Genomic DNA, 43,489 nt, shown 5'->3' on the forward strand with positions numbered 1-43,489 from the left:
AGCGTGCCCGGATGTGCAGCTGCGTAATAGGCGCAAATGCCGCCGCCGAAGCTGGCACCTAGCAGATGCACCGGCACGGCAGGGGCAAGCTCCTGGGCATATGCCACCGCAGCGCGGATGTCGTTGAGCACGCCCGAGATCGTCAGGTCCTCTTGACGGCCTTCGCTCTCCCCGTGGCCGCGGAGGTCGAACCGCAAAGACGCAATACCCCCAGCCGACATCCCCTCGGCCAGACGCGAGAAGTAGCCACCTTCGTCCCGCGTGACGCCGCCACCGTGCACCAACACGGCCACCGCCTCAGGACGCCTCATCGGCGCCACGAACGTGCCAGCCAGCCGAAGTCCGTCAAGGCTTCGAAAGCCAACGGCTTTCATGGCAACTGTCGAGGAGCTCTCACCGAGCACGTCGTGCCCTCCAAACGGCGTGAATCGTGACGGAAAGCCTAGCGACTGAATTCGGCCGTGAACACCGGGCACGAATGGGCGATCGAGGCCGGCACGTTGAACAGCCAGGAGGCTGCCGTCCTGGAGAGGCAAGGCTGGGCGGACCCTGCCCATGTGCGCGGGTTCCCTCAATCGGTTCCTTCGGTGGCTGGCGCCACGCAGACGGTGCTGTGGTGCTGACGGCGAGGGTCGGTGCCGGCAGTCGCCATGTTGGCCTGGGATCCGGTCGACCGGTATTTGTATGACCGGTCCGGTCTGCCTGTACCTACGGGCCTAGGCTGAACTGGTGAAATGGGCTGTAGTTCGCTCGTGAAGTTTTTTGAGGTGATCCGTCGGGACCACCGGCGAGGCGTCTCGATTCGTGCTCTCGCCAGCGGTATGGGGTTGATCGGCGCCGGCCAGCAATACCGAATTAGGCTAGACCGCGAGAGCATCATCTCGCTCTACCGCGCCGCTGCTGCAGCCGACGGATGGCACGCGGACGGAGAGAACTCGACCCCGGTCCCCTCGGCCGGCCTAGTCATCTCGGCCGCCGTTGCCTGCTTCCACAAAGAGATCGACGGTGTCGGCGGCACTACGGCGTATCTGAGCGTGAACTTCCCCAGCGACCTCACCCTGCCCGGCATGATCGAGGAGCCGAACGACCTCTACGGCATCGAGCTAACCGTCTCTCATGCCGGCGACGCAGGGTGCTGACGGTCGACTTCAGTTTCGGTGTTCTCGGTCGGCCGCGCCCCACGTAGCTAACACGCCGTAGCTGATCGGGGACTCTGCTGGAAGGCCGGCTGGGGGCGAAATCAAGCCCTCACACCATCGTTCGTCTCGACCACGGTGGCCACCGCAGGCCGTCCGGAGGGGCCACCACAAGCCGCCAGAGTTACGCCTAGGTGTATCGCGTCCAGATGGCCGTGGTGTCCTCGTTGAGCAGCGATCGGAGCCTGAGCGCGAGTTGGGTGGCGAGTGCCGGGCGGCCGGGGAAGGTATCGATGACGCTGGTGACGACTTGAACTTCGCGGAGGCGGCGCAGGGTTGGCCAGCCGGTCCAGGTGAGCAGGTCGAAGCCGTATGCGGCGGCGAACGTGTCGTAGTCGGCTCGCGGGCGGCCGAAGCGGGTGGTGCCGTGTGCGGTGGGGAGGAGGTCCCATTCGCGTGGGCCGTTGCAGAGGCCGTCGGGGTCGCAGATCAGTGCGGTCGGATCGGGACTTGGTCGGCGTGGGTGCTGGCGTAGGAGAAGGTTGCCGGTGTGTGCGTCGCCGTGGGTGGGGCCTGGGGGTAGGTGCCAGTCGATGTTCGCTAGCTCGGTGTGGAGGTCATCGCACCACCCGTAGAGGATGTCGATGAGTCGGGTGGCGGGCATGCTGAGTTCGGTTCGGGCCCATTGGTCGATCTCGGCTGCGACGTGACCGGTGTGTGCTGCCGCGTTGCTGATCCGCCGCCGGAATTTGTTGATTGGATCCCAGGTGGGCAGGGGAATGCCGAGGTCGTTGATGGCGTGTAGCGCCCGCAGTGGGACGGCTAGGTCGATGGGCAGGGGGTCGGCGTCGACGGTGGGCACGTATTTCCAGACGGTGGCGACCCAATTGCCGGTGCAGATCGGTTTGTCGGTGAGGTCGGTGGCCGGTTCGATCAGTGGCACGCCCTTGCGGGTGAGGGTGAGTACTGCGGCGGTGGTGGTCTGGGCGAGTCGGCGGGCGTGTTCACCGTGGTTGAGGCGCACGACGTAGCTGCCGATGCGGTAGACGGCGTTCATCGTGTACTTGATCAGGACCGCGTTGTCGGCGGGGAGTCCGGCGACGGCGCAGACTTCGGTGAGGTGCTGGTGGAGGTCGGCGGCGACCCGGGTGGACAGGGTGGTCGACATCAGCGTGGTGCGTTGATTCGCTGGCCGAACGCGGCGATTTCGGGTTCGTCGTGGTGCGGGCTGACCAGGGCCCAGAGCGCGTCAAGCCGGTCGGTGACGCGTGCTGATGTCATGCCATTCTCCGCGAGGTCGACGGCGGTGGTGGCGTGCCGGCCGCCGGCGGCAAGGTCACCGGTGAGGATACTCGCGGCGGCAAGGGATATCTGGTCGAAGATCCTGGACCGTTGGTCGTGAGGCTGGCGTAGGGCAACAGCGTGGTGGGCGTGCTCGAGGGCGGTGTCGGCGTGGTGGTGGTGATGGGGGTGGCGGGCGAGTTCGGTGTGGATGACGGCGGAGATGCCGTGCAGATCGGCGGGGTCGAGGGCGAACTGGGTCCAGGTGGGCGCGCTTCGCGGGTCGGCTTGGGCGAGTTCGTCGCGGGCCCGGACGAGATGGTCGGAGACTTGTGTTTCCTGGCCGAGTAGGGCGTAGGCCCAGGCGGTGTTGGTGTGCAGGATGGCGACGCTGGGGTGGCAGCCGGACTGCTGGGCGACGAGTTGACCGAGGCCGAACAGGTGCAGGGCTTCCTGGGCGCGGCCTTGGTGGAGGCTGACGCGGCCGAGCCGGTAGTAGCCGTTGGCCAGCAGCGGGAGCGCGCCTGCGGTGCGGGCGTAGACGAGGCTTTGGGTGAGGTGCCGGCGCGCGGTGTGGTGGTCGTCGAGGTCGTGGGCGAGCCAGCCGACAAGGTTGTGCAGGTCCGCCAACGCAGTGTGCAGGCGGAGCCCGAGGGTTTCGGTGAGCCCGTCGGCATCGAGCAGCCGGGTGGCCCACGCGGCGTACGCGCGCGCGGAGGCGAGGCAGGCGCCGCCGCCGGCGACGGCGTCGCGGCGCCGGTGCACGGTGGTGATCACTTCGACGGTGTCGACTTCCGCAGCGGTGACGACGGCGGGTGCCGATGTGCGCGGCATGGTCGGTAACAGGCGGTGCACGGCGGCCGGGATGGCGCCGACCGCGATCCCGGCGACGGCGGCGAGCAACTCGTGGGTGTCGACGGGAGCTGCCCTGGTAGTTGGCGGGGCAATTTCTGGGCCGTGGGCTTCGGCGTGGCTGAGTCCCATCAGGTGCCGGGGGATGCCGAGTCCCGTGGCGATGCGTTCCAGGACGCGATACTCGGTGGCGATTCGTTTGCGGTGCGCGATCTCGCTGACCCGGCTGGCGGTCAGGTCGACCGCAGCGCCGATCTTCGCCCAGGACATCCCAATGCTTTTGAGGTAGCCGAAGACAGCGGCAAGGTCATGGCGGGCGAGTCGGTCTCGCAGTGGCACACCGTCATGTTCCACGTAGGCCCAGGCGACCTGGATCCGCGTCGCGCGGGGCGGTGCAGCGTGCATCCGTACACCTCGCCGCGTCGTTCGCTTCACCGTCTCCGTTGCACACGGTAGCGCTCATATCGCTCGTTGTCTGCACCCGTGGCGTTGACCTGGGCGGTGGAGCCGTCTCACCGTGAGCGGCCCTGGGTGGGTCATCACGGTGGCCTAGAAGCTGCTACTCCGAGCACGCGACGGTGAGCGGTGTGCAGTCATTGCCCGTCTCAGCGAGACCGAGACGGCAGGGAGCGCGCCGGCACAGGCAGGGCCGTGCTCCGCCGGGCCTCGGCCGCGTCGGTTGCTACTGAAGGAGGTGATCATCGTCATGACGACCCGGACCACCGTTGCCCGCTTGTCGACCAGCGTCTCGCAGGCCGACATGCCGGCTGACGCGCTGCACTTGAGCCCGGGGCACCAGGACCGCGCAGCTGCCGCTGATCACGCGGACTGGCTTCGAGTTCCGGCACGTTGTGACCAGCCGGGTCGGCAGCCTGAAGGCCGCACCGCAGCCGAAGCTGTCCTGGAGACCGCCATGTCTGCGGCAGCCCCCGTCCTGCCCGCGGATGCTTGCCGGCGTCCTGCTGTGGGCATCACTTCCCGGACAAGGCAGCTGTTGATGGGTGCCATCCGCGCCTACACCGCGGCGTGCCTGCCGCGGCTGATCGGCGAGGGGGCACGCGTTCGTGGCTCATGGCCGGCGGCTTTGCTGCTCGATTTTGGGCAGCTCGTCAGCGATGAATTGGTAGAGGCTACCGGGGGCGCGGCAAACCAGAACTGGGATGGCCGGCATTCGGCTACGGCTATGGCTGTACAGGCCGAGGACCGCGACATTGTCGAGTCGGTAGAACGAGTACAGCCGATCGCCGGGTCGGTAGAGGATCTCAACGTCGGCCCCGTCCGGTCGGCGCAGGAGTTCGTAGTCGGTGCGGGTGGCTTCGATCCGCCGTCGCATCTCGTCGCGGGTGATGTTGAACCGGTCGGCGAGCAGGTCGAGGGTCGTTTCGTCGGCTGGGTCGGGCAGGAAGACGCGGATCCGGCTTTCGGGGCGGGCGGCGAGGTCGTGCAGATGACGGGCGTGGAGGTTACGCCAGGTCTGTCCGTAGGCCACGAAGATGTCGAGCTGGCGGGCGCCGGCGAAGAGTTCCTGCCATTCCAGCTCGTTGAGATAGTTGGTGCCGACGCGCAGCAGGCCGGCGTCCCGGATGTCAGCGGCCAGCTTGGCGCCGAGCTCACGTTCATGGCGGGTCGCGAGCTCGGCTTCGGCTCGCAGGCGGGCGATGTCCTCTCGTGCCGCTGTCCGCAGTTCGGCGGCCTCTTTCTGGGCAGCGGCTCGGATCGCGAGGGCTTCGTCGAGGATGCTTTGCGCGGACCTCTGTGCGGTGTCCGGCCGGTCGGCGGGTTTGTTCGCCTGCCGGGCGGTTGGTTGTGCGACGAGCTGCGACCACGCGGCGAGCCAACGCGTGTCGTTCTGCGGGTCGACGCCGCAGGCTCGCAGGAAGGTTATGAGAATGTGTTTGCGCGGTAGGCGGCGCCCGGCGAAGACGTCGGCCATGGTGCTGCGCGGCATGGGTGTGCCGTGGCGGTTTCCCCATTGCTCGAGGTCTCGATAGGAGATTTCCGCCTGGGCGCGAAGTTTGCTCATGCAGGCGGCGAGTTCGGCGATCGACCCGGCGGTGGTCGGATCGACGCCCGCGTCGGCGGCCGCAGTGCGTGGGTGTTCTGGGCGTCCGGTGATGTCCGGAAGTGTACCGGGCTCGGGCGTCCTCGCCGGATCGCCGGAGTGGGCCTGAGCAGCGATGTTGTAGGTAGCCCTGGCGGGAACGTCCGACGGACTTGCCGGACACCGGCGGGGTCGTTTCCCATGTCAACCAGCAGCGTACTGGTCAGCCCCTGCTGGTGGATCTCGTCCGCCAACAGCCGCGGCCGATCGGACGCACGGAGGAAGGTGAGGTGGTCATGGTCGCGGGTGACGCGGGTCGAGCACGGCCGGATGACTCGCTGCCGTCGCCACAGCCGTCGGGGGCCACGAAGAGCGGGATGCCGCAGCGCACGCTGGGGCGCACGAAGATCAGAGTGTCCGGGCTGGGCGCCGGGTGCTGGCCGCTGGGTGGCCCGGACGAGAACCTGGGCATGCCGATGGGCTGGGCCGAGATCGACGACGCCACCGCGCTGGCTGCTCTCGAGCGGGCGTTCCAGCGCGGAGTGACCTTGTTCGACACCGCTGACGTGTACGGGCACGGCCGCTCCGAGCGGCGTCTGGCTGGCTTGGTCGCACAGGTTCCCCGCCACGATGTGGTGCTGACCTCGAAGGTCGGCTATTTCTGCGGGACGGCGGCGCACGGCTACGAGCCGCGCCACATGCGGCATCAGTTGGAACAGAGCCTGCTGAACCTGGGCGTCGACTTCCTGGACATCTATTTCCTGCACCATCAGGATTTCGGGCCGGATGATCGTTACCTGCCGGGCGCTATCGCGGCTATGCGTGACTTCCAGGCGGAGGGTCTGGTGCGGGCGGTCGGGATGCGCGGCCCGCACCGGTTCGCGTTGGACCGGCTCACCACTGAGCCGCATCTGCGGGGCGACAAGATCGCTCGCTTTCGCGGGTTGTTCCACGAGGTGAAGCCGGACGTCCTGGCGGTGCGGGACAACCTGTTGACACCGGCCGACCGGTCGGCCGGCATCTTCGCTCTCGCCGATGCGCACCAATGCGGCGTTCTGATCAACAAGCCGCTGGGACAGGGCCTGCTGACGGGAAGCTACCGACCTGGTCGGCAGCGGCTCTTCGGACGAGGCGACCACCGCGGCCGTAAGCGCTGGTTCGGGCCGCAGGCTGCCGCGGTCATCGGCGCGGGAATCGACGAGCTGCGTGAGGTGGCGGGACCGGACACGGCGGACCTGGTCCGGATCGCGCTGTGGTCCTGTCTCAGCCGGTCCGCGCACTCCGCGGTCCTTGTCGGTTTCACCAGCGTCGAGCAGGCCGACATGGACTTCGGTTGCCTGCGCGAACCCCCGGACCCGGCGACGATCGACGCGGCCAGGCAAATCATGTCGCGCGTCCAGGCGACGCTGGATGCCAGCGGCGAGGTCTTCGCCGACGAACTCGCGCGCACCGAGGCAGCGCCGTGATCGGCGCCGAGGCGATGACGCCGGAGCCGCCATGTCAAGAGCCGGATGCGCGGCGGCCGGCGCTGGGAGTCCTGACGTGGAACGTCCAGCACGCCAGCGCGGCGCGCGGCGCACGCCAGGCCGACTGGATCTCGGAACGCTCCGACACCGATGTCGTCGTCTTGACGGAAGTGGCGGCCGGAGCGTCCGGGCAGAACATGGCGGAGGCGCTCGTCGCCCGGGGATACCGCGTCCATCTGACCGACAGCGGCGGCAAGGACTACCGGATTCTGCTCGCCACCCGCCTCGGAGATCTACAGGTGACGTCCCTCGACGCTACCTACCTCCCGCACCGGGCTGCGGGCGTGATCGTCTCCCATCCGGCAGGACGGCAGTTCGGCTTCGTCGGCCTGTACGTCCCATCACGAGGGCCGCGTGCCCGCCGCAACGTCGACAAGCGGGCATTCCAGACCGCTGTCACCGCGCTGCTGCCACGCCTGGAGGCCGCGTTCCCGCCCGACGTCCCGGTGATCGTCGCCGGCGATCTCAACGTGGTGGAACCCGGACACCGGCCTCATCACGCGGTGTTCGGCCGCTGGGAGTACGAGTTCTACCGCGGCTTCGCCGATGCCGGCTTCACCGACGTCTATCGCCTGCACCACCCCGAGCGGACCGAGCATTCCTGGATCGGGCGTTCCGGAGCGGGCTACCGCTTCGACCACATGTTCTGCACAACTGTCCAGGACCTAACCGTGTCCGGCTGTCGCTATGTGCACCACCCGCGCAGCTTGGGCCTGTCCGATCACTCCGCCCTGTCCGCCGATCTCGTCTGGGCGGCGCCGACCGCCTGACACGCCCGCAAGTAACGCCTCGACGGCACCGCCGAGTCGGTCCCGCCGTGCCCCCACACGCCCATCCAATATTACAGAGAGTGACGGTTTCCAGAGTTTGTGGTTGCTGTTGTTCTCCAGGCCCCGGGAGGTGCCCGCATGCTGGCCACCGCCACTGCGACCGACCACGGCAGACTGCTGCAGGCGATCACGCATACGACAGGTCTGCACCCGACAATGGAGGAGACGACGCGGCTGGACCGGTTGCCTCTGACCGACGTGCCCGCCTTGACGGCGGCTCTCGCCTCGCTGCTGCCCGGCCGGTTCGCCGTTACCGGAACGCTCGACCGCCGCCTGTTGATCGCTGAGAACCCGGCCGGCGGCGGCTGGACCGTCGCGGATCTGTCCGGACAACCGCACGCCACCCGACAGTGGCCAGCATGGACAACCGACCGCATTGCCGTGCAGCGGCCGCAGCATTGGTTGTCGTCGGCCACGGTGACCAGCGATGCTGTCACCCGGCTTTTGCGGCCGCGGTTGCTGCTGGTGGCGCTTTATCACCCTGAGTGGTTTCCTCTGCCGAGGTTCCCGCTGGCGATCTCCGACGTTGCCCGTGCGGCGCGCGCCAGTCTGCTCGGCCAGGTCCGTCTCATGGACATGCAGCTCGGCGACAGCCTCGCCGACATCCGGGCCGCGGTGCACGGTTGGCAGCCCGACATCGTCGGCGTCTCCGCGACGTTCGGCCAGCATGACCTGATGACCGAGCTGATCGACCACCTGTACGACTTGCCGACACCGCCGCTGGTCGTCGCCGGTGGTAGCCTGACCGCCCGCAATGAAGCGCTGCTGCTGGATCGGTACCCGCAGCTGCTGGTCGCCCGCGGTGCCGGGGAACCGACGATCGCCGACGTGCTCGCTCACTACCACGACGACCTGCGTCTGCCGGAGATCCGCGGCATCGGTTATCGCGGCGCGCCGCGCGGCGGCGGGATGGTGATCGGTCGGCAACGCACGGCCGGGGTCGCCAACCGGGCGCAGACCGACTTCCTGCCCGAGCTCGACCTGCTCGACGCGACCTTGGAGAAGCGCGGTGTCGCCCAGCTGGAGGCATCCCGCGGGTGTACGAATTTCTGCTCGTTTTGCCCACGCGGGCACAAAGGAACCTGGGCCGGCGGCAGCCCGAACCGGCTCGGCTGGATTCTGCAGGAGATCGGTGCGGTGTTCGACCGCCACCCCGCGCTCTCCCGCACGCTGTACCTGGTCGACGAGGAAGTCGTCGGCGCCGGCCCAGACGCCGTCGCCCGCGTGCAGGAGCTCGCCGAGACGATCCACGCGGCCGGGTTCCGCTGGGAATCCTCCTGCCGGGTCGACCAGGTCGCCGACCCGAGCCACGACCGGACATGGCATGCCGAACGGGCCGGCATGTGGCGTCACCTCGTCGCCCACGGGTTGCGCCGGATGCTGTTCGGCGTCGAGTCGGGCGTCACCTCGATCCTCGAGCGGTTCAACAAGAAAACCACCGCCGAACAGAACGCCCTGGCCATCCGCACACTGTCGGCGCTGGGCGTGCCCACCCGATTCACGTACATCACCTTCGACCAGCTGATGAACGCCGGCGAGCTTGCCGCCACACACAGCTTCCAGGCCCGCACCGACCTGCTGCTGCACCCGTTGCCGCAGCTGAGCATCGACGACATCGTCGACGGCGTCCGCGACGAGGCGTTCGTCGCCGAGCACAGCACGGGTCGCCCGTTCTACACCGCGATCTCCTACATGCTGGTGTCGATGGAGTGCCTGACCGGCGCCGCCTACACCCGCAGGGTGCAGACCGCCGGACTGGCCGGCCCGGCGCGGCCCGCCCTCGGACGCATCGACGCCCGATTCGCCGACTGGCGCATCGGCGTCTGCTCCCGCAACGCCCAGTTGTGGATCGACCGACACTTCGCGCTCGACTACACCCTCAAGAGCCTGGAAAAGATCCTCGACGGGGCCCCGCGCCACCACGTACGGCACGCCCGCGTCGTTCTGAAGGACGCCGCCTTCGCCCTACTGACCGCCATGCTCGGCCTCATCGACGCCAGCACCCTCGGCGACGCCCCCGACCAGTTCGAACACCGGCTGCGCGCGGTCATGGACGAGCAGGCCGCTGAACTGGACGACCGCATGACCGCCACGGTCGAAGCACTGCTTGACCACTTGCCGCCGGACTCCGCCGCGGTCCTGCGGCACGAGCTGCACCGCTGGCAGCACACCGAGGGCTGGCGGCTCATCAACGCCGCCGACCCGTGCGGAACCTGAAACCAGCACGCCGAGAACCGAACGCGGGAGGCACGAATGCCCGGAAAGTTCATCGCTCTGGAAGGCCCGGACGGCGTCGGCAAGTCGACGCTCGCCGCACGGCTGGGTGACCTCGACTACACCGCTGCTGTGGCCCGCCTCGACGGCGCCGGCCACGGACAGCGGCTGGTGTTCGTCAGACGCCGACAGATCTCGGCGACCTCCGACTACTCCGCACGCATCATGAGTCAGCTGTCGACCGTGCTCTGGCACAGCGGGGACGCCCGAGACCTGCCGGACGCGTTCTGGGTCGCCGCGCAGGCCGCCTGGTTCACCGCCCACGCCACCACCGTCATACAGCCGCTGCTGGCGGCCGGCTACGACGTGATCGTCGACGGCTGGACCCACAAGTTCTTCTCCAAGCTGCTGCTACAGGGATACACCGACAACGAGTTGCAGACGATCTTCGGCCGGATCCGCATGCCCGACGCGGTTCTGCTGCTGACCGCCGACATCGGCGCGCTCTACGACCGCCGCCAAGCCCGCTTCCGACCTGCCGAACTCGGCATGCACGCCGGCTACGCCGAACTCGGCCGCGACACCTTCATCCACTACCAGCAGCAAGGCCTCGACAACCTGCTCACCTTCGCCGCCCGCCACGGCTGGCGCACCCTCGCGCTCGACGCCAGCTCCACCGTCGACGACTGCGTCACTGCCATCAACCCGATCCTCACCGAGCTCCGCGCCAGTCCCCGGCGACCGGCCGCCAGCCGATCCTGACTGTTCCAAGGAGGCAATACCGTGTCCATCCTCGCCGCCCACGGCGGGCCGCCCACCGTCGACGTGCCCGGCCCGCATTACCAATGGCCCACCGTCGACGCCGACCTCGAACGGGCCGTCATCGACCAGACCCGGCGCTCCCTGTCCGACCGCGACGCCTCCGGGGTGATCGGGGAATTCGAGCAGGCGTTCGCCGCGTTCGTCGGCGCAACGTACGCGGTGTCGTTCGCCACCGGCACCGCCGCCATCCACGCCATGAGCCGCGTCGCCGGGCTACGCCCCGGCGACGCCGTCATCGCACCTGCGTACACGTTCCTGGCGACCGCCACACCGTTCGCGTTCGAGGGAATCCAGGTGTGCTTCGCCGACGCCGACGAATACGGCAACGTCACCGCCGACACCCTCGCCGCGCAACTGCACCCGAACGTCCGCGCCGTCATCGTCACGCACATTTGGGGCAACCCGTGCAACATGACCAGCATCGCCGCGTTCTGCCGAGAACACGACCTGCTGCTTCTCGAAGACTGCTCCCACGCCCACTTCGCGGCCTGGGACAGGCAGCACGTCGGCAGCCTCGCCGACATGGCCGTGTACTCCACCAACCAGAAAGCGATCACTACCGGTGAAGGCGGCGTCCTCACCATGAACGATCACCGATACCGCGACCTCGCCCTGTTGTTCGGCCACTACAACAAACGCTGCCAAACCGAGATCGACCCAGACGCCGACTACTACCCGTTCGCGTACACCGGCATGGGCCTCAAGCACCGCATGCATCCACTCGCCGCCGCCATCGGGCTCCACCAACTCCAGCGCGCCGGCCAGATCGAACAACGCCGCCGGCAGATCCTCGACCGCCTCACGACCGGCCTCGCCGGCAACCCCGTCATCACCACCGCCGTCGTACCCACCGACCGCGGCCGCCACGGCCTCTACGTGATCGGCCTGCAGTTCAACGCCGCCAACGCCACGGTCGCCCGCAACGAGTTCGTCAAGCTCTGCCTGGCCGAAGGAGCGATCGAGGTCGACGTACCCGGTTCCACCCACGACATCAGCGCCGAACCCCTATTCGCCCGCACTGATCCCCACGCACCGTACCGCCGCGTCACGACGACCCCTGCGAACCCGGACCTGCCCGGCGTGCGACGGTTCCAGGACTCGTTCATCAAGATTCCGATATGGGGGTATCCCGGCGACGACCCGCTTGTCGACGGCTACCTCGCCACGCTGATCAAGGTCAGCGCCGCCGTCGCGGCATGATCATGGCAACGTCAACCCCGATGCAGCTACCCCGGTTCCCCATCCGCCGCGAGCTCGACGGTGACTTCACCCTCGCCGGTCTCGCCACCGTCGCCGGCACCCCCGCCGACCCGGCACCGGCGTTCCCGCCCCTCGACATCGCCGCCGCAGCCTACGAACACCAGGTGTGGCGCCTTGAGCTACCCGTTGACGACGGTCGGTTGCTGGACCGGACACGGCCCGCACCGGCAACGCAGACCATCGGCGAACCGGGCGAATCCGATCTGGCGTTACTGCACGCCGTCGAGGTCTGCGGACTCTGGCGCCCACCGGTGTCGCGCCGGCTGCGCAGCCTGGACCCGTCCCGGGCCCGGGTGTGGCTCGCCATCGCCGACCGGTGGACCCTCCTGTCATCGGCGTGCGGGGACCTGCGATTCCTCAACGCCGCCTGCAAACTCTTCGGCGCCGTCTGGGCATGCTCACCGACCGCGGCCGGCGACGGCTGGCCGTCGGTCGCCAGGCTGTTCGCCGGAACCGCGCACCGGATCAGCGACGCCACGCAACACCTCACGGACCGGCTGAACAAGTTCCCGCCGCCCGCGTCGACGGCGGCACCCGCACCCGCCTGGCCGACACCGGCCACAACGCCGGCCGCCGCGCCGTCCATCGTCGTGCTGGCGGGTGCCGGATCCGGCGGAGCACAACAGTTCCTCGCCGACCTGCCGACCCCGTCACCGGTCGCCGCCGTCTGTTGGTACGAGGCCCCCACCGACGCCATCCCGCAGGAATCGGCCTACGTCAGTGCCTGGTATCCGCCCGAGGCGCCTGCGGCCGCGCCGCCGCGCCGTTCCGGCGCGGCGATCTCCGGCCTAAGTCAGCACACGGCCTATCGCTGGGACGACGTCGCCACGGTGCTCGACTGCCACCGCGCCGACCTGGTCGTGCTGATCGGCATGCCGATCGTTCCTGCCACAGTGCTGCGCAAGGCCCGGCTCGGCGTCGTCAACGCCCATAACGGTGTCCTGCCGCAGTACCGCGGGATGGATGCCGTCGGCTGGGCCGTGCTGAACAACCACCCCGTCAAATGCACGCTGCACCTTGCCGCGACCGCCGTCGACCAGGGTGACGTCCTCGCCACTCAGACGGTCCCGTACGGGCCTGCCACCACCCTGCGTGGCCGCGTCAAACAAGCCCAGCTGCACCTGCTGCGCGCCGTCACGCTGCACGTCGCCGCCACCGGGCAGCTTCCGCCAGGAACCCCGCAAGGGCCAGGGCGCCAGTACTACCGCCTGCACCCCCATCTGAAGCGTGTTCTCGACACCTGCAGCGCCACCCTTTTCGAAAGGAACTGACCATGGCTGACATCGCCGTGCCACACCCCACCTTCCGTAACCTGGACGCCGTCAACTGGGACGACACCACCTCTATCCTCCCCGCCGCCGAAGCGATCTTCGACGCCGTCGGCGGCAACTCCGGCCTGCTCGACGTCCTGCTGGAGAACCTCGGCACGGACATGCACCTGCGGCCGATGTGCGAGGGCTACGACTTCATGGACAAACTCGTCCTCTACGACAGCCCCGATCACCAGATCCGGCTGCGCGTGCACCTGTACCGGCCCGGCTACTTCGACCGGCCGCACAACCACCGGTGGCCCTTCGCCAGCCGAATCCTGCGCGGCAGCTATCTGCACCGCGTCTACGGCCGCGACGACCAGTTCACCGAGGACACCGACCCGGACCAGCTGACACCCATCCTCGAGCGAGTCGAACACGTCGGCTCCACCTATGCCCTACACCACACCAGCGTCCACACCGTGCAGGCCAAAGCCGACAGCATCTCTCTGCTGCTGCGCGGCCCCGCTGCCAAGGACCGTTTCCTCATCCTCGACAAAGCGCAAGGATCGTTCTGGGTGTACGGCGCCGCCCAAGAGACTCCGCAGACCCGCGCCAGCAAACAGATGAGCCCCGACCACCTCGACCGTACGATCGCCCGGGTCCGGGCACTCACCACCGCGAACACCACGGCCACGGAGGGCTAATGAGCGACGACGCCATGCAGGGCATGCTCTTCGCCGGCTTCGGCATCCAACCCGCGGTTGACGACCGCGTCGCCGACACCGAGCTGCGCCTATGCACCCTCAACATCAACAGCCCCAGCCCGGCCCGAGCCCGGCGCCTCGTCGACTGGCTCGCCGACACCAAGTGCAACGCCCTCGTGCTGACCGAGGTCCAGGCCGGCCCTGCCTGCGACCTGATCCGCACCACCCTCGACGCCCACGGCTACCGCCTGCAGACAACACCCGGCTGGCGTGACCAGCGATTCCACACCATCGTCGCCGCCAAAGGCTTCCGCCTCGACGCCGTACAACCTTCCGGATTCGATCCCCGGATCACCGCCGTCGACCTCAACTCGGTCGGCGGCACCATCCGACTCGTCGGCGTCTACGCACCCACCAACGGTATGACACCAGACAGCAGCCACCGTCGTCGCCACTTCCAACAGCAGTTCACTGCCTACCTCGCCGACATCCTGCACCCGCAACTCTGCGTCACCGGAGATCTCAACGTTGTCGAGCCCGACCATCAGCCACACTTGCCCAACTTCGAAGACCACGACTACGACTTCTACCGCGGGCTGATCGACCTCGGCCTGCACGACGCCTACCGCAACTGCCACGCTCACGGCACAGACCACAGCTGGATCAGCTCGCGCTACGGCTCTCAGCGCCTCGACCACGTCCTCATCGCCGACACCAGCGCGGTGACCTCATGCGCCTACGATCACGCACCACGCTTGCAGGAACTCACCGACCACTCCGCCCTGCAACTGGTCGTCAAGCTCACCGGCTAACAGGGACGTCGCCAAGCCGTCCAGCCGTCGCGGGTGTCAGCGCACACCCCGATCAGCCGCGAGGAGACACACACATTGGCGACCATCGGTTGCTTCAGCTACCTCGCCAGCGTCCACACGCTGTATGTCGAGACCTACCCGCGTCTCAACTACGGCGTCGAGGTCATCGACACCGACCAGTTCATCGCCGGCGACGGCCCGCTCGTCGCCGGACTTCTCAGTGCGCTTGGACACGACGTCACGCTCGCCAGCAACAACGTGGCCGACGACCCCGCTGGCATGCACGTACACAAGCGGCTTCACCGATGGGGAGTCCACCGCACCACGGGACGACGGCTACCCGACCACACACCGGTCAACATCGTCGTCTGCGATGCGGCCGGCAGCCGCACCTGGTTCTCCGGGCTGCGCGGAATCATCGGGGCCCTGGACGGCGCGGCGCTCGACCCCACCGCGATCACGTACGTCGACTGTTACGAGGTCCTTGGCGAAGCACCGCGACCCGTCATCGCGGCAGCCCTCGACCGAGGCTCGGAACTGGTCCTCAATCTCGGCGGCTCACCACCGCCGCCGTGGCTTGCCAGCACCCTTGCCGGCCGCAAGGCGGCCGTGCTCCAAACAAACGCCGACGAAAACGACGAAGCCGACGCGAACCGGTTGCTTACCACGCTGCACGCAATGCAGTTCGCAGAACTGACCGTGGTCACCGCAGGCCGGCGCGGAGCGGTCTCCGCGAGCGCCGACGCCGGCGTCATTTACACACCTGCCAAAGCCGTAGCGGTCCGCCAAGTGCAAGGCGCCGGTGCGGCCTTCTCGGCGGCACTGATCCATAGCCGCACCCGCGGCGACGATCTCGTCAAAAGCCTCGACTACGCCTGTGCCGGTGGCAGCCTCTGGTGTACCCGATCACTCGACGGCCCGCTACCACGCGACAACGAGATCATCGCGCTGATGCGCTCGTGACCAGTGCAGCGCTCAACTTGTCCACGAATCGTGCCATGTGCGGATCGAAATGAGCCGCCGCCCAGTCGACCGGCTCATCCAGTCCGAACCAGGCGGTGCCCCGGAACTCGCCCGGATCAGGCGTCATCGCCTGGGCGCGGTCACCCCGCAACACGAACCAGAAGGTCACATCGGTATGGCTATGCTGCCCGCGGGTCTGCGTCACCGACAGGAAGAACGGCCGGTGACCAAATCTTTCATGGAACCCGACGTCGATACCGAGCTCCTCACGCGCCTCACGTACGACCGTGTCCCGCGGATCCTCTCCGTCGTCGACATGTCCGCCCGGCAACAACCAGCAACCGGCTTTTACATGATCCACCAGCATCAGCGCGCGGTTTGCCTCATCGAACAAGGCAAAGTACACGGCCAGGTGCTGCGGCGGTGTCATGGGTGGAAGGGTCCGAAACAGCGGCGCGCCGGACCTCACCCAGGCCAGAATGTCAGCCTGGTCCCGCCGCTCTTGTTCATCGAGCGGCGGCACTCGGGAGACGAGATCCTCGACGATCTTGCGGGGCCCATCATCGCGCGCCATCGAACCTCCAGTGCCAAGTACGGCTCCAGCCAAGACGAGGCGACGCTACCGTTTGCGTCGCCGACGAGCGAGAGACCACCGCCGCGTGTCACCCCAATTCGTCGACGACGGTACGGGCTTCACTCATCGGTGCAGTGGGGGAGAGCCGACGTGAAGGATTCCGCGCTCGCCATGGTCTGGCGTCAGCGGTGACGGGCCAACCGTGCGGCACCGCAAGGGTTGAGGCGCTGACCGATCTGATGCGGTCGCAGCCTTGGATCATGCGTGTCCTTGAGGTGGTGCGGGAAGCGGATATCCCTGACGCCTGGGTGGGTGCCGGAGTCCTGCGTGACCTCGTCTGGGATCAGGTTTACGGATGGGGTTTCGTGCCCGGCCGAGTCCGTGATGTGGACATCGCCTACTTCGACCTCGGTGACCTGAGCGCCGGCAACGATGACTCGGTCACCGGGGACTTGTACCGACGCTGGCCCGAGGTGCCGTGGGAGGCCAAGAACCAGGCCGCCGTGCACACCTGGTATCCCGACCGGTTCGGCGGAGGCCCGGTCCCTGCGTTGACATCGATTCACGATGCCGTGCGCACGTGGCCGGAAACCGCCACCGCCGTCGCCGCGCGACTCAGACCCCATGACGCCATCGAGATTTGTGCCCCGTTCGGTGTCGACGACCTGCTCGACGGCGTCTGGCGACGTAATCCTCGCAGGGTTTCTGCTGCCCAGTCGCTGGCCAGACTCGCCCGCCAGCAGCCCCAGCGGCGTTGGCCCAGCGTCTCCGTGATAGCTCCAGAAACGGACCTGGCGTAATGAATCCAACCCCGGCGTCACTCGCCGTCGTCATCGCACGAACTGCCATCATCGGCCGGAAGCGGACAAGATGCCCGCCGGAACGCCGGACTGTGCAGGAACCACATGACGCTGCACGACGCACGGGCGCCGGCGATACGAATGGCACGTCCGCTGATCTGGCGGTGGCAAGACGTCGCCGCGATGCTCGGCCACCAACCTGCTCGCCGGCATCGATCGAAGTTGCATCGAGAAGCGTCCCAGCAGATGGAGGTGCTAGTGGGATACGGCTGGGTCCTTCGCACAGGCGATACATTGCCCGCCTCGGCGACGGATCGGGCGTGCCGTGTCGCGGCCGGGCTCCTGCGGCCGGTATGGCTGTTGTATGACCGGCCGACGCCTGCATCGGGACACATCACCTTGGACTTCGGGCACGCACGGAGCACGCGACGGGACACGCAGGTGAGCGCCGCGCCGAGCAAGACACCGGTGGAAGGCCAGGTTCGGCACCAGGTTGGCTCGGCCGCCGTGGCGGTGCAGCCTGAGTTACGTGCCACGAATTGGGAGGTGGGGATCAGTCGCCGGGCAGAGACCGTCGTGTTCGGCGTGTTCGCCGAGCTATCCACGCTGGTACACGAGGTGATCGTACTCAGCTGGTGGGCTGATCGGCTGCGTACGTTGGTGGCGTTGGTGGCGTTGGTGGCGTTGGCGACGGTGGCCGGGTCGATGTCGACGTTCGGGCTGCTATCGACGCAGCGTCTGCTGGTGCAGTGGTTCTCCGATGGCCCGACACCCGATCGGGTGAAGGCGGCTTTGGAAGGCCAGGGCAGTCACGCCGAGCTGATCGCGACCGGCGGCCGATTCGCAACGCCGTACGCGTTGCAGGCTGCCGGGTACCAGTCCCGAGAGTCCTCGCGGCAGCAAGCCGCCGGTAACGGAGGTGAACCGGTATGAGCCGCGACACGCAACCGCCACCAGCACCGCGGCGACCGATGGGTGTTGCAGCCCAGGCTGATGCGTTCATCGCGACGGTCGCCGCCCGCGACAGCTGGTTAGCTGAGGCCACCGCGGTCCTGCGCGCGGATCGCCGCGTGCGGGGCACAGTTCTCGTTGGTTCGCTCGGGCGGGGCGAGGCGGACGCGTTCAGCGATGTCGACCTGATCGTGGCAGTGACGGTACCGATCCCGCAGGATCTGCTCGCGGATCCGTTCACCGGCCTGGAGCTGCCGGGCTCCGTGCTGTACCGGCGGTCGAAACCACGGAACGCGCCCGGTGGGGGCGCTTACCTGGCGGTGTGCCTCGATCTGGGTGGGCTGCCGGTGCTGGTGGACCTGTATGTGTGGCCGGTCACGACGGTGGCGGTGCCGGCCGGCGGCCGGGTGCTGTTCGAGCACGACCGTCTGCCCCACTCGACCCTGGACCTGCTGGACCTGCTCACCCGCTGCCCGGCGACCGACGGCACCGGCTCGGACCCCCAGGACCCTGCCACGATGCTCATGTGGGTCCAACTGGCCGGCAAATACCACGCGCGCGGCGACCAGCCACGCCGGGCCGCGATCTGCCGCCAGCTGCGAATCCCTGATATCGACCGCGTCGACGAGCTCCGGCAGCTGCAGCGCACGCGCCTGCCGATGCTGAGTCCGGCTCCGCAGCAGGCGGTCGCCGCGGTTGACCGGCTGTTGGACGTCATATCCGCACTCACGAAAGAGGTCACCGTGTCCACCAGTCTGGTCCCGGAACCGATGACGGCAGAGGATGCCCGGCAGCAACTGGTCGATCATCTAAGCGGTAAGGGCTGGATCACTCGGCCGGGGACGGCGGCAGCGTTCGCCGCGGTGCCGCGGCATCTGTTCGCCCCTGCCGGCACCAGCCTTGAGGCGGCGTATGCCGACGCCGTGGTGGTGACGAAACGCGGCTTGGACGGCAAGACGACCAGCTCGATCAGCGCGCCGTGGTTTTCCCTGTCAACTACGATCGTGTTGTAAAACTTCCGGCCCGCAGCCTGTGTCCCTACTCTGAGTTGCTCACCGTAACAATTGATAGTGGGGACGGCCTGCCCTCACTTTGGTTTCTCATCGACAACCCCAGAGGAACCTGCACTTCTGCGGAGGGGGACAGATCCGTGCAGCCGATGTCGATGTCGATGTCGGTGATGTGGTCGAGGTCGTCCGGTCCTTCTAGACGTGCTGCCTCTGCAGGTTGGGTGCGACGAACCGCGGCTTACGTTGCATCGTCGCTATTGTGCAAAACTCGAACACGATGATCCGATATGACTACGTGACGTGTTCAGACGAGAGGTCTGAGGGTTCTGTCTGCTGTTGGTGGAGCGACATTTCTGCCCATGTCACTCTGCCGAGGCTCAGGCGGTGTATGCCTCGGGTGAAGGGGAGAGCTGCCGCAGCCGGGGCGGCGTTTCTCCCGGCTAGGTTCAGGACACAGGGCCCATGCCGGGTGCCGCGGTCAAGCACTTCGATCAGGATGGTGTCGTCGCGTCGGCTGATGATCAGCTCGCCACCCTCGGGGTTGTGGGTGAGGGTGTCGTTGATTAGTTCCATGATCACTCGCTGGACTTCCTCGATGAGCGGCGTGGCCAGCCAGGTCTCGGTGAATGTCTGAGCTGATTCGCGGACTTTGGCGTCATCGGCGCGGCTCGAGAACGACATCCAGAGCGAGTTCATTCTGTCGTTCTCCTTGTGTCGGTCGCGGTGACAGCTCTTCTTTCGCTCTGCTGTCCGCGCGAGACGTTGGCAGGCGGACGGGCCGCCACCGTTGATGTTCTGCTGCCGCGTGCACGGGGAGGTGTGTAGGCGAGGCCGGGAAGGACGCCGGTGAGTTGCAGCACGCGCAGTACAGTTCCGCTGGCACCGGTGATGTCGTAACGCTTGGACAGGCCGAGGGCAGCTCGGCGGCCGTCGAGCAGTGCGGTGACCCCGGTGCAGTCGAGAAACGTCGCTGCTGACAGATCCACGAGTAGCTCATTGACCGTCTTAGCGGCCAGTGTGGTGGTCAGGGCCAGACGGAGGCGGTCCGCTACGGCGAGGTCGATGTCGCCGGTGAGGCGCATCAGGAGCCGGCTCCTGGCCGGGTTCATGCTGGTGATCGAGATGTGCACCGGTCTCAACTCCCGGGTGTCCCGTGGTCGATGCGCGGGCGGCGGAAGGCTGTCGTGCGGTGGTGAACACGTTTGCTCGCGCGGTAGGTCATGAGCCGCGATGGCGGTGACAGCGGGTGCAGTACCGGGCGTGTGGCACTTCGCGCAGGCGGCCGAGGGGAATCGGCCGCTGGCATTGTTCGCAGCGTCCGTAGGTTCCTTCGGTCATACGGCGCAGTGCCTGTGCGGTGTCGGCGATCGCCTGCCGGGCTGAGGTGGTCAGGATGTCGAGTGTGTTTGGGTCGTAGCCGGCGTGGCCGGGAAGCCGTCCGTAGATCGTCAGTTCGGTGAGCCGGCGGGTTTGGAGGACGAATTGTTCCTCCAGCATGGTGCGTAGCAGCTCCAGGGGCTGGTCCGGCGCGGTTTCGGTGTGGTGCGGTGCGATGATCATTGGTGTCCTCCGGGAGGTCTGCGGGCCGGAGCTTCAGTCAGGATTGGGTGGGGTGGCGTAGCAGCGACATGGCGGCCAGGCCTGCACCGTTCAGTGCCGCTGTACGCGGGGAGGCGGCGCGGTGCACGCGCAGGCGCAGCGTGGTGGAAAGGGCCATGGGCAGCTCGGGATGGACGGCGCCGTCGCCGACCAGCAGCATGCCGCGGGTGAACGCGGCGTTCATGGTGGACGGATCCGTCGACCCGCGCATGTCGGCGATGTGGCGTGCGACGACGTCGACGATCAGGTCGACGGTGGCGCCGCGGACGAGGTCGCGGGTGCCGATCTCGGCTCGGCGGGCGGCGAAAACGTGTCCGTCCTGGAGCAATGCGATTTCGGTCAGTTGGGCGCCGAGGTCGGCGATCAGCAGGGAGCCGGCGGCGGCCCCGGAACCGATCGCGGCGGCGCGAACGGTGTCGATGAACACGATGCGCGACGGCGCGAATACCGCGTCGAGTACGCGCCGTATCACGGTTTGGTCGGCTTCGCTGGACGAGACCGGCCGGCACGCCGCGACCACGCCGCCCTCCGGTACCGGTTCGCGGTAGCGACGGATTAGTTGTGAGAGCAGGGCGGCGCAACCCTCGATGTCGACGATGCGGCCGCGCCTGACCAGGGTGCCGGCGGAGGCGTAGGCGTCGCCGCTCGGTCCGCTGACGGTGCCGCGGTGCGTCGCCCACACACCGACCGCGCTGCTGCCCAGATCAACCGCCACGGCCGTCGGCGCGGCAGCCTGTGTCCCGCCTGCGCCGCAGGGCTGTTCGGTCACCAAAGGCGATGACGTGAGGTTCGCGGGCACGGTTACACCGATCCTTTTCCTTTGAATGGTCTGAGTGGGAAGGGACAACGTCACGAGTGCAAGCGGCTGCCCGAATCGCGGTGGGTGAACGTTACGGCTGGGAGCGGACGGTCTCGTGTGGTTGCCATCGATGTGCGCCTGCCGGGGTAGGTGTGCACGGCAAACCGGTTCCAGGCGTGGCGCGGCTGACGAAGGGAATCCACGATGCGGGAAAGGCGGCGGCGGCTGGCCTGGTCGAGGCGAGCTGCGGCCGCTCCGGATGGAGGCGCTCGGCCGAGGCTTGCACCGTCGTTGCCGTCATCGTCGCCCCCTTGATCTGTAGTCGTGTCGTCGAAATACCATCGTCGCCGCCGATCGGCGGCCGTGCAGCGGGAGGTATCGGCGAAGAACGCGTCCGGTCATTGCCGACGACCGGCAAGTTATCGGCTCACGGGCGAGCGGTTCCCGTTGTGCCGCAGACGGGCGACTAGGCAGCACCAAGTGAGCGGCAGGGCCCGTCCGGCAGATGTTCGCTGAAGACGCTTCGAGAGTTATGCGGTAGCGGTAGAAGTCGCTCTTGCTGGGCGACGCGAGGGACGACCAGGCGTCGGTTGAGCGTCTTCGCATGGCAACTCGGCGAGGGTCGGTGATGACCTCCTTCGCTGCGTTCGGCCCGATGGCTTGCCGGGCCTCGGCAAGTTAGACATCGACGATTAGTGTCCATCGATCCTGTTATCGATGCTCTCGAAACGCCATGTTTGTTACCGATGACAGGGCACCTCCGGCGACGGTGAGGGCCGTGGCGTCGGAGGGCGGAACATTCACCAGTGCAGGAGGAGCGTCTTATGCTCAGCGAGGCCGAACAGCGTCAGCTGGCCGAGATCGAACGGGGACTGCGGACACAGGACCCGTCGTTTGCCCGCCGCATCAGCGGTGCGGGACCGGGCCGCTCGCCGGTGCGCCGGTACAAGTTGAGCTCGGTCGGCTGGCTCGCGGCGGCGACCTTGGCCGCATGTCTGGCCATACTGTTCAGTAGCGGCTGGATAGCTGTGATCGCGTTGACAGCTGCGTGTCTCAGCATGGGCGCGTGGGCAGCCGAGGGCGATTCTCGCCGCTGAGGCCGCACGTGGCGTTAACGAAGCGGTCCGGGATCCAGGCCCGCGCCAGCCAGCAGATGTTTGCAGCCGGTAAGGCGATGCCGCCCTGGTCGACCATACTGTCGGGCACCCGCGAGTCAGCCGCACCCCGCCTACCTGTCTTTCGGTCAGGCGACTGCTCGACTGCCCAGGCGGGTTTCCCAGCGCTGCTCCACCCAGGACCGATCTCGGCTCCGAGCGCAGCCTCACTCCGATCTTTTGGCTGGGTCGCATTTGCTGCGGCTCATCGAAATTTCGGAAACGACACTCAGCGATACCGGCGTGCAAGCGCCCGGCCAGCTTGGTCGTAGTGGCGGTCCCGGGACTGGCGATCATCAACTGTTGCCCGGCAGACGGTGTCCGTGCCGCCGCTGATCCGTCCGGACCGCCGTCAAAGACGAACGTTAACGCGACCCTGATTGGCGATCCGAGACGACGGCGGATATTTCGCGAGTTCGGGGGGTGCGAAGGTGACATACGGCGGTGCACGCCGATTCCAGCGGGCGACGCCGACGGGCAGCGGCTCGCTGGTGCCGGCGCTGGGCCAGCCGCGATGCTGGCTGTATACCTATGTCGTTGCTCGGCGACTTCGTGCCGCTGTTGACCGACGCCGCCATCACTGACCGTAAACCGAAACGCGCCGAGTTCGAGGCGGTGGAGGCGCTCAGCCGCGCGGCCGCCGAGCGCGGTATCTCGGCTGGTGGGGGGTGCAGCCGTACCTGGCCGCGGCCCGCCGGTGGTGGCAGGAGTCGCCGGTCGTCGTGCGCAGCCACGACGGTGAGGTCGTACGCGCCGCCGCTGCCGCCGTGCTTCAGGTCGTGGATGACGCTGTCGCGACCTTGGCCGAGGGATACGCTATCGCTCGCCGGGACTTGGTCCGCCGCGAGGAGACATTCGGCGGGAACTGATCGACGACCTCCTGCGCGGCGACTCCGACCTCGGTGGCGTGATCGGCTCGGACGCCCGTGGCGCATTGCGGTCGGCCGGCCTCATATCGGGCTGTACGGCATCGCGCGCTCCTACGAGGAAGCTCGTGACGCGATCGCCATGGCCGTACGGCGGCGTGTGCCCACCGCCGTGGTTTCGCCCGCGCTTGCTGATCTACCGCGTGCTGCAGCGCGATCAGCCGGCCATGTCGAACTCGTCCAGGCCGTGCTGACGCCCCTTGTCGGTGCTCGGGGCGGTGCAGAACCGCTGGTCGGCACGCTGCAGGCATACCTCGACACCGGCACGGTGGCTACGGAGACCGCCGAACGCATCCACGTGTCAAGTCCGAACGGTGACGTACCGCCTGGAATGCATTCACGCCCTCACCGGATACGATCCGGCCGACCCCTGCCCACCGGTTCACCCTGTGAGCCGCCGTGCTCGGCGCACGGGCCCCTGAACTGGCCTCGGCAACCCTTACCGGCCGCGGGGTGACGTAGGCGCTGTCCTGCCTGCATAGCGTCCATGCGGGCTCCGACGCGTGTCAGGCGGCTATCAGAGCCGCCAGAATAGGTACGCCGCCACGGCAACGCCGAAGACCACGATGAAGATGCGCAGTGGCACTACCGGCAACCGAACGGCGATCCTCGCCCCGATCACCCCGCCGACGAGTGAGGCCGGGGCGCAGACCGCGAAGTACGGCCAGGACACGGGACCGAAGATGCCGAAGATGGCAGCGGCGACAGTCGCGGTGACCAGCGACAACGCTGTCTTGATCGCATTGGCCACCGGGACGTCACCCACGCCGACACCCAACACTGCGATCAGGATCACACCGAGTGCACCACCGAAGTAGCCGCCGTACACGGTGGCGAGCAGGACACCCAGATAGAGCCAGACCGGATCACGGGACCGTCTTGCGCCGGCATCCTTGCCGGCGCGTTCGGTCCGCAGCCGGGCCAGACGTGGCTGAACGGCCAGCAGAGCACTGGACAGCAGAACCAGTACGGGTACCACCTCGTTGAAGGCAGCCGACGGGGTGGTCAGCAGCAGAACACTGCCGCCCGCCCCGCCGGCCAAAGCCACGACAGACATCATCGCGACGCGGCGCCGTTGGCTAATCAGCTGGCGGCGGAATCCGAACACGCCGCCGAGATATCCGGGCCACTGGACAACCGCGTTGGTCACATTGGCCGAGACGGTCGGCAGGCCGAGACCGATCAGCGTTGGAAACAACACCAGCGAGCCGCCTCCGGCGATGGAGTTGACGCCGCCCGCAACGACAGCAACCACAGCGGCAATCGCAAGATCACCGATGGTGGCGGGGTCCAGCACGGTGGAGCCTCCTCCGGTAGGCCCCGATGCGTAGAGCGTGGCCGGAACCGGCCGGGGCCGGATCGACCGTACAAGATCCGCTGCCGGCCACGGCGTCGCCGAAAGGCGGAACACGGACGCTCGCGAACGGTGAGGCGGGTCGGCGCCGCCCTCATGTGGCGGACGGCGCCGAGGCAGCCCGGGTCAGGTCTTGGCGCGCCGGGCGTCCGCCTCGCGGTTCATGACGTCGTGGGTGACAAGCTGCCGGCGTCAGAGTCGAGGTGGGCGCGAATGAACCAGTGGAACTGTTCCAGTGCGCCGGCCTGCCCGATCAACATGTCATGGGTGACAGGGTCAGCGTTGCCGGCCTGATCGATGGCGGCTCTGTGCGCCTCGACGATTCTGGTGAAGACGACATCGAGGGCGGCCAGATGCACGCCGGTATGCGCCCGGTCGATCGGATAATCCGTCCAGTCGGGCTGGGCCATCAGAGCGCTCGAGGTCCCCACCGGAGAGCCGCCGAGTGCGGCGATGCGCTCGGCGAGGTCATCGACCATGGCACGGACGGCGTCCACTTGCGGATCGAGCATGGTGTGCACCGCCATGAAGTGCGGGCCCACGACGTTCCAATGGACGTGTTTGAGGATGAGCGCCAGGTCGTTGAGCGCGTTGAGACGGACTTGGAGCACAACGATCATCTCGCTGGCGGTGTCCGGCTTGAGTCCGGGCACGGTGTAGCCCGGAACGCTCGTATGGCGGGTGCTCGTCGTCATTGCCCACACTCCTCCGATGATTTCCTTCCGGCCTCGCATTCCCCACGACGAGCCGTCAGGCAACTCCTTGCGGCGAGTCCGGCAACAGCGGTTGATACCGCAGCGCCACGACAATCATGGCCAGCAACCGACCGGTGAACAGCGGCGACGGCAGGTGAAGAACACGCTGCTATGTTGCCGGTGCCCAGCAACGTGACGGACCGATCGGGAGGTTGCGGCGGTGGGCGATGGCTGACATGCGTGGAGTCGTGGCCGTTGCCGCGGCAGGCCGCTATGGTGGCCGTCATGCATGACGGGCGCGGCTTCGGCGGCGTCGGCCAGCACGTTGCGCTGCCGATGCTGCTGCTGTGGGCCCTGCTGCTGACGGTCATGGCTGCCGCCCGGCAGATCGGGTTGTGCATAGTCTTCCGACTGACCCGGCGTGCGATCCCGGGGTGTGTCCCGGCGTGGTCGGCGGACCGGGCGCCGCCCGCACGGACGATCACCGCGTGAAGCCGCCCGTCGTACAGCGCCGCATGTGACGCTGCCCTGGCTAGGGAGCACCATGCCCACGTTCGATCATCAACTTCCCCTCCGCGCGTCCGCTCACCCGGGCGCAGCTACCGGCGCGATCCCGCCGTTCGACGACGTCCACCACCGGAGGTGGTGGACGTGCCCCCGGCGGGTGCGAACGCCCGTCCCGAAGTGCGGTACGGGCTCGCCCTGGACCTCGGCACCTCCACCGTCCGGTTGTGGACGCCGCAGGCCGACAGGGTGATCACTGAACCGGCGGTCCTCTGCCGGCCGCGCAGAGGCCGACAGGTTGCCGGGCGTGCGGCGCTGGCCGCTCAAGCCGAGGGCGCCGCCGCGACCTGGCCGGTCCGCGGAGGAGTGGTGCGCGACTACTTCGCCTGCGTGCACCTGCTGCGGCTGCTGACGGCGACCATCGCCGTGCCGTCGCACACGGCCTTTCCCGTCGTCGTCGGCGTGCCGGCGACCGCGACTGCGCGGGAACGTAGTGTGCTCGTCGCCGCGGTTCGCCGTGCGGTCGGCGGGCGGGTGAGAGCGGTCCAGGAGCCGCTGGCGGCGGCCCTGGCCTGCCGCACGGACCCGGGATGCGGTGATCTGGTCGTGGTGGATGTCGGGTCTGGCCGTACCGAGGTGGCTCGTATCCGCGGCCACAGCGTCGTCGCGGCGGTCCGCGTCGACGATGCCGGCCCTGTCGACCGGATCCCGGCGATCGCCGAGTGCGTACGTCGCCTCGATCACCCGGACGACGAACGTCGTCGGCTGCTGCTGACTGGCGGTGGCGCGGCGGCACCGGGCGTCGCGGCCCGGCTTGCCGCGTTGACAGCGCGCTCCGTCACGATGCCCGCCGACCCGACGCTGGCGACGCTGACCGGCCTGCGACGGCTGCTCGCGGGCTGACCGTACCGGAACCTCCGCCGACCGTCTCCCGGCATCCTTTCCGGCGCCGGCGCGTCAAGGCGGCTATCGATAGCTTTCATCTGGGAGCTTTGTTATGGATGTCGAATTCACTCGGCTACCCGGCATCGGAACGAGCCATGCGTTCACCACCGTCACCGGAAGCCGCGTCGGAGTGGTCACTCACTACGCCGGCGGCCGCCGGGAACTGATCCACGGCGTCGACGACGATCCCGACGCCAGCTGCAGCCTCAGTTTGACCCGCGCCGAAGCGATCGCGCTGGCCGGGCTGCTCGGCATCCTGGACGTCATCGACGTCGATATCAGCCGCCAGCCGCAGGTGCCGCCGCGCTGAGCGTTGTCAGCGTTCGTGACATGACGGTCGGTGGCCGGGAGAGACCCATGACCAGGTGGCGTCCACGGCGTTGCCTCCGTGCCGCATCGCCGCCGCACTACGCGGTCGTGGTTTGCCGGGGCTCGGCAACCACTGGGCTTGCTGTTCGCCGGTGGCCGCCGTATCGCGCATCGTCGATCGGGCGCAGGCTCGAGATGCGCGCCCTGCCGACGACTCTGTGCAGCGCCGCTGCCACACAGCCGACACCACATCGGAGGGTTTGCGGCCGGTACGGGGGGTACGCGGCCGACCTCGGCCAGGCAGAGCAGGCCGATCCCGTCATGAGGAGGGAGGACGACAATGCCGAACTCGTACTACAGGCTTCGTTTCGACACCATCATCCGTGAACTGACCGACGACGATCCTGCATTCGTTCGACGGGTGAACGGTCTTCCCCACAGCCGGCTTCGACGCCGCAGGCTGTGGGCCTGGCTGCTGTGGGCCGCGATCCCGCTGCTCGTCGTCGTCGGGGGATGGACCGGTGCCCTGATCGCTCTGATCGCCTTGGCCGGCAGCGCGGTGCTGTGGCGCGGCACCGGGCGGATCACGTGATCGCTGACCGCTGCTCACAGAACCACGACAAGGATCACGGCGGCACGTCCTCGGCCGCAACGCGCTCCGGCTGCCCCACCCCCTGTCCTGGAGAAGACGTGCCATGACCACGACCAAACCCCAACCGATCGTGACGCGGCCCTGGCCGAGGCGCCGGCAGGTGAGAGGCTCCGCGCTGGCGCGTCTGTTGCGCACCACGGACGCAAAGCAGATCGGGATCATGTACATGACCACGGCCTTCGCGTTCTTCATGCTCGGCGGGCTGATGGCGTTGCTCATGCGTGCCGAGCTGGCCCGGCCCGGGATGCAGCTGCTGTCACCCGAGCAGTACAACCAGCTGTTCACCATGCACGGCACGATCATGCTGCTGTTGTTCGCCACCCCGATCCTGTTCGCCTTCGCGAACTACGTGGTGCCGATCCAGATCGGTGCGCCCGATGTCGCGTTCCCGCGGCTCAACGCCTTCGCCTACTGGCTGTACCTGTTCGGCGGTGTGATCACGATCAGTGGCTTCCTCACCCCTGGCGGCGCGGCCGACTTCGGCTGGACGGGCTACACGCCGCTGAGCGATACGCAGAACTCGCCCGGCGTGGGCGGGAACCTGTGGGCGGTCGGACTGGTTCTCTCAGGGCTGGGCACGATCCTCGGCGCGGTCAACATGATCACCACGGTCATCACCCTGCGAGCCCCGGGCATGACCATGTTCCGGATGCCGATCTTCACCTGGAACATCCTGGTCACCAGCTTGATGGTGGTCCTGGTCTTCCCGTTCCTGGCAGCCGCCCTGCTGGCTCTGATGGCCGACCGGATCCTCGGCGCCCAGGTGTTCAGCGCCCAGTCCGGCGGGCCGATGCTGTGGCAGCACCTGTTCTGGTTCTTCGGCCATCCCGAGGTGTACATCGTGGCGCTGCCGTTCTTCGGCATCATCACCGAGGTCATCCCGGTGTTCAGCCGCAAGCCGGTGTTCGGGTACAAGGGCCTGGTCTTCGCCACCTTGCTGATCGCCGCGCTGTCCATGACCGTGTGGGCGCACCACATGTTCGGCACCGGGCAGGTGCTATTGCCGTTCTTCAGCTTTCTGAGCTTCCTGATCGCGGTGCCGACCGGCATGAAGTTCTTCGTCTGGATCGGCACCATGTGGCGCGGCCAGATCAGCTTCGAGACACCGATGATGTTCGCGTTCGGCTTCCTGGTGACGTTCCTGTTCGGTGGTCTGTCCGGCGTGCTGCTGGCCTCCCCGCCGGTCGACTTCCACGTGACCGACTCGTACTTCGTGGTGGCGCATTTCCACTATGTGCTGTTCGGCACGATCGTGTTCGCGGTGTTCGCCGGCATCTATTTCTGGTTCCCGAAGATGTTCGGCCGGATGCTCGACGACCGGCTCGGCAAGGTGCACTTCTGGCTCACGTTCCTCGGCTTCCACGCGACGTTTCTGGTGCAGCACTGGCTCGGTACCGAGGGCATGCCCCGCCGGTACGCCGACTACCTGGCCAGCGACGGTTTCACGTTCCTGAACACTTTCTCCACGATCGGCTCGTTCGTGTTGGGCGCCTCTACCCTTCCCTTCCTGTACAACGTGTGGAAGTCGTACAAGGTGGGGCAGCTGGTCACCGTCGACGACCCGTGGGGTCACGGCAACTCGCTGGAGTGGGCCACCTCCTGCCCGCCGCCGCTGCGCAACTTCGACCGGATGCCCCGCATCCGCTCCGAACGGCCCGCCTTCGACGCGAAATTCCCGCAACTCGCGGCTGGCCGACAAACCGAGGCCGGCCCGCCGGAAGGCGGCGCACGCCCGTTGTCTGCCGAATCTGACGGAGGCGCCACCTACCGGGAAGACACCACCTGAGAACGGGCCCCAGATCATGCGGTATGGCCGTTGAGACTCGTAGAAATACATGCTGACCGTGACCCGCCGGCGGTCACACCAGTGCAGCGGCGCACCGGTGTGACCGCCGGCGTTGGTCAGCGAGGGTGTTTCTGCTGACAGGGAACACAGAACCGGGCGTGCGGCAGCACCTCGAGCCGTTCGGCCGGGATCGGCTTGTCGCACGTCTCGCACCGGCCGTAGCTGTCTTCGGCGATCCGGCGCAATGCACCGGAGATCTGCTCGAGGCTGTGCCGGGTGGCCGCCACCAGCGCTGCCCGGTTGTGGGCCTCGCCGGGGTCGCCGGTGTCGGCTGAGATCTCCGTCAGTTCCTTGAGCCGGGTCGTCTGGACGGCGAACTCCTCGCTCAGTGATGCGCGTAGACCGGCGAGCCAGCTCTGATCGGTCACGTCGATGTCGACGCTCATGTTTTCATTCCTCCACGGATAGGCCGGACGTGTCTCAGGAAACAAAAAAGGGCGGAAGCTTCGATGGCTTCGCCCTGACGAACGTGGGTGAGGTGGATAACCCCGCTCGCCGGTGGGCCTCGGATCGCCGGTTGCGGGCTGCGCCGCCCAACCCGAGTCGCGGTCGTGGCATTGCCGTATGCGGCGGCGACGATCAGCCACGGCGATCGCGGCGCCGGCGGGAAGGCAGCCCGCAGACCCGCCACCGCCGTGACGGTGTGCGAGCGGGAACTCACCACCAGCATCGGACCACCCTATGTTGATCACGGAGAGAAGCCAACAGGATCGGCGATGTCCGGCCGGTCCGGTAGCAGCCGCACAGCGGCTGCTACCGCAGCGGGTCGAACGGTGCCAGCTCCGGCGGTGCCTCGCCTTTGAGTACCGTCTGGGCGATCAGCTGACCGGTGATCGGGCCGAGAGCAATGCCCCACATCCCATGGCCGCCGGCGACGAACACCCGCGGGGCCGCGGTCTTGCCGATCAACGGCAGGCCGTCGGGGGTACACGGCCGGGAGCCGACCCATTCGTCACGCCGGTCGTCGAGGTCCACCCCGGCCAGTAGCGGACGCACTGCCTCGGCGATCGCGCTGATCCGCCGCGGGTCCAATGCGTCCGCGGGGCCGCGGAACTCCATCATCCCGGCCACCCGCAGCCGCCCGTCCAGCGGTGTGCAGGCCACCCGCTGCACCGGGAAGTACAACGGGCCCCCGGGCATCCGCGTGACCGGCACGCTGAAGCTGTAGCCGCGTCCCGCCTGCACCGGCTGGCGCACCCCGAACGGGGCCGCCAGTTCACCGAAGACCGCCCCGGTGGCGACGATCACCGTGTCATGCCGATGCTGTTGCCTGGACCGGCAGACGACGCCGACATCGGCTGGTCCGGGCTGCACGCCGGTCACGTCACCGCCCTCGATGATGCGGCCGCCGCGGGCGCGTACCGCCTCCGCCAGCGATCGCAGGAACTGCGGCGGGTGCAGATACCGCTGTCCGAAGATCTGAACGGCGGCGTGCACCCGGTCGGTGAGCGCCGGCTCCAACGACCGGATCCGCCATCCGGTCACCGGGCGGAAGGCGACGTCCTGGCCGGCGTCGCGGATCCGCTCGAGTTCGGTGACCAGTGCACGGCTGTCACGTTCCCGGGTGAAACAGGCGAGGAAAGGTTTCGCCTGTTTGGTGGCAGCGCTGACACCTCCGGCTGCCAGCACGTCGAAGGCCTCCAGGCAGCGCTCGTTGAGCGCGACGTAGGCTGTCATGCCCCGGCGCCACCGGCGCACGGTGCTGTTCGCCGCGAACGACGCGAGGAATCGCCACAGTTCACGGTCGGCGCGCAGGGGCAGATACACCGGGGAACGGGCGCTGAGCACTGCGCGCAGGCCGTAGCGCAACACCGCGGGTTCCGGCAGAGGGGCGGTCAATCCCGGCGTCAGCCACCCGGCGTTGCCCCACGAAGCACCGGAACCGACATGACGACGCTCGTACACCGTCACGTCGGCGCCGGCCTCCTGCAGGAACCACGCGGTGGACAGGCCGATCATCCCCGCTCCGATCACGGCGACGTCGCGCGGTGAACCGCTCACGAACGCGGGCGTGTCACGCCCGCCGGTCCCGTCAGACATACCACTCCTTCACGACGACACGCGTCTCCACTACGACACGCGTCCTGCCTGCGATGATCACCCGGTCACCGGGTGCGGAACCAGGGTGGTGGCCGGTCACCTGCGGGCTCGTTGCTTGCCGACGACCGGAAGGCTGGCGGCAGACCGGCACGCATCACCGCCGGTCTGCCGCCAGGCGGCAACCGGTACGGAGCGCCGGCGGCCGGCAGGGCTTACGATCGGCGCAGCCGCGACGACGGCGAGCCGGTAGCCCGGGGAAGGGACACACGTGATGCGGGTCTTACTGGTCGCTCCTCCCGGGGCCGGCAAGGGTACCCAGGGTGCGCTGATCGCCACGCATTTCGGTGTCGCGCACATCGCCACCGGTGAGCTGTTGCGCGACCATGTGGCCCGCGGTACCGAGTTGGGTCGTGCGGTGCGCGATCATCTGAGCCGCGGCGAGTTGGTGCCGGACCAGATCGTGCTCGACATGGTGGGCGCAGCCTTCACCGAGGCTAAGGCGGCCGGGGGCGGATATGTGCTCGACGGCATGCCACGCACGATGGCGCAGGCGCGGGCGCTGTACGACATCGGCCTCGGTCTGCAGATGACCGCGAACGTGGCCCTGCACCTGAAGGCCGACGACGAGGAGCTGATCCGGCGGCTGCTGGCGCGGGCGGCGCTGCAGGGCCGTTCGGACGACACCGAGCCGGTCATCCGCCACCGCCTCGCGGTGTACCACGAGGTCACCCACCCGATCGTCGACTGGTACGCCTCCCGCGGCATCCTGGTGTCGGTGGACGCGATGCGCCCGGTCGAGCGGGTCGCGCGGCAGATCCTCACCGCGCTGGAATCGATGCGGACCCTGGTCGACCTCGTGCCCGAGCACGCCCGGCGCTCGATCGACCTCACCGGCCTGGGTGCGGCGTTCGGCCGCGGCGATCCGGGCGTGCCCACCGCCGGCGGTCAGTAACGCAGGACCGCCGCCATCGGCGCGGTGTCCGGCATCCGGTCACGAGGCACCGCATACACGGCGCCGCCGTGACGCAGGGTGGCCACCGCGGCGGAATCCCGGTGATCCATCGCGCTGGTGCCCTCGTGCAGGCGGATGACCCGTGGCGTGCCGGCGGGTGCGTCGGTGCGCACGAACAAGGACTCGACTCGGCCCTGCTGCGCCCCAGCGCAGACCGCCGCCGCGTCGGTGCCCGTGCGGCCGGTGCCGCGCAGTTCCCGGTAGATCGCCGACGCGGCGATCTCACCGGCGCGTAGTACGGGTTCGACCAGCGGCCAGGCGCTCCGATGCAGCTCGTCGATGCCAAGGTCGCGGGGGTTGCCGTCGACACCCTCGCGGATCAGGCCGGGATGCGTGTTGACCCGCCGGTAGAGAGCCTGGGTCGACCGGACGCCGGCAAGCACCAACGGAACGTCGTCGCCGTGCAGCACGTCACGCAGCGCCCGGTCGACCCGCCGGAAATGCTGCAGGATCAGCGGGGTGTCATCGTCCTCGATGCCGTGGAAGACGGCACGGCCGCCCGCGCCGCCGCGGTCGGCGACGAAGGCATGCACCTGCGCCCGCCGTCGCGGCATCGTGAGCCATACCGCCAAAGGCAACCCGTCGAGGACCATCTCCTGCAGCCCGTGCCGGGAACCTCGCAACAGCCGGATCTCGTCCTGGTTGAGCGCCAGGACGTAAAAATGACCGGCCGCGCCCAGCAGGGGCAGCAGCGGCCGCACCAGGAAACGGTCGCCGACCGCCACCAGTTCGGGCAGCCGCAGCGCCACCTGGAATTGCCGGGCACTGCCCTGCTCGCAGAACACGGCAAGGCCATCACCGGGTTGCTCGAAGCGGCGCGGCCCGCTCAGCAATCCGCGAGCGGGCGCCAGCACCCGCTGAGCGGCGACGGCGGAGAGTCCGTCGGCTCGTAGCTCCCGCTCGGCCTGCCGCAGTAGATTCCGGACCCGGACGCCGTGACGGTCCGCCGGCTCCGCCGGCGGCGTGGGCGCGAATACCGACACGCGGTAACCGCCGCGTTGCTCGGAAAGCCCGACAAGGTCCTGCGCACTCAGCGCGTTCGACAAGTCCATCCTCGCCTCTCAACGAACCGCAGTTTTGGTCACCGGCGCGGACGATCTGCCGGTGACCACCAGCCTGGCCGTCGCGACCGCCGCAAGACAGGGCCACCACCACCCGATCCGAGCCGCTCAACCTGCCGACCGGCGGCAGGATCATGCGCATGCCCGGCAACGACGCACCGCGAACCTGGCCGTCGGAGCACCTGTCCGCGACGGTGCGTGGGCCGCCACCATCGGAGGCGACAACAACGTCCGGTCAAGAGCTGGGAGGTACGCGACCGTGCGGCAGTGGAAGGTTTCTGACGTGATGACCCGCGACGTGGTGACGGCCGGCCCGGACGCACCGATCAACGAGCTGGCGGGCCTGCTGACCCGCCATCGCATCAGTGCGGTACCGGTCGTCGCCGACGACGGCCGGCTGCTGGGCCTCGTGTCCGAGGCCGACCTCGCGGCGCGGATATCGCGCACCGCGCCGGCGCCGCGCCACGCGACCGCGGCCCGCGCGCCGCGAGCCAGGGACCTGATGAGCCGGCCCGTGCACACCGCCGCCCCGGACGAGCTGCTGTCGGCCGCGGCCCGCAGGATGCGCAAGCGCCACGTCCGACGGCTGATCGTCACCGACGACACCCGGCGGGTGACCGCGGTGGTGTCCCGCGCCGACCTCATGCGCCTGTACACCCGCGGCGACGACACCCTCCGGCGTGAGATCACCGAGCAGGTGCTGAAGAAGACATTATGGATCGGCCCTGCCCAGGTACGCGCCGACGTCGATGCCGGAGTGGTGACCTTGACCGGCGAGGTCGGCCGGCGCAGCACCGCCGAGATCGCGGCCCGGCTCAGCGCCGGCGTCCCGGGCGTGTCGCACGTCGTCGACAACATCGCCTACGCGTTCGACGACACCGCGCTGGTCCGCTCCCGTGCCGGACGCACCCATCCGTTCAGTGCCGAACCGTTCCGACTCTGACCGCTGCGGCCGGCCGCAACCGAGGCCGGCCCGTGACCACGACCCACGACAGTGGTGGTTGCCGACGCCCGGCAATGACGGCCGGTCGATGTGACCGGCGCCGACCCTGTCCGCCGCCGCACCGGCGGGACAGCATTGACGGCGAACGCGCCGGTCGTCACCCGGACGAACTGGCCGTCCGAGACAGGCGCCGTCGCGGCGCCCGAAGCGGAGGACCGCCATGCAGTGCAGGGTACGCGACGTCATGACCGCCGACGTGCTTACCGTGGCCTACGACGCCACCCCGGCCGAGATCGTCACGACCATGACCTCGTACGACGTCAGCGCGGTCGCCGTGGCCGACGAGTACGACAGTGTGCTGGGCATCGTCACCCGCACCGACGTCCTCAAGGCCATCACGTTGCGGTCGGCCGAGCGGCACCCGCTCGCACCGTGGCGGCGCCCCGCCGTGACACCGGACTGGGCCGTGACCGTGGCCGGGAGGATGATGAGCGCGCCGGCATTGACCGTCGAACCGGACGCGACCCTCGCCCAAGCCGGCCGGTCGATGCGTCACCACCAGGTCAACCGTCTGCTGGTGACCGGAGCGGGCCGGCGGCTGCTGGGCATCGTCACCGCCGCCGATCTGCTCAGGGTGCACGACCGCACCGACGAGGCGATCCGCGCCGACGTACGACAGATCCTGCAGGGCTTTCCGGCCCGCGATCTCGCCTTGGACGTGCGTGACGGCGAGGCCACGGTCGCCGCGACCGTCACCGACACCCGGCTCGCGGCACAACTCACCCGGTTGGTCAGCGCTGTGCCCGGTGTGACAGCGGTCCGCGACGAGCTCACCGTCGACCCGCCGCCGCAGTCCCCGCCCGAACCGGTACGGGCGGCCGCGCACCGGCCGCTCGACGGCTGGTGGCCGAACCGCCGCCCACAAACCGACAAGCGTGCCCTCACCGCGACCGCCGCACGACACTGACCAACGGAAGGAAGAAGTCATGAGTGAGGCACTGCGCTGGTTCCTGCTCACCGGCCTGGTTCTGATCGTACTGCTGCTGCTCTCGGTCCGGGTGGGTCATGGAGTACGAGCGAGCAGTGGTGTTCCGGCTCGGAAGGGTCGTCGCCACCCGCGGATCCGGTCTGACGTTGCTCATCCCGCTCATCGACCGGATGGCGCGGGTGTCACTGCGCACCGTCACCATGAACGTTCCGGCGCAGGACGTCATCACCAAGGACAACGTCACGGTCAAGGTCAACGCGGTGGTCTACTTCCACGTGGTGGTGCCCCTGCTGTCGGTCACCGTGGTCGAGAACCACCTTGTCGCGACCTCCCAGATCGCCCAGACCACCCTGCGCAGCATCCTTGGTCAGGTGAACCTCGACGACCTGCTCGTCGACCGTGACGCCATCAACCAGCGGCTTCAGGCCGTCATCGACGAAATCACCAGCGCCTGGGGCGTGAAGGTGACGCTGGTCGAGGTCAAGGACGTCGAACTGCCCGACAGCATGCGCCGGGCGATGGCCCGCCAGGCCGAGGCCGAACGTGACCGGCGGGCCAAGGTGATCCACGCCGCCGGTGAACTCGAAGCCGCCGACGACCTGGGCCGCGCCGCGCAGGTGCTGGACCAGCACCCGGCCGCCATGCAGCTGCGGGTGCTGTCCACCATGGCCGAACTCACCTCCGAACGCAGCTCCACGGTGATCTTCCCGCTGCCGGTGGAACTGCTGCGACTGGTCGACACCGTGCACCACAAGCTCACCGAAACCGCTGTCACCGCAACGCCCGACAGGCTCGGTCCCGACAGGCTCGGTCCCGACAGGCTCGGTCCCGACAGGACTGGCACCGTCGGTGGCCGCGCGGGCACGCTCGACGACCGGCGGCCGGGCATCAACCACACCAGCGGACCGACGGCCGCCACCGGCCGCCACACGGTGACGGCCCGCAATTGACACCCACGACCGCCGCGATCGGCAATGCTGGACCTGCACCATCGAGCAGCAGAGGGGTCTTCGTGAGCAACGACGGCGCACGCCGCACCCGGCGGCCGACGACAGCCGACACCGACGCCGACGGGCGGTGGCTCACCGACGTCGCCGCCGGCGCCAGCCGCGATGCCGGCAACGTCCCCGTGGCGCTGCTCGGCGACTACCTGCCGCTGCTGGCCGACGCCGCCATCACCGGCCGCAAACCCAAACGCACCGAGCTCGACGCCGTCGAGGCTCTCGGCCGCAAAGCCGCAGAACAGGGCATCTCCGCAGGCCGGGTGGTGCAGTTGTACCTGTCCGCCGCCCGCCGCCTGTGGCAGGAACTGCCGGACGTCGTACGCAGCCGCGACCGTGAAGCCGTCCGCGCCGCGGCAGCCGCCGTCCTGCAGGTCATCGACGACGCCGTCGCCACCCTGGCCGAGGGCTACGCCGTCGCCCGCCGTGACCTGGTCCGTCACGAGGAAACCCTGCGCCGCGAACTCATCGACGACCTGCTGCGCGGCGACTCCGACCTCGGCGGCCTGGTCGAGCGGGCCGAACCGTTCGGCCTCGACCTCGCCCGCGTCCACCAGGTTGCCCTGGCCGCGCCGAGCCGGCGACTGCCCGACACCGACACCGCGATCACCGCTCTGGAAGCGGCCATCTTCGACCGGCTCGGCGACCGCGACGTCCTCGTCGCCACCAAGGACGGACTGCTGGTCGTCCTCGCCCCTGCTGACACCACCAGCCCGCACGGCACGCCCGCCGGGCACGACACCAACGACAACCTCGGTCGGCTGATGCACGACCAGCTGCGCCGGCTACCCCGCGGACGCCCCTGGCGCATCGCCGTCGGCCGCCCCCACCCCGGCCTCTACGGCATCGCCCGCTCCTACGAGGAAGCCCGCGAAGCCCTGACCATGGCCAGCCGGCTGCGCGTGCCCACCCCCGTGGTCAACGCCCGAGACCTGCTCATCTACCGCGTCCTACTCCGCGACCAACCCGCCATCGTCGAACTCGTCCACGCCGTGCTGCACCCACTGACCCGCGCCCGCGGCGGCGCCGAACCGCTGGTCGCCACCCTGCAGGCCTACTTCGACACCGGCGGCGTCGCCACCGAAACCGCCAAACACATTCACGTCTCGGTCCGCGCGGTCACCTACCGACTCGAACGCATCCACACCCTCACCGGCTACGACCCGACCGACCCCGCCCACCGGTTCACCCTGCAAGCCGCTGTCCTCGGCGCCCGTGCCCTCGACTGGCCCGACCAACCCCTACCCGCGACCGGCTGACAGACGACACATCCATTGCAAACGGCTGTCCTTCACCGTCACCCACGCGCCTGCCTCCGGCAGCCATCCGCTCCGCCTTCTTGCCGCGTCGGCCGTGAATGGCCACCACCGGATTCGATACCGACCACCGAGCCCGGACAAGTCGACCTGCGGAAACCACGCCGACCCGTCAATACCTTCGATCTTGTGCCGAGAGCTGGCTCTGCTGGTGCTGGCCCGTCGGCACCCTGCGCGTGTAATGACAGCGACACCAAGACCACCGGGCCATCACGCACCGGCCCGCGAGCCAGACCATCGGCGGTTCCGCGCAGACCGGCCCCGGCGTCTGGCATGGCACTGACCCGACCATCGACCGGCCGGCGCTGGGGTCGGTCGTGACTCAGCCGCTCAGGGCAAGGACCGCGATCAATACTGCGTGATGCCGTCGACGCGGCGGCCGCCAGCGCCGCCGGTGACGGACGGCTGACCTCCCGAGAGTCCGACACCACCACCGGCAGCACCGTTGTGGGGCAGATCGAGTTCGGCGACGACAACGGCATCACGGTGCTCGTCGATGCCGCCTTCGGCGACGGTCTGACGTCGGCTGACGGCGCTGAGCGGTGCCGCAGCCCGCAGCCGACCGTGGGTGCCGGGTACGGCCTTGCTGCCGACGCCCGGCAACCGACAGCCGGGACTACGTCCGCCGCAGCGCCTGTCGAAGGTGCAAGCCGCCGGCGACAGTAGATACAGCAAGGGCATGGTCTCGTGGTTCCGAGTCCGGCGGTTTCTGGTCACCGGCTCGTGCGTATGCCCTCACCGAGTGCGTCGGATGGCCGGTCACGGCCTTCCATCTGCACCTCCCTCATGTCACAGGACAGGATTCGAACCGAGCCGAGAGGAGAACGACCGATGCCGACACGGACGGCACCACCGCCGGTGGATTTGCGAGACGAACAGCGCGACCTTCACACGCTAGCTTGGGATCTGACCGTGCAGCAGATGCACCTGGCGTTCGCCGAATGCGTGTTGCCCACCCCGGATCAAGCTGACGAGGCTGGACGTTCCGCAAAGCTCGCCCGGGTGCGGCTGGCAGCGGCGCGGTACGCGGTCGAGGACATCCGGGCCGCCCTGCAACGCATCGATGCGGGCACCTACGGCATGTGCCTGCAGTGCGGATGCATCATCGCGGCCGACCGTTTGCGGGCCCGCCCCACGGCCCGCTGGTGCGCCGTCTGCCAGGTATAGCCCGAGCCCTGGTTGCCGACGATCGTTCACGTGCCGCAAACAATCCCCCGGGTTCCCGACGCGTTCGCTCCCGGCGACGAGTGCCGATCCAGGGCCGATGTCAGCGTCAACTGTCGTTCAGGAGCTCGGACAGCACGGCCGCCTGGCTGATTGACACGTCCTTACTGGCGGTCAGCAGCACGAGTGTGTGGTTTTTCGCGAGCTGCCGTAGACGCGCCAGGGCGTCGGCCTGCTCCCCGGTGGCCAGCTCGGCGCGGTAACGGTGCCGGAACTGCGTGAACTGCGTGGGGTCGTGGCCGTACCACTTGCGAAGCTCCGGAGACGGCGCAACCAGTTGGCACCATTCGTCGATGTCGGCGCGGGCCTTGGCGAGTCCCCGTGGCCACAGCCGATCGACCAGGACGCGCATAGCGTGCTGGTCGGTGGACGCGTCGTAAACTCGTGCGATCTGGACCTGTGACGTGGTCATCACGACCTCCTGCGGGTCGATGGTTCTCGATGCCGTTCAGGGGCGCAGCGATTCGCTGCGGTATGTGCCGGGCGACGGCATCTCGGTCATGGGCCCGTGCAGCCTCCGGGTCGGGTGCCCCTCGCGCTTCAGGCCGGCAGCCAGGCGGCGTCGATGGTGATCTGCGCTCCGGCGAAGAGACGGGAGATCGGGCACAGCGCGGCCGCCTCGTCAACTGACTTTTGGAAGCCGGCAGCGTCGATGCCGGCAACCCAGCCGCGGACGTCGAGCGCGCAGGACACGATCGTCGGCACTCCGCCTTCTTCGTCCAGCGTGACGGTGGCCTCGACGGCGAGCCGCCGCGGGGGTGTCTTGGCCTTGCCGAGCACCAGCGCCAACGCCATCGAGAAGCACGAGGCGTGCGCCGCTGCCGCGAGTTCCTCCGGACTGGTCTTGCCTGCTGGCGTCTGGGTTCGCGCCGCCCAGGTCACGTCGAGCCGGTCGAGGGCGCCGCTGCCGGAATGGATCGTGCCCTCACCGTCGACCAATGAGCCGTCCCAGATTGTTTCCGCTGTTCGCTGCGCGATGCTCACGTCGATCTCCTCCCTGTCTCTCACCGCGCGGCACGGCGCCGGGCGCGGACTGTGTCCTCAAAGTCAACGGCCGTTATCGGTGGCGTCACCGTCCGCCTCATCGGACAGTGGCTTGATGCCGCCCGCCGGCAGATGCTGCGCGAGCGGACTGGCGCCGGGCCGCCGGATTCGCGGTCATGGGCAACGAATAGCCTGTCGTCAAGCAAACGAGGCTTGCGGTGATGTCGATTCATAGCGGCTGGTTTGATCGTTGCGCCGCGGTGGGCGTACGGGTATGCCTGTCGTCGGCCGCCATGGCGGGCGTGACCTGCCGGCCGTCGGCAAACCTCTCGGGCAACCGGGTGTCGGCGTGGCGTCAGAATCTATGCACCTGCGGCGACGAGGTCGGCCTGACACTGGCGTGGCCGCACGAACGGTGTCAGGCGCGCCTCGATCGTCGACCGGCTGCCCAGCTCGACGATTTCCTGCAGCAACCCCAGGTGCACGGCGCAGACGATGCCCGGATGGTCTTCGGCCAGCGACCAGAAAGGGCAGGCGTGCAGCGTTATCCGCGTGTCACCGCCGCTCGTGGTGACGGTGGGTTGGAAGCCCAGCTCGGTGAACAGTGCCGCGACCGTGCCGGCGGTGTCGTGCATGTCGCCGGACCGGTCAGCGCGGATAGGACGCAGCCGCTGCGCCCATGCCCGGCCGGCATCGCGGGCGGCATCACCGCCGCCGGTGCTGTCTAGGTGGTCGACCAGCACGGTCGCGAGAAGCGCGTATCCCGTGTCGTGCGCGCCGGCGGTTGTCGGCTCGTATACCGTCCGCGGCCGGCCACGCCGGCCTTGCCGGTCCGAGCTCTCGCTCACGAAGCCTGTTCTGATCAGTACGTCGAGGTGGAACCGGACGGTGTTGGGATGCAGGCCGGTGGCAGCAGCCAGCGCGGCAGCGTCCATGGGTGCAGCGGCTGACCGCAGCGTCTGCAGCAGCTGTCGTCTGCTCGGAACGGCGAGTGCGCCGAAGGTCACGTCGTCAGACACCCCATTAATATACACAACGAGTATCGTAAAAAAGGAGTGGTGAGGAGGAGATCGTGACCTATGTGATCGCGGAGCCGTGCATCGACGTCGTCGACCGGGCGTGTGTGGAGGAGTGCCCGGTCGACTGCATCTACGAGGGCTCCCGGGCCTTGTACATCCAGCCCGACGAGTGTGTCGACTGCGGCGCCTGCGAACCGGTCTGCCCGGTCGAGGCGATCTTCTACGAGGACGATCTGCCGGCGAAGTGGTCGGTCTACACCGCCGACAACGCGCGGTTCTTCACCGAGCCGCTGCCGGCAACCGGCACGCCGCTCGGCTCGCCCGGTGGCGCCGCACGACTCGGCCCGCTGGGCCAGGACACCCCACTGGTCGCCGAACACGGCACGCCGCCGGCCTGAACATCGAGTCCTGGCCGCTGCCGACGTGGCCGAGCAAGGAGGTGAGCCGATGATGCGGAATGGTCAGCGCTGGCCGTGGCGGCAAGCGATCGTCGTCGGCGTCGACGGCTCGTCCGGATCGAAAGTCGCCCTGCGCTGGGCGCTCGAGCAGGCCGAGCGAACCGCCGCCGACGTGGAGGCCGTGAACGTCTGGACACCGGACACGACCTACTACCCGTACATGCCGGTGGCCTCCGCGATGGACGACCTCGCCGATGCCGCGGAGACGGTGCTGCTGGACACTCTGGTCGAGGTGACCCGCGAGTACGGCCGGTCGGTGCCGATCCGGCCCCGGGTGCTGCGAGGGTTTCCCGCCGAGGAACTGCTGCACGCCGCCGGGAGCGCCCAATTGCTGGTCCTCGGTGCACCCACGCGCGGCACTGTGGCCGGCCTGCTGCTGGGCTCGGTCAGTCACCAATGCGTCCAACGAGCAACCTGTCCGGTCCTGGTCACCCCCGCCACGCCACATCGACTGCCACCGCAACCGCTGCGGTGGGCCGACGCGGACCGACACGTCATACCACCGAGAAGCTGAGAGCCGCACCGTCTCGAGGCCGCCGCGCCGACCCGGCCGCGGGCGGCGATCACCATGCGAAGAAGGCAGCCATGAACACCAGCACCTCGCGCACCGGCCTGACCGTCTCGGCCGACGTGCTCGCCGGCGCCGCGGCGACAGCCGCGCGCTTTGCGCCATCGATCCTCAACACCCAGCCGTGGCGATGGCGGGTGCACCCGGATCAGCTCGAACTGTTCGCCGAACCCCGTCGTCACCTGCGCGTCACCGACCCGGACGGGCGGCTACTGATCCTCAGTTGCGGCACCGTCCTGCACCACGCCTGCCTCACCCTGGCCGCCCAGGGCTGGGCCGCGCAGGTCATTCGGACCCCCAGCATGTCGGCAACGGCGCCGCTTGCCGTGCTCCACGGCTTCGAGCCGGCCACCGTCGCCCCGGTCACGCGTCAGCAGGAACAGGCCATGCGGACGCGACACACCGACCGGCGGCCCGTCAGCGATCAACCCATCGCCCCGCCCGTTCTGCGGGCCATCACGGCTTGCGCCCCCGGCGCGGTCCGGCTGCAGATTCTGACCGCCGAACAGGTCCTCGAACTGGCCGCCGCCGTGTCGAGAGCCGACGCGATGAGGGGCCAGGATCCGCTTGCCCGCGGCGAGCTGAACTACTGGACGAGCCGGCCCGTCACCGAGGGCATCGGGCTTCCCCCGCAGGTACTGCCGGACCGACCGGCGCAAACCACCGTTGCGGGCCGCGGATTCGGCCACGCCGGAACCCTACCGACCGGACCTGGCCACGACCGGTCCGCCACGTACGCCCTGCTCTACGGCCACAGCGACGATCCAACCGGGTGGCTGCAGGCCGGCGAGACACTGTCCGCCATCTGGCTTGCCGCGACCGCGATGAACGTGTCCGTGCTGCCGTTGAGCGACGTCGTCGCGGTTCCCGGCACCCGCGAAGCCCTTCGTCGGATGTTGAAACCCTTCGACCATCCGTACCTGGCGCTGCGGCTCGGCATCGCCGACCCGATGCCCGGCGCACCGCCGCGCACCCCTCGCCTCCCGGCCGCTCACCTCGTCGAGGCACTCCCGCCGAACGTGTCCTGTAGAGAGGAACGACGATGACCCCCACGTCCAGGCAG

The 43,489-nt window shown here is 68.4% G+C and carries 48 protein-coding genes and 1 pseudogene; 30 read left to right on the forward strand and 19 right to left on the reverse strand.

Going from position 1 to position 43,489, the window contains the following annotated elements; translation table 11 throughout:
* Positions 1 to 293: alpha/beta hydrolase (locus Ari01nite_RS42830; RefSeq protein ID WP_203789617.1), on the reverse strand; the 293-nt coding region annotated here is incomplete at its 3' end.
* 459 nt (positions 294 to 752) lie between these two features.
* Between Ari01nite_RS42830 and Ari01nite_RS42835 the strand changes: the two genes are divergently transcribed.
* Positions 753 to 1,139 (forward strand): hypothetical protein, encoded by a 387-nt coding sequence (locus Ari01nite_RS42835; RefSeq protein ID WP_203789619.1) that lies wholly within the window; start codon positions 753 to 755, stop codon positions 1,137 to 1,139.
* A 187-nt stretch (positions 1,140 to 1,326) separates the two neighbouring features.
* On the opposite strand, the gene Ari01nite_RS42840 is transcribed toward Ari01nite_RS42835, so the two are convergent.
* From Ari01nite_RS42840 to Ari01nite_RS42850, 3 genes are all read right to left on the reverse strand, one after another.
* Positions 1,327 to 2,304 carry a phosphotransferase gene (locus Ari01nite_RS42840; protein ID WP_203789621.1) on the reverse strand — a complete coding sequence of 326 codons (978 nt, stop codon included), beginning with the start codon at positions 2,302 to 2,304 and terminating at the stop codon, positions 1,327 to 1,329.
* On the reverse strand, positions 2,304 to 3,674 hold the full coding sequence (locus tag Ari01nite_RS42845) for an NsdA family TPR-like regulatory protein (protein WP_498371180.1): 1,371 nt from the start codon (positions 3,672 to 3,674) through the stop codon (positions 2,304 to 2,306). The genes Ari01nite_RS42840 and Ari01nite_RS42845 overlap by 1 nt, the downstream gene beginning before the upstream one ends.
* 664 nt (positions 3,675 to 4,338) lie before the next feature.
* Entirely contained in the window at positions 4,339 to 5,292 is a 954-nt protein-coding gene (locus Ari01nite_RS42850) for an ATP synthase subunit B family protein (RefSeq protein ID WP_203789625.1), read from the reverse strand.
* A gap of 191 nt (positions 5,293 to 5,483) precedes the next feature.
* On the opposite strand from Ari01nite_RS42850, the gene Ari01nite_RS42855 reads away from it, so the two are divergent.
* From Ari01nite_RS42855 to Ari01nite_RS42895, 9 genes are all read left to right on the forward strand, one after another.
* Complete coding sequence (locus tag Ari01nite_RS42855) at positions 5,484 to 6,776, forward strand: aldo/keto reductase (RefSeq protein ID WP_203789627.1); 1,293 nt, start codon at positions 5,484 to 5,486, stop codon at positions 6,774 to 6,776.
* Positions 6,773 to 7,606 carry an endonuclease/exonuclease/phosphatase family protein gene (locus Ari01nite_RS42860; RefSeq protein ID WP_203789629.1) on the forward strand — a complete coding sequence of 278 codons (834 nt, stop codon included), beginning with the start codon at positions 6,773 to 6,775 and terminating at the stop codon, positions 7,604 to 7,606. Before Ari01nite_RS42855 ends, Ari01nite_RS42860 begins: the two co-directional genes overlap by 4 nt.
* Before the next feature lie 138 nt (positions 7,607 to 7,744).
* Positions 7,745 to 9,883: a B12-binding domain-containing radical SAM protein gene (locus Ari01nite_RS42865; RefSeq protein WP_203789631.1), complete on the forward strand. Its 2,139-nt coding sequence runs from the start codon at positions 7,745 to 7,747 to the stop codon at positions 9,881 to 9,883.
* A gap of 36 nt (positions 9,884 to 9,919) precedes the next feature.
* Positions 9,920 to 10,642, forward strand: coding sequence for a dTMP kinase (locus Ari01nite_RS42870; RefSeq protein WP_203789633.1), 723 nt, complete (start codon positions 9,920 to 9,922; stop codon positions 10,640 to 10,642).
* A gap of 21 nt (positions 10,643 to 10,663) precedes the next feature.
* Positions 10,664 to 11,902, forward strand: a complete 1,239-nt coding sequence (locus Ari01nite_RS42875; RefSeq protein ID WP_203789635.1) for a DegT/DnrJ/EryC1/StrS family aminotransferase — start codon at positions 10,664 to 10,666, stop codon at positions 11,900 to 11,902.
* A 20-nt stretch (positions 11,903 to 11,922) separates the two neighbouring features.
* A complete protein-coding gene (locus Ari01nite_RS42880) occupies positions 11,923 to 13,233 on the forward strand; it encodes a formyltransferase family protein (protein ID WP_203789637.1) in 1,311 nt (436 codons plus the stop codon).
* 2 nt (positions 13,234 to 13,235) lie between these two features.
* Positions 13,236 to 13,919 (forward strand): hypothetical protein, encoded by a 684-nt coding sequence (locus tag Ari01nite_RS42885; RefSeq protein WP_203789639.1) that lies wholly within the window; start codon positions 13,236 to 13,238, stop codon positions 13,917 to 13,919.
* A complete protein-coding gene (locus tag Ari01nite_RS42890; RefSeq protein ID WP_203789641.1) occupies positions 13,919 to 14,731 on the forward strand; it encodes a hypothetical protein in 813 nt (270 codons plus the stop codon). The genes Ari01nite_RS42885 and Ari01nite_RS42890 overlap by 1 nt, the downstream gene beginning before the upstream one ends.
* Before the next feature lie 75 nt (positions 14,732 to 14,806).
* Positions 14,807 to 15,694, forward strand: a complete 888-nt coding sequence (locus Ari01nite_RS42895) for a carbohydrate kinase family protein (RefSeq protein WP_203789643.1) — start codon at positions 14,807 to 14,809, stop codon at positions 15,692 to 15,694.
* Here the strand turns inward: Ari01nite_RS42895 and Ari01nite_RS42900 are convergent.
* Positions 15,672 to 16,268 carry an NUDIX hydrolase gene (locus tag Ari01nite_RS42900; RefSeq protein ID WP_203789645.1) on the reverse strand — a complete coding sequence of 199 codons (597 nt, stop codon included), beginning with the start codon at positions 16,266 to 16,268 and terminating at the stop codon, positions 15,672 to 15,674. The two genes, Ari01nite_RS42895 and Ari01nite_RS42900, sit on opposite strands and share 23 nt — an antisense overlap.
* Positions 16,269 to 16,528: 260 nt before the next feature.
* On the opposite strand from Ari01nite_RS42900, the gene Ari01nite_RS42905 reads away from it, so the two are divergent.
* The 3 genes from Ari01nite_RS42905 (at position 16,529) to Ari01nite_RS42915 (ending at position 19,032) form a co-directional block, all read left to right on the forward strand.
* Positions 16,529 to 17,068, forward strand: coding sequence for a nucleotidyltransferase family protein (locus Ari01nite_RS42905; protein WP_239163495.1), 540 nt, complete (start codon positions 16,529 to 16,531; stop codon positions 17,066 to 17,068).
* Positions 17,069 to 17,173: 105 nt separating this feature from the next.
* Positions 17,174 to 18,001: a hypothetical protein gene (locus Ari01nite_RS42910; RefSeq protein ID WP_203789647.1), complete on the forward strand. Its 828-nt coding sequence runs from the start codon at positions 17,174 to 17,176 to the stop codon at positions 17,999 to 18,001.
* Positions 17,998 to 19,032, forward strand: a complete 1,035-nt coding sequence (locus Ari01nite_RS42915) for a nucleotidyltransferase domain-containing protein (RefSeq protein WP_203789649.1) — start codon at positions 17,998 to 18,000, stop codon at positions 19,030 to 19,032. The genes Ari01nite_RS42910 and Ari01nite_RS42915 overlap by 4 nt, the downstream gene beginning before the upstream one ends.
* Before the next feature lie 288 nt (positions 19,033 to 19,320).
* Here Ari01nite_RS42915 and Ari01nite_RS42920 read toward each other — a convergent pair whose 3' ends face one another.
* From Ari01nite_RS42920 to Ari01nite_RS42935, 4 genes are all read right to left on the reverse strand, one after another.
* A complete protein-coding gene (locus Ari01nite_RS42920) occupies positions 19,321 to 19,725 on the reverse strand; it encodes a hypothetical protein (RefSeq protein WP_203789651.1) in 405 nt (134 codons plus the stop codon).
* Positions 19,722 to 20,159, reverse strand: a complete 438-nt coding sequence (locus tag Ari01nite_RS42925) for an STAS domain-containing protein (protein WP_203789653.1) — start codon at positions 20,157 to 20,159, stop codon at positions 19,722 to 19,724. Before Ari01nite_RS42925 ends, Ari01nite_RS42920 begins: the two co-directional genes overlap by 4 nt.
* Before the next feature lie 88 nt (positions 20,160 to 20,247).
* Positions 20,248 to 20,589: a TraR/DksA family transcriptional regulator gene (locus Ari01nite_RS42930; RefSeq protein ID WP_203789655.1), complete on the reverse strand. Its 342-nt coding sequence runs from the start codon at positions 20,587 to 20,589 to the stop codon at positions 20,248 to 20,250.
* A 37-nt stretch (positions 20,590 to 20,626) separates the two neighbouring features.
* On the reverse strand, positions 20,627 to 21,427 hold the full coding sequence (locus Ari01nite_RS42935; RefSeq protein ID WP_203789657.1) for a rod shape-determining protein: 801 nt from the start codon (positions 21,425 to 21,427) through the stop codon (positions 20,627 to 20,629).
* Between the two features lie 824 nt (positions 21,428 to 22,251).
* Between Ari01nite_RS42935 and Ari01nite_RS42940 the strand changes: the two genes are divergently transcribed.
* From Ari01nite_RS42940 to Ari01nite_RS51530, 3 genes and pseudogenes are all read left to right on the forward strand, one after another.
* On the forward strand, positions 22,252 to 22,524 hold the full coding sequence (locus Ari01nite_RS42940) for a DUF3040 domain-containing protein (protein ID WP_203789659.1): 273 nt from the start codon (positions 22,252 to 22,254) through the stop codon (positions 22,522 to 22,524).
* Between the two features lie 725 nt (positions 22,525 to 23,249).
* On the forward strand, positions 23,250 to 23,450 hold the full coding sequence (locus Ari01nite_RS50465; protein WP_239163500.1) for a hypothetical protein: 201 nt from the start codon (positions 23,250 to 23,252) through the stop codon (positions 23,448 to 23,450).
* Positions 23,371 to 23,532: pseudogene (locus Ari01nite_RS51530) on the forward strand (hypothetical protein); the annotation flags it as partial. The gene Ari01nite_RS50465 and the pseudogene Ari01nite_RS51530, both read left to right, overlap by 80 nt.
* Before the next feature lie 132 nt (positions 23,533 to 23,664).
* On the opposite strand, the gene Ari01nite_RS50475 reads toward Ari01nite_RS51530, so the two are convergent.
* The 3 genes from Ari01nite_RS50475 to Ari01nite_RS42955 all read right to left on the reverse strand — a co-directional run bounded on the left by Ari01nite_RS50475 (position 23,665) and on the right by Ari01nite_RS42955 (position 25,556).
* Positions 23,665 to 23,805, reverse strand: a complete 141-nt coding sequence (locus Ari01nite_RS50475; protein ID WP_239163501.1) for a hypothetical protein — start codon at positions 23,803 to 23,805, stop codon at positions 23,665 to 23,667.
* 219 nt (positions 23,806 to 24,024) lie between these two features.
* Positions 24,025 to 24,804, reverse strand: coding sequence for a sulfite exporter TauE/SafE family protein (locus Ari01nite_RS42950; RefSeq protein WP_239163496.1), 780 nt, complete (start codon positions 24,802 to 24,804; stop codon positions 24,025 to 24,027).
* Between the two features lie 218 nt (positions 24,805 to 25,022).
* Positions 25,023 to 25,556, reverse strand: coding sequence for a Dps family protein (locus Ari01nite_RS42955; protein WP_203789661.1), 534 nt, complete (start codon positions 25,554 to 25,556; stop codon positions 25,023 to 25,025).
* 285 nt (positions 25,557 to 25,841) lie between these two features.
* Here Ari01nite_RS42955 and Ari01nite_RS42960 point away from each other — a divergent pair, with 285 nt between their 5' ends.
* The 5 genes from Ari01nite_RS42960 (at position 25,842) to ctaD (ending at position 29,752) form a co-directional block, all read left to right on the forward strand.
* A complete protein-coding gene (locus Ari01nite_RS42960) occupies positions 25,842 to 26,048 on the forward strand; it encodes a hypothetical protein (RefSeq protein WP_239163497.1) in 207 nt (68 codons plus the stop codon).
* A 192-nt stretch (positions 26,049 to 26,240) separates the two neighbouring features.
* Positions 26,241 to 26,963 carry a rod shape-determining protein gene (locus tag Ari01nite_RS42965; protein WP_275410929.1) on the forward strand — a complete coding sequence of 241 codons (723 nt, stop codon included), beginning with the start codon at positions 26,241 to 26,243 and terminating at the stop codon, positions 26,961 to 26,963.
* Between the two features lie 94 nt (positions 26,964 to 27,057).
* Positions 27,058 to 27,315, forward strand: a complete 258-nt coding sequence (locus Ari01nite_RS42970) for a cation:proton antiporter regulatory subunit (RefSeq protein WP_203789667.1) — start codon at positions 27,058 to 27,060, stop codon at positions 27,313 to 27,315.
* A 339-nt stretch (positions 27,316 to 27,654) separates the two neighbouring features.
* Positions 27,655 to 27,906, forward strand: coding sequence for a DUF3040 domain-containing protein (locus Ari01nite_RS42975; RefSeq protein ID WP_203789669.1), 252 nt, complete (start codon positions 27,655 to 27,657; stop codon positions 27,904 to 27,906).
* A gap of 103 nt (positions 27,907 to 28,009) precedes the next feature.
* Entirely contained in the window at positions 28,010 to 29,752 is a 1,743-nt protein-coding gene (gene ctaD / locus Ari01nite_RS42980; protein WP_203789671.1) for an aa3-type cytochrome oxidase subunit I, read from the forward strand.
* A 116-nt stretch (positions 29,753 to 29,868) separates the two neighbouring features.
* On the opposite strand, the gene Ari01nite_RS42985 is transcribed toward ctaD, so the two are convergent.
* Positions 29,869 to 30,198 carry a TraR/DksA family transcriptional regulator gene (locus Ari01nite_RS42985; protein WP_203789673.1) on the reverse strand — a complete coding sequence of 110 codons (330 nt, stop codon included), beginning with the start codon at positions 30,196 to 30,198 and terminating at the stop codon, positions 29,869 to 29,871.
* A 367-nt stretch (positions 30,199 to 30,565) separates the two neighbouring features.
* Positions 30,566 to 31,852 carry an NAD(P)/FAD-dependent oxidoreductase gene (locus tag Ari01nite_RS42990; RefSeq protein WP_203789675.1) on the reverse strand — a complete coding sequence of 429 codons (1,287 nt, stop codon included), beginning with the start codon at positions 31,850 to 31,852 and terminating at the stop codon, positions 30,566 to 30,568.
* A gap of 271 nt (positions 31,853 to 32,123) precedes the next feature.
* On the opposite strand from Ari01nite_RS42990, the gene Ari01nite_RS42995 reads away from it, so the two are divergent.
* On the forward strand, positions 32,124 to 32,804 hold the full coding sequence (locus Ari01nite_RS42995) for an adenylate kinase (protein ID WP_203789677.1): 681 nt from the start codon (positions 32,124 to 32,126) through the stop codon (positions 32,802 to 32,804).
* On the opposite strand, the gene Ari01nite_RS43000 is transcribed toward Ari01nite_RS42995, so the two are convergent.
* Positions 32,798 to 33,847 (reverse strand): baeRF3 domain-containing protein, encoded by a 1,050-nt coding sequence (locus tag Ari01nite_RS43000; protein WP_203789679.1) that lies wholly within the window; start codon positions 33,845 to 33,847, stop codon positions 32,798 to 32,800. The genes Ari01nite_RS42995 and Ari01nite_RS43000 overlap by 7 nt on opposite strands.
* A 121-nt stretch (positions 33,848 to 33,968) precedes the next feature.
* Here Ari01nite_RS43000 and Ari01nite_RS43005 point away from each other — a divergent pair, with 121 nt between their 5' ends.
* The 4 genes from Ari01nite_RS43005 to Ari01nite_RS43020 all read left to right on the forward strand — a co-directional run bounded on the left by Ari01nite_RS43005 (position 33,969) and on the right by Ari01nite_RS43020 (position 38,116).
* On the forward strand, positions 33,969 to 34,868 hold the full coding sequence (locus Ari01nite_RS43005) for a CBS domain-containing protein (RefSeq protein WP_203789681.1): 900 nt from the start codon (positions 33,969 to 33,971) through the stop codon (positions 34,866 to 34,868).
* A 220-nt stretch (positions 34,869 to 35,088) separates the two neighbouring features.
* Positions 35,089 to 35,835, forward strand: a complete 747-nt coding sequence (locus Ari01nite_RS43010; protein WP_203789683.1) for a CBS domain-containing protein — start codon at positions 35,089 to 35,091, stop codon at positions 35,833 to 35,835.
* Between the two features lie 98 nt (positions 35,836 to 35,933).
* Positions 35,934 to 36,806: a slipin family protein gene (locus tag Ari01nite_RS43015; RefSeq protein WP_239163498.1), complete on the forward strand. Its 873-nt coding sequence runs from the start codon at positions 35,934 to 35,936 to the stop codon at positions 36,804 to 36,806.
* Between the two features lie 62 nt (positions 36,807 to 36,868).
* Entirely contained in the window at positions 36,869 to 38,116 is a 1,248-nt protein-coding gene (locus Ari01nite_RS43020) for a PucR family transcriptional regulator (protein WP_203789685.1), read from the forward strand.
* Between the two features lie 405 nt (positions 38,117 to 38,521).
* On the opposite strand, the gene Ari01nite_RS43025 is transcribed toward Ari01nite_RS43020, so the two are convergent.
* Complete coding sequence (locus Ari01nite_RS43025) at positions 38,522 to 38,854, reverse strand: hypothetical protein (RefSeq protein WP_203789687.1); 333 nt, start codon at positions 38,852 to 38,854, stop codon at positions 38,522 to 38,524.
* Between the two features lie 150 nt (positions 38,855 to 39,004).
* On the opposite strand from Ari01nite_RS43025, the gene Ari01nite_RS43030 reads away from it, so the two are divergent.
* Positions 39,005 to 39,340: a TraR/DksA family transcriptional regulator gene (locus tag Ari01nite_RS43030; protein WP_203789690.1), complete on the forward strand. Its 336-nt coding sequence runs from the start codon at positions 39,005 to 39,007 to the stop codon at positions 39,338 to 39,340.
* 106 nt (positions 39,341 to 39,446) lie between these two features.
* Here the strand turns inward: Ari01nite_RS43030 and Ari01nite_RS43035 are convergent, their stop codons facing one another.
* The 3 genes from Ari01nite_RS43035 to Ari01nite_RS43045 form a co-directional block, all read right to left on the reverse strand.
* Positions 39,447 to 39,809, reverse strand: a complete 363-nt coding sequence (locus tag Ari01nite_RS43035) for a DUF488 domain-containing protein (RefSeq protein ID WP_203789692.1) — start codon at positions 39,807 to 39,809, stop codon at positions 39,447 to 39,449.
* 128 nt (positions 39,810 to 39,937) lie between these two features.
* Positions 39,938 to 40,381: an OsmC family peroxiredoxin gene (locus Ari01nite_RS43040; protein WP_203789694.1), complete on the reverse strand. Its 444-nt coding sequence runs from the start codon at positions 40,379 to 40,381 to the stop codon at positions 39,938 to 39,940.
* 362 nt (positions 40,382 to 40,743) lie between these two features.
* Positions 40,744 to 41,388: a helix-turn-helix transcriptional regulator gene (locus Ari01nite_RS43045; protein WP_203789696.1), complete on the reverse strand. Its 645-nt coding sequence runs from the start codon at positions 41,386 to 41,388 to the stop codon at positions 40,744 to 40,746.
* Between the two features lie 65 nt (positions 41,389 to 41,453).
* Between Ari01nite_RS43045 and fdxA the strand changes: the two genes are divergently transcribed.
* The 3 genes from fdxA to Ari01nite_RS43060 all read left to right on the forward strand — a co-directional run bounded on the left by fdxA (position 41,454) and on the right by Ari01nite_RS43060 (position 43,472).
* Positions 41,454 to 41,798, forward strand: a complete 345-nt coding sequence (gene fdxA / locus Ari01nite_RS43050; RefSeq protein ID WP_203789698.1) for a ferredoxin — start codon at positions 41,454 to 41,456, stop codon at positions 41,796 to 41,798.
* A gap of 49 nt (positions 41,799 to 41,847) precedes the next feature.
* A complete protein-coding gene (locus Ari01nite_RS43055) occupies positions 41,848 to 42,372 on the forward strand; it encodes a universal stress protein (RefSeq protein ID WP_203789700.1) in 525 nt (174 codons plus the stop codon).
* A gap of 116 nt (positions 42,373 to 42,488) precedes the next feature.
* Positions 42,489 to 43,472 carry an Acg family FMN-binding oxidoreductase gene (locus Ari01nite_RS43060; protein WP_203789702.1) on the forward strand — a complete coding sequence of 328 codons (984 nt, stop codon included), beginning with the start codon at positions 42,489 to 42,491 and terminating at the stop codon, positions 43,470 to 43,472.
* Positions 43,473 to 43,489 lie beyond the last annotated feature (17 nt).

Origin of the sequence: Paractinoplanes rishiriensis (genome assembly GCF_016862375.1) — a bacterium.
Lineage (GTDB): Bacteria > Actinomycetota > Actinomycetes > Mycobacteriales > Micromonosporaceae > Actinoplanes > Actinoplanes rishiriensis.

Excerpts from the sequence above, each read along its gene's own strand:
- Ari01nite_RS42840 (WP_203789621.1), bottom strand. The coding sequence starts at position 2,304 with ATGTCGACCACCCTGTCCACCCGGGTCGCCGCCGACCTCCACCAGCAC.
- Ari01nite_RS42845 (WP_498371180.1), bottom strand. The coding sequence starts at position 3,674 with ATGCACGCTGCACCGCCCCGCGCGACGCGGATCCAGGTCGCCTGGGCC.
- Ari01nite_RS42850 (WP_203789625.1), bottom strand. The coding sequence starts at position 5,292 with ATGAGCAAACTTCGCGCCCAGGCGGAAATCTCCTATCGAGACCTCGAG.
- Ari01nite_RS42865 (WP_203789631.1), top strand. The coding sequence starts at position 7,745 with ATGCTGGCCACCGCCACTGCGACCGACCACGGCAGACTGCTGCAGGCG.
- Ari01nite_RS42870 (WP_203789633.1), top strand. The coding sequence starts at position 9,920 with ATGCCCGGAAAGTTCATCGCTCTGGAAGGCCCGGACGGCGTCGGCAAG.
- Ari01nite_RS42880 (WP_203789637.1), top strand. The coding sequence starts at position 11,923 with ATGCAGCTACCCCGGTTCCCCATCCGCCGCGAGCTCGACGGTGACTTC.
- Ari01nite_RS42885 (WP_203789639.1), top strand. The coding sequence starts at position 13,236 with ATGGCTGACATCGCCGTGCCACACCCCACCTTCCGTAACCTGGACGCC.
- Ari01nite_RS42890 (WP_203789641.1), top strand. The coding sequence starts at position 13,919 with ATGAGCGACGACGCCATGCAGGGCATGCTCTTCGCCGGCTTCGGCATC.
- Ari01nite_RS42900 (WP_203789645.1), bottom strand. The coding sequence starts at position 16,268 with ATGGCGCGCGATGATGGGCCCCGCAAGATCGTCGAGGATCTCGTCTCC.
- Ari01nite_RS42905 (WP_239163495.1), top strand. The coding sequence starts at position 16,529 with ATGCGTGTCCTTGAGGTGGTGCGGGAAGCGGATATCCCTGACGCCTGG.
- Ari01nite_RS42910 (WP_203789647.1), top strand. The coding sequence starts at position 17,174 with ATGACGCTGCACGACGCACGGGCGCCGGCGATACGAATGGCACGTCCG.
- Ari01nite_RS42915 (WP_203789649.1), top strand. The coding sequence starts at position 17,998 with ATGAGCCGCGACACGCAACCGCCACCAGCACCGCGGCGACCGATGGGT.
- Ari01nite_RS42920 (WP_203789651.1), bottom strand. The coding sequence starts at position 19,725 with ATGAACTCGCTCTGGATGTCGTTCTCGAGCCGCGCCGATGACGCCAAA.
- Ari01nite_RS42930 (WP_203789655.1), bottom strand. The coding sequence starts at position 20,589 with ATGATCATCGCACCGCACCACACCGAAACCGCGCCGGACCAGCCCCTG.
- Ari01nite_RS42940 (WP_203789659.1), top strand. The coding sequence starts at position 22,252 with ATGCTCAGCGAGGCCGAACAGCGTCAGCTGGCCGAGATCGAACGGGGA.
- Ari01nite_RS42955 (WP_203789661.1), bottom strand. The coding sequence starts at position 25,556 with ATGACGACGAGCACCCGCCATACGAGCGTTCCGGGCTACACCGTGCCC.
- Ari01nite_RS42960 (WP_239163497.1), top strand. The coding sequence starts at position 25,842 with ATGCATGACGGGCGCGGCTTCGGCGGCGTCGGCCAGCACGTTGCGCTG.
- Ari01nite_RS42970 (WP_203789667.1), top strand. The coding sequence starts at position 27,058 with ATGGATGTCGAATTCACTCGGCTACCCGGCATCGGAACGAGCCATGCG.
- Ari01nite_RS42975 (WP_203789669.1), top strand. The coding sequence starts at position 27,655 with ATGCCGAACTCGTACTACAGGCTTCGTTTCGACACCATCATCCGTGAA.
- ctaD (WP_203789671.1), top strand. The coding sequence starts at position 28,010 with ATGACCACGACCAAACCCCAACCGATCGTGACGCGGCCCTGGCCGAGG.
- Ari01nite_RS42985 (WP_203789673.1), bottom strand. The coding sequence starts at position 30,198 with ATGAGCGTCGACATCGACGTGACCGATCAGAGCTGGCTCGCCGGTCTA.
- Ari01nite_RS42990 (WP_203789675.1), bottom strand. The coding sequence starts at position 31,852 with ATGTCTGACGGGACCGGCGGGCGTGACACGCCCGCGTTCGTGAGCGGT.
- Ari01nite_RS42995 (WP_203789677.1), top strand. The coding sequence starts at position 32,124 with ATGCGGGTCTTACTGGTCGCTCCTCCCGGGGCCGGCAAGGGTACCCAG.
- Ari01nite_RS43010 (WP_203789683.1), top strand. The coding sequence starts at position 35,089 with ATGCAGTGCAGGGTACGCGACGTCATGACCGCCGACGTGCTTACCGTG.
- Ari01nite_RS43015 (WP_239163498.1), top strand. The coding sequence starts at position 35,934 with ATGGAGTACGAGCGAGCAGTGGTGTTCCGGCTCGGAAGGGTCGTCGCC.
- Ari01nite_RS43025 (WP_203789687.1), bottom strand. The coding sequence starts at position 38,854 with ATGCCCTTGCTGTATCTACTGTCGCCGGCGGCTTGCACCTTCGACAGG.
- Ari01nite_RS43030 (WP_203789690.1), top strand. The coding sequence starts at position 39,005 with ATGCCGACACGGACGGCACCACCGCCGGTGGATTTGCGAGACGAACAG.
- Ari01nite_RS43035 (WP_203789692.1), bottom strand. The coding sequence starts at position 39,809 with ATGACCACGTCACAGGTCCAGATCGCACGAGTTTACGACGCGTCCACC.
- Ari01nite_RS43055 (WP_203789700.1), top strand. The coding sequence starts at position 41,848 with ATGATGCGGAATGGTCAGCGCTGGCCGTGGCGGCAAGCGATCGTCGTC.